Source organism: Microbulbifer sp. ABM4_008 (genome assembly GCF_056311705.1).
The window spans coordinates 60172-117714 of sequence record NZ_CM149970.1 but is presented as its reverse complement, the minus strand read 5'-3'; the positions used below and the strand labels follow the sequence as shown (position 1 = coordinate 117714).

55 protein-coding genes (1 of these 55 only partly in view) are annotated in these 57543 nt (G+C 49.5%); 33 read left to right on the top strand and 22 right to left on the bottom strand.

Annotated features, from left to right (window positions below; all coding sequences use genetic code 11):
• Positions 1-78: 78 nt before the first annotated feature.
• From ACYX4J_RS00535 to ACYX4J_RS00510, 6 genes are all read right to left on the bottom strand, one after another.
• Positions 79-465, bottom strand: a complete 387-nt coding sequence (locus ACYX4J_RS00535) for a SpoIIAA family protein (protein WP_445359132.1) — start codon at positions 463-465, stop codon at positions 79-81.
• Between the two features lie 140 nt (positions 466-605).
• Positions 606-1097 (bottom strand): VOC family protein, encoded by a 492-nt coding sequence (locus ACYX4J_RS00530; RefSeq protein ID WP_282930891.1) that lies wholly within the window; start codon positions 1095-1097, stop codon positions 606-608.
• Complete coding sequence (locus tag ACYX4J_RS00525; RefSeq protein WP_282930890.1) at positions 1039-1350, bottom strand: putative signal transducing protein; 312 nt, start codon at positions 1348-1350, stop codon at positions 1039-1041. The genes ACYX4J_RS00530 and ACYX4J_RS00525 overlap by 59 nt, the downstream gene beginning before the upstream one ends.
• A 96-nt stretch (positions 1351-1446) precedes the next feature.
• The gene (locus tag ACYX4J_RS00520; protein ID WP_445359133.1) at positions 1447-1845 is read right to left on the bottom strand and encodes a hypothetical protein; all 399 of its coding nucleotides are present in this window, start codon (positions 1843-1845) and stop codon (positions 1447-1449) included.
• 269 nt (positions 1846-2114) lie between these two features.
• Positions 2115-3623, bottom strand: coding sequence for an aldehyde dehydrogenase (locus ACYX4J_RS00515; protein ID WP_476177639.1), 1509 nt, complete (start codon positions 3621-3623; stop codon positions 2115-2117).
• Between the two features lie 84 nt (positions 3624-3707).
• On the bottom strand, positions 3708-4370 hold the full coding sequence (locus ACYX4J_RS00510; RefSeq protein WP_282930887.1) for a fumarylacetoacetate hydrolase family protein: 663 nt from the start codon (positions 4368-4370) through the stop codon (positions 3708-3710).
• A gap of 150 nt (positions 4371-4520) precedes the next feature.
• Between ACYX4J_RS00510 and serA the strand changes: the two genes are divergently transcribed.
• The 8 genes from serA to ACYX4J_RS00470 all read left to right on the top strand — a co-directional run bounded on the left by serA (position 4521) and on the right by ACYX4J_RS00470 (position 12301).
• Positions 4521-5768, top strand: coding sequence for a phosphoglycerate dehydrogenase (serA, locus tag ACYX4J_RS00505; RefSeq protein ID WP_413663649.1), 1248 nt, complete (start codon positions 4521-4523; stop codon positions 5766-5768).
• Between the two features lie 200 nt (positions 5769-5968).
• On the top strand, positions 5969-6877 hold the full coding sequence (gene rarD, locus ACYX4J_RS00500; protein ID WP_108734831.1) for an EamA family transporter RarD: 909 nt from the start codon (positions 5969-5971) through the stop codon (positions 6875-6877).
• 51 nt (positions 6878-6928) lie between these two features.
• Positions 6929-8005: a sensor histidine kinase gene (locus ACYX4J_RS00495; protein ID WP_476177638.1), complete on the top strand. Its 1077-nt coding sequence runs from the start codon at positions 6929-6931 to the stop codon at positions 8003-8005.
• Positions 8002-8784 carry a LytR/AlgR family response regulator transcription factor gene (locus ACYX4J_RS00490; protein ID WP_476177637.1) on the top strand — a complete coding sequence of 261 codons (783 nt, stop codon included), beginning with the start codon at positions 8002-8004 and terminating at the stop codon, positions 8782-8784. Before ACYX4J_RS00495 ends, ACYX4J_RS00490 begins: the two co-directional genes overlap by 4 nt.
• A 138-nt stretch (positions 8785-8922) precedes the next feature.
• Positions 8923-9372, top strand: coding sequence for a cupin domain-containing protein (locus tag ACYX4J_RS00485; RefSeq protein ID WP_444892261.1), 450 nt, complete (start codon positions 8923-8925; stop codon positions 9370-9372).
• A gap of 147 nt (positions 9373-9519) precedes the next feature.
• Positions 9520-10692 carry an MBL fold metallo-hydrolase gene (locus ACYX4J_RS00480; protein WP_476177636.1) on the top strand — a complete coding sequence of 391 codons (1173 nt, stop codon included), beginning with the start codon at positions 9520-9522 and terminating at the stop codon, positions 10690-10692.
• A 440-nt stretch (positions 10693-11132) separates the two neighbouring features.
• Positions 11133-11864, top strand: a complete 732-nt coding sequence (locus ACYX4J_RS00475) for a DUF4386 domain-containing protein (RefSeq protein WP_475707722.1) — start codon at positions 11133-11135, stop codon at positions 11862-11864.
• Positions 11861-12301 (top strand): DUF6326 family protein, encoded by a 441-nt coding sequence (locus ACYX4J_RS00470; protein ID WP_476177635.1) that lies wholly within the window; start codon positions 11861-11863, stop codon positions 12299-12301. Before ACYX4J_RS00475 ends, ACYX4J_RS00470 begins: the two co-directional genes overlap by 4 nt.
• 202 nt (positions 12302-12503) lie before the next feature.
• Here ACYX4J_RS00470 and ACYX4J_RS00465 read toward each other — a convergent pair whose 3' ends face one another.
• The 3 genes from ACYX4J_RS00465 to ACYX4J_RS00455 form a co-directional block, all read right to left on the bottom strand.
• The gene (locus ACYX4J_RS00465; RefSeq protein WP_476177634.1) at positions 12504-13487 is read right to left on the bottom strand and encodes an alpha/beta hydrolase; all 984 of its coding nucleotides are present in this window, start codon (positions 13485-13487) and stop codon (positions 12504-12506) included.
• A gap of 114 nt (positions 13488-13601) precedes the next feature.
• Complete coding sequence (gene fba / locus ACYX4J_RS00460) at positions 13602-14666, bottom strand: class II fructose-bisphosphate aldolase (protein ID WP_282930878.1); 1065 nt, start codon at positions 14664-14666, stop codon at positions 13602-13604.
• Between the two features lie 89 nt (positions 14667-14755).
• A complete protein-coding gene (locus tag ACYX4J_RS00455; protein WP_444906980.1) occupies positions 14756-15919 on the bottom strand; it encodes a phosphoglycerate kinase in 1164 nt (387 codons plus the stop codon).
• A 590-nt stretch (positions 15920-16509) separates the two neighbouring features.
• Here ACYX4J_RS00455 and ACYX4J_RS00450 point away from each other — a divergent pair.
• From ACYX4J_RS00450 to ACYX4J_RS00440, 3 genes are all read left to right on the top strand, one after another.
• Positions 16510-16908, top strand: coding sequence for a globin (locus tag ACYX4J_RS00450; RefSeq protein ID WP_413663658.1), 399 nt, complete (start codon positions 16510-16512; stop codon positions 16906-16908).
• Positions 16909-17152: 244 nt separating this feature from the next.
• The gene (locus ACYX4J_RS00445; RefSeq protein WP_476177633.1) at positions 17153-19939 is read left to right on the top strand and encodes a M16 family metallopeptidase; all 2787 of its coding nucleotides are present in this window, start codon (positions 17153-17155) and stop codon (positions 19937-19939) included.
• 545 nt (positions 19940-20484) lie between these two features.
• Entirely contained in the window at positions 20485-21987 is a 1503-nt protein-coding gene (locus ACYX4J_RS00440) for a S8 family serine peptidase (protein ID WP_444895811.1), read from the top strand.
• A 127-nt stretch (positions 21988-22114) separates the two neighbouring features.
• Here the strand turns inward: ACYX4J_RS00440 and ACYX4J_RS00435 are convergent, their stop codons facing one another.
• Positions 22115-23068 (bottom strand): LysR family transcriptional regulator, encoded by a 954-nt coding sequence (locus tag ACYX4J_RS00435; protein ID WP_476177632.1) that lies wholly within the window; start codon positions 23066-23068, stop codon positions 22115-22117.
• 201 nt (positions 23069-23269) lie between these two features.
• On the opposite strand from ACYX4J_RS00435, the gene ACYX4J_RS00430 reads away from it, so the two are divergent.
• The 3 genes from ACYX4J_RS00430 to ACYX4J_RS00420 all read left to right on the top strand — a co-directional run bounded on the left by ACYX4J_RS00430 (position 23270) and on the right by ACYX4J_RS00420 (position 24954).
• Entirely contained in the window at positions 23270-23563 is a 294-nt protein-coding gene (locus ACYX4J_RS00430) for a putative quinol monooxygenase (RefSeq protein ID WP_476177631.1), read from the top strand.
• Positions 23564-23882: 319 nt separating this feature from the next.
• Positions 23883-24113, top strand: a complete 231-nt coding sequence (locus tag ACYX4J_RS00425) for a DUF350 domain-containing protein (protein WP_108734840.1) — start codon at positions 23883-23885, stop codon at positions 24111-24113.
• 4 nt (positions 24114-24117) lie between these two features.
• Positions 24118-24954 (top strand): transglutaminase domain-containing protein, encoded by an 837-nt coding sequence (locus ACYX4J_RS00420; protein WP_476177630.1) that lies wholly within the window; start codon positions 24118-24120, stop codon positions 24952-24954.
• A gap of 51 nt (positions 24955-25005) precedes the next feature.
• Here the strand turns inward: ACYX4J_RS00420 and ACYX4J_RS00415 are convergent, their stop codons facing one another.
• A complete protein-coding gene (locus ACYX4J_RS00415; protein WP_476177629.1) occupies positions 25006-27399 on the bottom strand; it encodes a zinc-dependent metalloprotease in 2394 nt (797 codons plus the stop codon).
• A gap of 184 nt (positions 27400-27583) precedes the next feature.
• Here ACYX4J_RS00415 and ACYX4J_RS00410 point away from each other — a divergent pair, with 184 nt between their 5' ends.
• Positions 27584-28369 carry a DUF2884 family protein gene (locus tag ACYX4J_RS00410; protein ID WP_413663664.1) on the top strand — a complete coding sequence of 262 codons (786 nt, stop codon included), beginning with the start codon at positions 27584-27586 and terminating at the stop codon, positions 28367-28369.
• Between the two features lie 70 nt (positions 28370-28439).
• Here the strand turns inward: ACYX4J_RS00410 and ACYX4J_RS00405 are convergent, their stop codons facing one another.
• Entirely contained in the window at positions 28440-29381 is a 942-nt protein-coding gene (locus ACYX4J_RS00405) for an alpha/beta fold hydrolase (RefSeq protein ID WP_444906975.1), read from the bottom strand.
• A 278-nt stretch (positions 29382-29659) separates the two neighbouring features.
• Positions 29660-31048 (bottom strand): pyridoxal phosphate-dependent decarboxylase family protein, encoded by a 1389-nt coding sequence (locus tag ACYX4J_RS00400; RefSeq protein WP_444926170.1) that lies wholly within the window; start codon positions 31046-31048, stop codon positions 29660-29662.
• Between the two features lie 258 nt (positions 31049-31306).
• On the opposite strand from ACYX4J_RS00400, the gene ACYX4J_RS00395 reads away from it, so the two are divergent.
• A complete protein-coding gene (locus ACYX4J_RS00395) occupies positions 31307-31897 on the top strand; it encodes a DUF998 domain-containing protein (RefSeq protein WP_476177628.1) in 591 nt (196 codons plus the stop codon).
• 8 nt (positions 31898-31905) lie between these two features.
• On the opposite strand, the gene ACYX4J_RS00390 is transcribed toward ACYX4J_RS00395, so the two are convergent.
• Positions 31906-32598, bottom strand: a complete 693-nt coding sequence (locus tag ACYX4J_RS00390) for an ArsR/SmtB family transcription factor (RefSeq protein ID WP_476177627.1) — start codon at positions 32596-32598, stop codon at positions 31906-31908.
• 89 nt (positions 32599-32687) lie between these two features.
• Between ACYX4J_RS00390 and ACYX4J_RS00385 the strand changes: the two genes are divergently transcribed.
• Positions 32688-33026 carry an NIPSNAP family protein gene (locus tag ACYX4J_RS00385; RefSeq protein WP_413663669.1) on the top strand — a complete coding sequence of 113 codons (339 nt, stop codon included), beginning with the start codon at positions 32688-32690 and terminating at the stop codon, positions 33024-33026.
• On the top strand, positions 33026-33328 hold the full coding sequence (locus tag ACYX4J_RS00380) for an antibiotic biosynthesis monooxygenase family protein (RefSeq protein ID WP_476178639.1): 303 nt from the start codon (positions 33026-33028) through the stop codon (positions 33326-33328). The genes ACYX4J_RS00385 and ACYX4J_RS00380 overlap by 1 nt, the downstream gene beginning before the upstream one ends.
• 83 nt (positions 33329-33411) lie before the next feature.
• On the opposite strand, the gene ACYX4J_RS00375 is transcribed toward ACYX4J_RS00380, so the two are convergent.
• From ACYX4J_RS00375 to ACYX4J_RS00350, 6 genes are read right to left on the bottom strand one after another with little or no spacing between them, the layout of a single operon-like run.
• Positions 33412-34623, bottom strand: coding sequence for a DUF3570 domain-containing protein (locus ACYX4J_RS00375; RefSeq protein ID WP_476177626.1), 1212 nt, complete (start codon positions 34621-34623; stop codon positions 33412-33414).
• Positions 34559-34774, bottom strand: coding sequence for a DUF4266 domain-containing protein (locus ACYX4J_RS00370; RefSeq protein ID WP_413663671.1), 216 nt, complete (start codon positions 34772-34774; stop codon positions 34559-34561). The genes ACYX4J_RS00375 and ACYX4J_RS00370 overlap by 65 nt, the downstream gene beginning before the upstream one ends.
• A 4-nt stretch (positions 34775-34778) precedes the next feature.
• Positions 34779-35255, bottom strand: coding sequence for a TlpA disulfide reductase family protein (locus ACYX4J_RS00365; RefSeq protein ID WP_413663672.1), 477 nt, complete (start codon positions 35253-35255; stop codon positions 34779-34781).
• 31 nt (positions 35256-35286) lie between these two features.
• The gene (locus ACYX4J_RS00360) at positions 35287-35940 is read right to left on the bottom strand and encodes an outer membrane beta-barrel domain-containing protein (protein ID WP_445360911.1); all 654 of its coding nucleotides are present in this window, start codon (positions 35938-35940) and stop codon (positions 35287-35289) included.
• Positions 35910-36761, bottom strand: a complete 852-nt coding sequence (locus ACYX4J_RS00355; RefSeq protein WP_476177625.1) for an outer membrane beta-barrel protein — start codon at positions 36759-36761, stop codon at positions 35910-35912. The genes ACYX4J_RS00360 and ACYX4J_RS00355 overlap by 31 nt, the downstream gene beginning before the upstream one ends.
• A 3-nt stretch (positions 36762-36764) precedes the next feature.
• Positions 36765-39380 carry an HzsA-related protein gene (locus tag ACYX4J_RS00350; protein ID WP_476177624.1) on the bottom strand — a complete coding sequence of 872 codons (2616 nt, stop codon included), beginning with the start codon at positions 39378-39380 and terminating at the stop codon, positions 36765-36767.
• 225 nt (positions 39381-39605) lie between these two features.
• Between ACYX4J_RS00350 and ACYX4J_RS00345 the strand changes: the two genes are divergently transcribed.
• From ACYX4J_RS00345 to ACYX4J_RS00285, 13 genes are all read left to right on the top strand, one after another.
• Positions 39606-40832, top strand: coding sequence for a hypothetical protein (locus ACYX4J_RS00345; protein WP_413663676.1), 1227 nt, complete (start codon positions 39606-39608; stop codon positions 40830-40832).
• 3 nt (positions 40833-40835) lie between these two features.
• On the top strand, positions 40836-43355 hold the full coding sequence (locus ACYX4J_RS00340) for a LamG domain-containing protein (protein WP_476177623.1): 2520 nt from the start codon (positions 40836-40838) through the stop codon (positions 43353-43355).
• A gap of 100 nt (positions 43356-43455) precedes the next feature.
• A complete protein-coding gene (locus ACYX4J_RS00335; protein WP_444918492.1) occupies positions 43456-45027 on the top strand; it encodes a hypothetical protein in 1572 nt (523 codons plus the stop codon).
• Between the two features lie 12 nt (positions 45028-45039).
• Complete coding sequence (locus ACYX4J_RS00330) at positions 45040-46038, top strand: FAD:protein FMN transferase (RefSeq protein ID WP_475711529.1); 999 nt, start codon at positions 45040-45042, stop codon at positions 46036-46038.
• A 116-nt stretch (positions 46039-46154) separates the two neighbouring features.
• On the top strand, positions 46155-46679 hold the full coding sequence (locus ACYX4J_RS00325; RefSeq protein WP_413663680.1) for an AraC family transcriptional regulator: 525 nt from the start codon (positions 46155-46157) through the stop codon (positions 46677-46679).
• 6 nt (positions 46680-46685) lie between these two features.
• Entirely contained in the window at positions 46686-48656 is a 1971-nt protein-coding gene (locus tag ACYX4J_RS00320) for an ATP-binding protein (protein ID WP_476177622.1), read from the top strand.
• Positions 48649-51513, top strand: a complete 2865-nt coding sequence (locus ACYX4J_RS00315) for a tetratricopeptide repeat protein (RefSeq protein ID WP_476177621.1) — start codon at positions 48649-48651, stop codon at positions 51511-51513. The genes ACYX4J_RS00320 and ACYX4J_RS00315 overlap by 8 nt, the downstream gene beginning before the upstream one ends.
• Positions 51500-52147, top strand: a complete 648-nt coding sequence (locus ACYX4J_RS00310) for a tetratricopeptide repeat protein (protein WP_476177620.1) — start codon at positions 51500-51502, stop codon at positions 52145-52147. The genes ACYX4J_RS00315 and ACYX4J_RS00310 overlap by 14 nt, the downstream gene beginning before the upstream one ends.
• Before the next feature lie 2 nt (positions 52148-52149).
• Positions 52150-52419 carry a hypothetical protein gene (locus ACYX4J_RS00305; RefSeq protein WP_476177619.1) on the top strand — a complete coding sequence of 90 codons (270 nt, stop codon included), beginning with the start codon at positions 52150-52152 and terminating at the stop codon, positions 52417-52419.
• A 193-nt stretch (positions 52420-52612) separates the two neighbouring features.
• Positions 52613-53278, top strand: coding sequence for a MotA/TolQ/ExbB proton channel family protein (locus ACYX4J_RS00300; protein WP_108734861.1), 666 nt, complete (start codon positions 52613-52615; stop codon positions 53276-53278).
• A gap of 11 nt (positions 53279-53289) precedes the next feature.
• On the top strand, positions 53290-53802 hold the full coding sequence (locus ACYX4J_RS00295) for a biopolymer transporter ExbD (protein WP_108734862.1): 513 nt from the start codon (positions 53290-53292) through the stop codon (positions 53800-53802).
• Positions 53803-53814: 12 nt separating this feature from the next.
• The gene (locus tag ACYX4J_RS00290; RefSeq protein WP_476177618.1) at positions 53815-54336 is read left to right on the top strand and encodes an ExbD/TolR family protein; all 522 of its coding nucleotides are present in this window, start codon (positions 53815-53817) and stop codon (positions 54334-54336) included.
• Between the two features lies 1 nt (position 54337).
• Positions 54338-55330 carry an AgmX/PglI C-terminal domain-containing protein gene (locus tag ACYX4J_RS00285; protein WP_476177617.1) on the top strand — a complete coding sequence of 331 codons (993 nt, stop codon included), beginning with the start codon at positions 54338-54340 and terminating at the stop codon, positions 55328-55330.
• A gap of 99 nt (positions 55331-55429) precedes the next feature.
• Here ACYX4J_RS00285 and ACYX4J_RS00280 read toward each other — a convergent pair whose 3' ends face one another.
• Together ACYX4J_RS00280 and ACYX4J_RS00275 are read right to left on the bottom strand one after the other, a co-directional pair.
• Positions 55430-55807 (bottom strand): DUF2237 family protein, encoded by a 378-nt coding sequence (locus tag ACYX4J_RS00280; RefSeq protein ID WP_413663688.1) that lies wholly within the window; start codon positions 55805-55807, stop codon positions 55430-55432.
• The gene (locus ACYX4J_RS00275; protein ID WP_476177616.1) at positions 55798-56421 is read right to left on the bottom strand and encodes a DUF2939 domain-containing protein; all 624 of its coding nucleotides are present in this window, start codon (positions 56419-56421) and stop codon (positions 55798-55800) included. Before ACYX4J_RS00275 ends, ACYX4J_RS00280 begins: the two co-directional genes overlap by 10 nt.
• A gap of 171 nt (positions 56422-56592) precedes the next feature.
• On the opposite strand from ACYX4J_RS00275, the gene ACYX4J_RS00270 reads away from it, so the two are divergent.
• Complete coding sequence (locus tag ACYX4J_RS00270; RefSeq protein WP_444906959.1) at positions 56593-57336, top strand: DUF2189 domain-containing protein; 744 nt, start codon at positions 56593-56595, stop codon at positions 57334-57336.
• Positions 57337-57363: 27 nt separating this feature from the next.
• Positions 57364-57543, top strand: partial view of an RDD family protein gene (locus ACYX4J_RS00265; RefSeq protein WP_444926184.1) — the beginning only. It continues 504 nt past the right edge of the window; the window shows 180 of its 684 coding nt (coding positions 1-180); it begins with the start codon at positions 57364-57366; the stop codon falls past the right edge of the window.

The following is a 57543-nucleotide window of genomic DNA, read 5'->3' as shown; positions in this document are numbered from 1 at the left end:
CTTATATAATTTATTATTTAATAAGCCTTTAATGGACAAATACTTTATTTTTCTATTCTGGCTTTATCACTTCAAAATCTAGGTATCTTCCTCCAGCCAAGCTTTCGCCTCAGTTTCTGATTCAAATGTTCGATATTCACCACCAATAAACCAGCTACCTACTTTTCCGGCGACTTTTAGCCAGCGTTTATCTGAAAGTACGGCAACCCGGTTAAACTCCCGGCCGTATTCAATACCCAACTTAAAATCATCCCAAGCCGCCCGAGGCTCCCACCCCTCCAATTCTCGAGCATCCATAAATACGTTTATTTTTGGGTGCTCAACTTTTTCTATTGCTGCGGTTAACATTGGTACCATGGTTTCGTAATCATCATGGGTCAGCTTACCACGGGCCTTCACAGTAAGGAAAATATAATCGAATTTCTGTTCCAAACCGATAGACACACCATGGGACGTAACAGTCATAAGACACCTGTAAATCTTTTACGAATTATCACTACATAATCCATACTTTAATCATCGAAAAAGCCATGAATTCATGAGTTAAGATGAAAAGATCATATTAATTGAAAGGTGATAGGTTTAAGTATTTGAATAGCTACTCTCTACAAGCTGATAGTATCAGAACCACTGCCATCAAACTGTACCAGACAGAACTCATTTCCAAAGGGGTCAGTTAATGAAGACTTAACTCCCCATTCTTTTTGCTGGATTTCACCCTGTATCTGTCCACCAGCATCGACCACCTGCTCTATTGCCAGAAGCAAATCCTCTACAACAATATCCATATTTACCGGCGTCCAGTGCCGATCATAGCTACCTATATTTTTTTTACTGTTTATCGGCCAGATCCCCGAATCCCTTTGCTGTAGAAATATAGGCACAGTGCCACCGAGCATCTCAATCATATCCGTTCCCAGGCGGCGACCTTCGTAGAGGCCAAATGCATCTCGATAAAAATTGATCGCCCGGTTTAAGTCATCGACATCAATGTTGAGAAGTACTTGCATTGTGATATGCGACCCACAAAACTCCGCTTTAGTCAGCTCCTGCTGGCTTGGGTTCTCCACATTGCCAGCAGTAATCAAAAGCTGCACCGTTATCTTCCCCACATGCCTGGCAGAACCAGCTATTCGAATCCACCTCAGCCTCAGCCAGGACCTGTCGGGCCCGCTCCAAATCGCGGTCACGCTCTAACCATAATTCTGGCCAAACCTGGTTGGGGGCTAATTCACCAGTAGCCCCCTGGGCATATTCGTTTTTTAATTGTGTTTTTATTCCCGCAACTTCAAGTCGACTCTTTGCCAACTCAACCAGCAAACGGTTTTCATGGGTATAAATAAGTTTCATAATTGGGCCGCACAAATATCAGGAATCCCCAGATTACACAGCTATTAATCTGCAAACAAACCCTGCTTCTGCCAAGCCGGCAATTCCTGAAAATTCTCAGCGCACACCGATCAAACCACAGTTTTCATATTCACAGTATTTCTCTTCTCCAACCGTAATGATCTCCAGAATAGACTCTACGGAGTCAACTGCTGAACGGCTGTTCAATAGAATTCTGCCTGAGCGATTGGCAATATATTCAAGGACAATTTTTCCTTTTCTATTGCGATGCTCAGCAATTTTCTGCCCTTTTCTAACTTGATCACCACGATTGACAAATAGCCTGATCCACTCTCTTTGCCTCTGCTTGAGATTGTTATTGTGAGACATACTCGTATAAATTTTTTCTGCGCTAACAAGCCCTGCTATTTCGCCAAAAACTGGCGCTTTTTCAGCATGGGCATAGGTCGCACCAATGGCACTTAAAGCCACAAATAGAACGGTAGTTTTGTTCAAATCAGCACCCCTACACGCTATAAAACTCGTGAACTGGAATACTCATATCCTGAAAATGTCGCCCCAAACTTTTCTCAGGGCAATAAGTTAGGTATAGCTGACTAGATAATTCACGCCAGAAAATCCACTGCGCGTCGATCCGGCAGCTGGTATGAAGGTAGAGGGAGATAAACACTGACTACACCGGAGCCCTGTATGTCTAGTGGCAATTCCGGCGTGAGTGGGAAAAATGCATGAGGACCGGGAATCCGGCCCTCAAATCTGAAAAGCTAGCTCAAATCAATCCAGGTGGACTTGAGTTCACAGTACTTTTCCAGCGCGTGTAGCGACTTATCGCGGCCATTTCCAGACTGCTTAAAACCGCCAAATGGTACGGTGATATCACCGCCAAAATAGTTATTTACCCAAACAGAGCCGGCGTATATATCCCGGGCCATACGGTGGGCACGCCCCAGGTTATTGGTCCAGATACCCGCCGCCAGGCCGTAGATTGAGTCGTTGGCAATGGCGAGTGCTTCTTCCTCTGTCTCGAACTCGATAACAGACAGTACCGGGCCAAAGATTTCTTCACGGGCGATCGTCATGTCACCGGTGACACCGCGAAATACCGTTGGCTCATAGTAGTAACCGCCTGCTACTTCATCTACCGGTTTGCCGCCGCAAACCAATTGGGCACCCTGCTCCAGGCCCTTGGCCACGTAAAATTCAACCGTATCAAACTGGCTGCGATCGATCAGGGCACCCATACGGGTACTTGGGTTTTGCGGATGCCCGGGCTTAAAGCACTCTGCCGCTTTAGCCACCTTTTGAATAAATTCATCGGCAATAGATTTTTCAACCAGCAGACGCGATCCGGCGGTGCAGGTCTCCCCCTGGTTGTAGAAAATGGCCAGGGCCGCTGCTTCTGCCGCCTTATCCAGATCTGCATCGGCAAATACAATATTCGGGCTTTTACCGCCGAGCTCAAGGAAAGTACGCTTGAGGTTGGACTGACCTGAGTACTCGGTCAGGGTTTTGCCTACTTCGGTGGAGCCTGTAAAGGTCAGGCAATCGATATCCATATGCAGACCCAAGGCCTTGCCCAAGCTACTTCCCGGTCCCGGTAGCACATTTAACACGCCATCCGGCAGGCCCGCGTCCTTAGCCAGGCCCGCCAGCTTAATCGCTGTCAGCGGTGTGTTAGACGCGGGCTTCAGGATAACGCTGTTGCCGGTGGCCAGGGCCGGCCCCAGTTTCCAGGCGGTGGTGGATAAAGGGAAGTTCCAGGGCACAATGGCGGCCACCACCCCCAGGGGCATACGGGTAACCAAGCCCAACTCACCGGGGCCGGTTGGGGCCACTTCATCGTAAATCTTGTCGATTGCTTCACCGCTCCAGCGAATCGTAGTGGCCGCTCCAGGGACATCCACGGCCATGGTATCGCCAATCGGCTTACCCGCATCGAGGCTCTCGAGAAGGGCAATTTCCACCAGATTCTCTTCAATCAGCTCTGCAAAGCGCACCATAATTTTTTTGCGCTGCATTGGCGGCATTTTCGACCAAACGCCAGACTCGAAGGTTTCCCGAGCCACCTTTACCACCAAGTCCGCGTCATTTGGACCGCAACTGGCAATTTGCGCCAGCTCTTCACCATTTGCGGGATTAAAAGTGGCGCGAGTTTCACCGGAGAGAGCATCGACATAGCTGCCATTGATAAAGGCACGGCCCTCGATCTTCAGTGAGGCCGCCAGAGCCTGCCATTCCTGCAGGTTTTGGGGGATATTATTTTTCGCTGACATGACACACCTCATTTAACTTGGAGATAGTTTTCCCGGTTATATCGAAAATGTGATCACAAATCAAAGGGCTGAAGTCATTCTAAACTAAGCTACCTGCGTTTCCACACGCAGCCAATCATCTTCCAACTGCATCGCCAGATTATCGCCGTGGTGTAATTCGCCCACTCCCGCCGGTGTGCCCGTCAAAACCACATCGCCGGGTTCGAGCGTAAAGTAACTGCTGACATAGGCCACCAGATCGAGAATTGGTGTCAGCATATTTTCGGTTTTACCCTGCTGGCGCAGTTCACCGTTCAGCCATAGGGAATAGCTGAGCTTGTCCCAGTCCGGCAACCAATCGAGTTTCACAAAGGGAGAAAGAGGGCATGACTTATCAAACCCCTTGGCCTTTTCCCAAGGATGGCCCGCTTTTTTCAGCTTCGTTTGGAGGTCGCGCAAAGTTAAATCCAGGGAGAGGCCCAAGCCAGCAATGGCCCCAGGGACTTCTGCCACGTTGGCATTACTCAAGCGCTTACCAATCAACAGGGCAAGCTCCCCTTCAAAGTGACAACTGCCGCGCCCCGCTGGTAAATGGATGGTGTCTGCCATAGGTACCGCTGCTGTTGCCGGCTTGATAAATAGCAGGGGTTCTTCTGGCACCGGATTATTTAACTCCGCCGCGTGGTCTGCGTAATTGCGCCCCACACAGACAACCTTCCCCAAACCAAACGGTACTTCACTGCCACAGGTAAATTGATGTTGGTACATAGATAAACAAGATAGTTAGGATAGAAATTTCGAATAAAGCCTTGGAGGCTGCATGTGCTATGATCGCGCCTTCGCCAAAATTGCGGCACCCCCGAAGAAGTGATCTAAGCACTTTGCACCTGTTATTCGCACTCAGTGAAGAGATAGTTTATGGCTCCGCACAGTTCCGATCAAAAGAAGTCCCTGCAAAAAGATAAAATCCGCATCCTGTTGCTGGAAGGCGTACACCAGTCCGCCGTCGACTTACTCAGCTCCCGAGGCTACACCAATGTGGAGTACCTCAAGACCTCCCTGCCTGAAGATCAATTGATCGAGAAAATTGCCGATGCGCACTTTATCGGTATTCGCTCGCGTACCCAGTTAACCCGCAAAGTGTTGGAACATGCGTCCAAACTGGTAGCCGTAGGCTGTTTTTGCATCGGCACCAATCAGGTGGATTTACAGGCGGCGACGGAACTGGGTATCGCGGTATTTAATGCGCCCTACTCCAACACTCGCAGCGTTGCCGAGCTGATTATTGCCGAAACTATTTTTATGCTGCGCGGTATTCCAGAGAAAAATGCTGTGTGTCATCGCGGCGGCTGGCAGAAGTCAGCGGTGGGCTCATATGAGGCCCGTGGCAAAACCCTGGGCATTATCGGCTACGGTGCTATCGGCTCCCAGGTTTCTGTTATGGCCGAAGCTATCGGGATGCGAGTCAGATTCTACGATGTGATTACCAAGTTGCCGCTGGGCAATGCCACCCAAGTAAACTCACTTCCGGAATTGTTGGCGGAATCCGATGTGGTCTCCCTGCACGTACCAGAGTTGCCTTCCACCAAAATGATGATGGGCGCCGAGCAGATCGCGCAGATGAAGCCCGGCAGTATTCTCCTCAACGCCTCTCGCGGCACTGTGGTAGATATTGATGCCTTGGCAGAAGCACTGAAGAGCAATCACCTGGCCGGTGCGGCAATCGATGTCTTCCCGGTTGAGCCCCGTGGCAACAGCGACGAATTCGTCTCTCCCCTACGCGGAATCGATAAGGCGCTGCTGACCCCTCACGTAGGTGGCTCCACTGTGGAGGCCCAGGAGAATATCGGTACAGAAGTATCGGAGAAACTCGCTCACTACTCCGACAACGGCACCACCACCAGTTCTGTGAACTTCCCGGAAGTTGCACTGCCCGGTCACCTGGATACCCACCGCCTGCTGCATATTCACAAGAATGTGCCCGGTGTGCTGAGCGCCATCAACCAGGTATTCTCAGAAAATGCCATCAATATCTCCGCACAGTTCCTGCAAACCAATGAGACAGTGGGCTATGTAGTGATCGATGTGGACGCAGAGTATTCTGATCTGGCACTGGAAAAATTGAAGAGTATCCCCGGCACCCTGCGCTGCCGCGTGCTTTTCTAAGCCTTTCGGTCATTGGCGGGTACCCACAAATACCCGCCAATGACACGCCAATCGGAGCCTTCCTCGCGGTAAAAAAGATTGATCCCCCCCGGCCACCGCTTCTACAATGGCCAGACCTATTCTTTTGCTTCAGGCCCAGGTGACCACATCCACGTGCCACCCCTGAACCAAAGCCAGAGTTATCCACAGCAGGTGCTCCCTTGCGTAGTAATGATTCCGCCTCAACCGGCCTTCTCGCCGGGATTTCCGCCTTCCTCATTTGGGGGCTGGCGCCACTGTACTTCAATAAATTACAGGATATTCCCGCTGCGGAAATCCTTGCCCACCGCAGTATCTGGTCGCTGGTACTCGCTATTGGTATTCTGCTGATTGTACGCAAAATGCCGGACTTTCTGGCAACCCTGCGCGATGGCAAGAAGATGCGGATGCTGGCCCTGACCACGGTATTGATCGGCGGCAACTGGCTGGTGTTTATCTGGGCGATCAATAACGGCCATTTGCTCGAAGGCAGCCTGGGTTACTACATTAATCCACTGATCAATATTTTGCTGGGGGTCCTGTTCCTGGGTGAGAAACTGCGTCGACTGCAATGGATCGCTGTGGCACTGGCCGCTACCGGCATTGCCTATGAGCTTTGGCAGTTTGGTCGCATACCGATTATTGCCCTGTTCCTGGCCTGCTCCTTTGCGCTATACGGTTTGGCCCGCAAGCAGGCCCCTGTGGAAAGCCTTACCGGCCTCGCGGTGGAAACTCTCTTTATATTGCCAGTGGCCGTAATCTACCTGTTTTGGAGCGACAGCCCCACCAGCAACTTGCTGAACAACAGCCTGGAGTTAAACAGCTTACTGCTCTTTGCCGGCCCCATTACCCTGGTTCCCCTGCTGCTGTTTACGATCGCCGCGCGCAGGCTCAACTTATCCACATTGGGTTTCCTGCAATACATCGGCCCCACACTGATGCTGGTGGTCGCCACCCAGGTATTGGGCGAGTCTTTCAGCGAAGAAAAGCTCACCACCTTTATGTTTGTCTGGCTGGGTCTAGCGCTCTACTCTGTCGATGCGTTGGCACAGCGGAGAAAGCTGCATCTACAAGGTAAGGCAGCGCTTTAACGGTAAAACCTGTGTAAGAATGGCCGCCTAAATTAACCGAAGGCGGCCATCATGAATTACTCGCCGACAGCCAACCCACCTCAAGTGCGACTGCTACCCAGCAGGCAGCGGTCGCTGACTGTTTTGCTCGCTACTCTGCTTTGGACCCTGCTACTCAGCTTCGGCTGGAAAGGTACTTATACAGAGCTCCTACTCCAAACCAGCACAGCTGCCATATCAGCACTGGTTACTTTTTGCCTGTTCGAGCAATGGCCGCGCAACTTGCCTCAACGATTACCTCGCTGGGTAATACAGGTGGTGGGTGTGGCAATCTCTATTCCACTGACATTGCTGATCCTGTCCCCTGCCTTGACAGAACCGGGGGCACTTCCACTTTGGCAGGACCACAGCCGACACTGGAGTTTTCTCCTGATAGCGGTGACCGGCATGTTATTCGGGCCCTGGCTCGCTATGTCTGCGCTGTTGCGCCAGCGGGATATTGCTGTACGAGAGCAGGCGCAACTTTTTGAACGGCAGCGGGGCGCCCTGGAGCACCAGGCGCTCAATGCGCGGCTGCGTTTATTGCAATCCCAGGTGGCCCCACACTTCTTATTTAATACACTCGCCAATGTACAAGAGCTGGTAGAGTCTTCATCCCCTCAGGCACCCGCACTACTGAACAACCTGATTGCCTACCTGCGCGCCGCAGTACCGAAACTTGAGTCGGAGCAAAGTACCGTCGAGCAAGAGCTAACTCTGGTGCAGGCTTACCTGGGCCTGATGCAAATGCGTATGCCGGATCGCCTGGAATTTTCTATCAACGCTGGTGACGAGGTGCGAAGTCAGTCTTGCCTGCCCATGTCTCTGATGTCACTGGTTGAAAATGCCGTCCGCCATGGCATAGACCCCAGTGAGGAAGGGGGACGTATCGATATTGAAATAAAGCTGGAACGGGGCCTCTGTATTACCACCGTCACCGATAGCGGTATCGGCATCCAGGACAATTCCAACAGTCTCGGGACAGGGTTGGCAACTTTGAGAGAGCGGCTACAACTGACCTATGGCGATAGTGCAGGCTTGCGTTTGATCGGCCAACAACCCACAGGCCTTTGTGCCGAATTGCTATTCCCTGCCGAGGAGCAAATATGAGTGCCACGCCCACCACCGCCCTAGTAGCTGACGACGAACCACTACTGCGCCAGTCTTTGGTCCGCAAACTCAAAAGTGTTTGGCCGGAGCTGAAGGTTGTTGCGGAGGCCCGCAATGGTCGTGAAGCCGTAGAACTATTTGAAGAAAAGCAGCCCGATATCTGTTTTCTGGATATCCATATGCCGGGTAAGTCCGGCATTGAGGCAGCCCAGAGTATCGGGCGTCGGGCCCATTTAGTTTTCGTTACCGCATACGACAACTACGCCGTGGAAGCTTTTAGGCAGGGTGCACTGGACTACCTGGTAAAACCGGTAGAGATTGAGCGGCTCGCCGATACCGCCGAGCGGCTTAGGGAAAGGCTCAGCAGTTGCAAACCCGTCAATCATCAACAGGAGTTGCTCGAGCAATTAGCGAGACAGCTTCAATCCAAGGGAGACAAACCATACCTGCGCTGGATTCGCGCTTCCATAGGCCAGCAATTGCGGATGATACCGGTAGAAGATGTGCACTATTTGCGTTCAGATGAGAAGTATACCCTGGTAGCCTGGAGCGAATCCGGCAACAACAATCTGGAGGCCTGTATTCGCACACCATTAAAGGATCTAACCCACCAACTTGACCCCGAACTCTTTGCCCAGGTTCATCGCTCTGTTGTCGTCAATTTAAAGGCCGTCCGCCACGTAATAAGGGACGGAGATACCGCTCGAATTACCCTGCTAAATAGGGAGGAAATACTCCCCGTAAGCCGGCGTTACTTGCATCTATTCCGCCAAATGTAATCAGTTTGTCAGTAGGGGGCATTTAAAAGCCAATTTTTTCTCCGATGTAGGTCCGTAGAGATTTTCCCGAATTTATTGGACAGCATTAATTCTTGAACGAGAATTACATAAATCTCCATAAGATTGCCGGAAAGTTCAATGAGCCGCCACTTCCTTTTCCTTGCCATTCTGACACTTGCATTTATCTCGGAAAATATATTTGGCCAGGACAAAACCAACGACGTAAAGTTTGAAACACTAGTTTCCTCTACAAAGGACTGGGAAGGACATTCCCTACCAAAAGTGAAACCGGGGCAACCGGAATTAACGATTGTTAGCGTTACTATTCCGGTGGGTGAACAGATGCCCGTACACAAGCATCCAGTGCTAAATGGTGTTTATGTAGCAGAGGGCACTTTAACCATTGTACTCCCAGGACAGAAGGAAACGCTTACTCTGGGGGCAGGTAAGGCATTTATCGAAGTTACCGATAAATGGCATTATGGGCGCAATGATGGTGATACTCCGGTAACTATTATTCTCTTTTACTCGGGCCTGGAAGGACAGCCAACCACCATCTATAAAAATCCTGATGACAAACTAAGTTAATAGCAGCCTAAATCCTGATACTTTACAAGGCATGAGTCCACGTCATCTACAGACTTGACCAAAATTTTTAATCATCTTTTTGTACGTTTAAAAATGTCTGCATATCCTTGGTATGTATTTTCCGCACCGACTGGAATCTATAAAACCATGCGACTGATCGTTGATATGTTTGCCACTCTTGCCCTCGGGGTGTTCTTTGCGATTTCAAGCCTGGCCGAGCAGCCTGAATCTCTGAAGCGTTACCCACCTTATGTGGAAGATGATGGCAAAATGCACATCTACTTTTGTGGAACTGGCACGCCAGATCCAGCCTATCAATACTTGCGCCATCCCGCCTGCGTTGCTATTCGCAGCAGTGGGAAATTATTCCTCGTCGATGCCGGCGAAGGAGCTACAGCAAGAATTGGCCAGCTCGGCCTTAATCTCGCCCAGCTGGACCCCATTTTTATTACCCACTGGCACTCGGATCACTTTGGTGGTTTGGCCATGGTGATCAACGAGTCCTGGTTTGTTGGTGCCGACTCGCCTATTAATGTCTACGGACCCTACGGCATCCATCGCATTTTGGATGGAATTAACAAGAGTTTTGGGCCGGACATCCTTTTTCGATCGGCAAATAGGCAGGGAATTCTCGATCCAGTCCTAGCGGTCGCCACTCCCCACCTAGTGAATATTGCCGGGGATCAAAGCGAGGTCGTACAAGATGTGTGGCACCACAGGGATACCTATGTCTCTGTGTTTGCCGTACATCACGAACCGGTTTTTCCCGCATTTGGTTACGAGATACGTTTTGGCCCCTGTAAAGTCATCATTACTGGTGATACCCATGTTTTCGATGCGCTAGAGCCAATTGAACGGGATGCCGATCTACTGATTTCTGAGGCTCTCAGCTATGCCCAATACATCAGCAAGCTGAAGCAAACCGGGGATAACCGTCGCGCTCGTTTGCGATATGAGAAGGCAAATCAAATTATCCACTACCATTCCAATACTCTGGACATTGCCAAGATGGCAACCAAAGCGGGAGTAAAATCGGTTGCCTTAACACACCTAATACCACCCCCCGTTACTGAAGCTGACAAGATCGGCTTTATTAAGGGAATGCGTAAATTCTACTCGGGCCCAATTCGGGTAATGGATGACCTGGATGAAATTGTGCTATCGGACAATGGACAGGGTACCTGTAAGGTTGAATACCCTACTAACAAAGTTCCCACAAGTGCAAAACAGACTTCGGAGAAAAGTGATAAACTCCGCAAGAAGCCAGCCTCCACACCGAGTCCCTCCGAATCCAAGAAAGCCAGTCAACAACCCGATTAACAGCAGGCTAAACAGTGTGAGCCGCATACAGTTGGCGGCTCACAAATCTTCTGGATGGCCATACCATCCCAAATCACTTATCTCACTATTCCGCACTTCAAACCATGCTTTCCGCAGCCCATGTCTAGCTGGGTAGCGCACAACTCAATATTCCAATAGGTTTCTTTGCATACAGTGACTCTAAAGAGACCACCATGGTGTCAATAGCTAGTACCCCACACCCAATAGTCTCAGTACCGTTAGCGATACAGAATCTTTACCTCTATTCACAACGGAACAACACCATAAGTACGTCTTTGCTGACCATATTCTTCTTATGAAATTCCAGCTGATTACCGTGGTTGGAATTTCATCGCAGTCCCCTTTATATGGGTACCGCGACTAGGACCTAACCGACTATTGGCTCTCTATCTGTCAATTTGATTTTACAAGGATATAAAATGACTCAAAAAGAATATGCCAGACTTTCTGGGCTTATTTATTTACTTACTATATTGTTGGGAATATTTTCTTTAGTATATGTGCCTTCTAAAATTCCCACAGCGTGGGAAAATGCATCATTAACAGCGCAAAACATCCTGGAATATGAATTTCTATATAGATTAGGAATTTTAGGCGGGATACTTCTCTATATACTATTTTCAATACTGCCACTAGCTTTATATCGCACACTTGCACCTGTAAATAGAGGATGTGCGTTGTTAATGGTTATTTTTGCTCTCACCAGTATTCCATTTACTCTACTCAATATAGTTAACAAAGTTGATGCTCTCACACTTCTTAGCGGAGCAGAATATCTCCTAACTTTTGAAAAAGAACAAATTTATACCCAGGTATTATTGTTATTAAAATCGTATAGTAACGGAATCCAAATAATCCATGTTCTCTGGGGATTATGGTTACTTCCTTTCGGATACCTGGTCTACAAATCAAACTTACTACCAAAAATACTGGGCATACTGTTAATGGCAGGATGCCTTAGCTATTTAGTAAGGTTCTGCGCAAATTTACTTTTCCCTGAATATCAAATCCCCGCTTTTATTAGAGTACCCGCCTCTCTAGGGGAGATCGGAACCTGTCTATGGTTACTAATTATGGGCGTTAGAACTCCACCAACTATTACCGAATCAAATCAAAAGTTATCTACCAGTAAGATCGAGGGAATGTCATGAACGATAAAGACAACTTAAAGAGCACATCGACCAAGCTCACTGACAGTCATATAGATGTTAAGATTAAAATAGCCGGGCTATGGGCTTCAGTAGTACTACTTTACATCTATGGGGATTTCTTTGGGCTATTTAGGACAGGAAAAATAGATAGAATAATTGAGGGGTTCGGGCCATTTGGAGCGGTCACACAAGAGTCACTACTTACTGTATCAATCATTGTGTCACTCCCCTGTATTATGGTTGCCCTTACTTTATTACTTAATCCATCTGTCTCTCGCTGGATAAATATAGTTATATCCTCAGTTTTCATTATTTTCTTATTTGTAACATTTTTAATGTCCACCTGGTATTTCTACTTCTATCTGGGATTTATCGAGATTATTCTCAAATTAGCTATTATTTGGCTGGCTTGGCGCTGGCCTCATGAGGAGTATTAATAGAGTTTTTGACCAAAGGAGAAGGAAAGAACATATTGTACTTAGGCACCGCCGCATAAGGCATGGATGGCGTCTTCGACCTTATCGGGGAAATTTACAGAGCGTTCATTTCTTCTAACTAAGTAGATTCGCTAAGGCTTTCCGAGTGAAAAGTGCAGGTCAAAACTCTGCGAGTTGAGCGATACAAGTTATCGCTCACAGCCTATTTGGTTAACCACTCATCCATCGCCGCTAATATTTGATGGCGATAAGGTTGGGTTTCGTTAATCATCTGGTGCCGAGCGCCGCGTATCAATACCCGGTGGCAATTGGGAAAACGATTCCGAACAGCATGAAGACCATAACGCCAATCAACGGTTTTATCATCCGTTCCCTGAACCAAAAGGATCGGGCGCGGGTTGCGTGCCGTGCGGGGAAATGTCTGCAACCAATCCACCATCGCCCTGAGCCAGCTCATAGAGATTGATTGAGATTGAAGGGGGTCCCTGAGTGCCTGACGTCGAGAAAACTCCACATCGTGGGTATTAATCGTAAAGGCCCGGCCGGGTTCGCGGATAAACAGGCGGCCCACATAATATTTCCAGCGATTTAGCCAGGCCCAGTTTGACGGCCTTACCAAGGGAGCCAACAAAAAGACCTTATCCAGAGGCTGCCAGCGGCTGTATTGCAGATGGGCCAGTAGTGCAGCGCCACCGGTGCTCTGGCCCATTGCATGCCAGGGCCCGGGCAACTTATTTCGCGCAATTTCCAACAGTCCATCAAACGCCTGGCGGTATTGCAGGAAAGTATAGATAGCAACACGCTCACCACTGGATAAACCATGTCCGGGGAAATCAAAAATCACTACATTGAGGTCCCGCTCCAAGCCAAAGCGGATTGCCGGGCCATAAATACCCGTATGATCAAAATAGCCGTGGCAAATAAACAAGGTGCCCTTGGGTTTCTCGACCATCCAATACTGTGAAACCAGTTCAAATCCGGCAACTTTAAAAGTGCCTACCCCGGTCTTATGGGCTCGGGGAAAATGCAAATCGTAAAAATTACGATAATCCCGCAGCTCTTTGCACAGAGGGGTTTCGTCAGCGCCGAAATCCAGTTCAGGCAACTTCTGACGCAATGCAGAGTAGTCCGGGCGCTTTATTACCGGGCTATTATCGTAGGTGCTGAGGTCTTGCAAAGTATCCATTAGTGCAATGGTACTGCATTTTGGCGGTAGGGGTAGTGATATCGTAGCGGGAAAGACAACCTGAAAAGAAAAAGGTGGGCATAGAGCCCACCTCTTCGCAACAGTGGAAGACTGTTACTTGATTTGCGGCTCCAGCTCACCGGCAGCATAGCGTTCGCTCATAACATCGAGGCTAACAGGGCGAATCTTGCTGGCATTACCAGCAGTGCCAAACGCCTCATAACGAGCGATACAGATTTCCTTCATCGCTTGCATAGCGGCTTTGTAGAACTTACGCGGGTCAAACTCAGATGGGTTCTGAGCCAGGAAGCGACGTGTGGCACCAGTCGAGGCCAAACGCAGGTCGGTATCGATATTGACCTTGCGCACACCGTACTTGATACCTTCACAGATCTGCTCAACAGGAACGCCGTAGGTTTCCGGGATCTCACCACCAAACTCATTGATTACAGCCAGCCACTCCTGGGGTACAGAAGAGGAACCGTGCATTACCAGGTGGGTGCCTGGAATACGAGCGTGAATCTCTTTGATACGGTCGATGGCCAGGATGTCCCCTGTGGGCGGACGAGTAAACTTGTAAGCACCGTGGCTGGTACCACAGGCAATTGCCAGGGCATCCACCTTGGTTTTCTGTACGAAGTCAGCGGCCTCTTCCGGATCGGTCAGCAGCTGGTCGTGGGACAACTTGCCCTCAGCGCCAACACCATCTTCCTCTCCAGCCATACCGGTTTCCAGGGAACCCAGGCAGCCCAGCTCACCTTCAACAGAAACACCACAGGCGTGGGCCATATCCACCGCGCGCTTGGTGACATCTACGTTGTACTCGTAAGAAGCCGGGGTCTTGCCGTCTTCCTCAAGGGAGCCGTCCATCATCACTGAGCTAAAGCCCAGTTGGATAGAGCGCTGGCAAACGGCGGGGCTGGTGCCGTGATCCTGGTGCATAACTACCGGGATCTCAGGGAACTCCTCAATAGCCGCAAGGATAAGGTGGCGCAGGAAGGGAGCGCCGGCGTACTTGCGGGCGCCCGCAGAAGCTTGAACGATTACTGGAGAATCGGTCTCTTTGGCCGCTTCCATAATCGCACGCATCTGCTCTAGATTGTTTACATTAAATGCGGGTACACCGTAGCCATGCTCTGCGGCATGGTCCAACATTTGGCGCAGGCTGATAAGAGCCATAATTAATTCCTTTCTCGTCTACTCGTAGTATTTGTATTTTTGCTTTTATGACCTGCCTGCAAATTGCGACAGGCCTTATTTTTCGTTATTTAGTCTTGTGCGCGGCTTTCCAGTATAGCGACCGCTGGAAGCTTCTTACCTTCAACATATTCAAGGAAGGCACCGCCACCCGTGGAGATATAGGAAACCTTGTCGGCAATGCCATACTTATCCACAGCTGCCAGGGTGTCGCCGCCACCAGCTATAGAAAACGCTGCGCTCTCGGCAATGGCTTTAGAGAGGTGCTCGGTACCGTTGCCAAACTGGTCAAATTCAAACACACCTACAGGACCATTCCAGATAATGGTTTTCGCACTGCTGAGAATATCTTCCAGTTGCTCGGAGGATTTCGGACCGATATCAAAAATCATATCGTCTTCAACCACAGCATCGGCACTTTTGGTTTCCGCTGCGGCGGATTCACTGAACTCTTTACCTGTGACGACATCAGTTGGCACAGGAATATCACACTTCTGCATCAGGGCCTTGGCGGTATCTACCAGATCGTGCTCGCAAAGGGACTTGCCCACTGGCTTGCCGCTGGCTGCCAGGAAGGTATTGGCAATACCACCACCAACAATCAGCTGATCGACTTTGTCAGCCAGGCTTTCGAGTACCGTCAATTTTGTAGAAACTTTGGAACCACCAACAATAGCAACCAGCGGGCGCGCCGGTTCAGCCAGGGCTTTCTCCAATGCGTCCAGCTCAGCAGCCAACAGAGGGCCGGCGCAAGCAACCGGGGCAAATTTAGCCACACCATGGGTGGAAGCCTGGGCCCGGTGGGCAGTACCAAAGGCATCCATCACGAAGATGTCGCACAATTGCGCATAGGCCTTTGCCAGAGACTCATCGTCCTTTTTTTCACCGCTGTTGAAACGTACATTTTCCAGCAGGGCAACTTCCCCATCGGCCAGTTCAACGCCATCGCGCCACTCTTTGACCAGCGCCACATCACGGCCCAACAGCTCACCCAGGTGTGCAGCAACAGGGGCCAGGGAGAATTCTTCCGCGTACTCCCCCTCTGTGGGGCGCCCCAGATGGGACATCAACAGCACTTTAGCCCCGGCTTCGATAGCGGCTTTTATCGTCGGTAGTGCCGCGCGAATACGTGCATCGGAAGTTACACGACCGTCCTTAACCGGTACATTCAGGTCCTCACGGATAAGTAAGCGCTTACCAGCGAGATCGAGATCTGCCATCAGTTTGACCGCCATTAGCCAATCCTCTTCTACTTCGATTAACTGAAAAATGTGGGCGGCGATTATATCAACTGGAACCTATCGATGCCGATATTAAAAACAGGGGAATACGTTGTTATAACAGCCAATCTACGCATTATTAGCGCAGTTGTTACTGTCTTCTGGGTCATATAATCAGTTGTAGTCGATGCTTATCGCCCTTGACTTGCGCTGTAAGCGAGCAATCACTCCCATTCAAGATGACACCTGGAGCCAATTTTCAAACAGCTTTATAGCAACTTTAGATTTTCTCACGATACTGTCGCAATCGCCCCGCTATTTCAGTAGCTATAAGGGTCCATACATATGCTGTGGGGCTCACGATCGGCATCTAGCGACGAGGAGAAAGCTGATTGGAGCCCAAAGTGACAATGGCGATTTAGCAATTCGCCGGTTGAGAACTACTTTTTAATTACGCCAGATAACACGCATTAACAGCCAAATTACTCTTCCCGCACCCAAGCTCGATCGATAGAATCGCCGCCCCCCTCCAAAATGCACATTAATCACAGAGGCCGCTCAATTGTAAAAACCAAGGGTGGCCAACATAAGAGGTAAACAAAACGATGCAACCAACGGATAGTGATATCGTTTTCCAAAGCTATGGGCGTTGCTGTAATAAAGAACAATTTTTTGTGGATTTTTATGATCGATTTATGGGAAGTTCTACAGACATTCGTCAGCTCTTTGCCAATACAGATATGAAGGCCCAGCGCCATCTTTTGCGTAACGGCATTATGCAGCTGGTACTTTATTCACGCGGCATGCCAGACACCAAGCTGCGCGCTCTGGGTAAAAGCCACGACCGCAATGGCTATAATATCCGCCCAGAATGGTATCGCCTCTGGCTCGACGCACTCCTCGCCACCATTAGGCAACACGACGAGGAATACTCGCCAGAAGTTGACGCTGCCTGGAATCGAGCAATCCTTCCGGGTATAGAAATCATACGCCAAGCCTACTGAGTTGTACTCTCCAAAAAGTACAACTTAAATTTGCTAAGCCTCAAGCCGGCCATTTATTATCAAGCTTTCTGGCAGCTTTTCTCTGCTTATATCAATGCAGGGTTTACTAATGCTGGTTTGGGGTTCCAAATCAAATTTAATAGAAGTACAAAGAAAATCATCTAATGCCAGTTTAGAACTATAAAAACTAATGCCATGGAACGATAACTCTCTCCTGAAGGAAAAAGGGGACAAGGAAACTATTATGAAAACGGTACGGAAGTACGGCATTCCATTAGTGCTCTCTATTACGCTCTCAGCTTGCAGTGATGCTCCCCAAAATAATAAAAATCCCGAGATCAAAAAAGACCCGTTTATCTCCGAGAAGTTAGAAAATAAGTTTGAGTCCCTGAAAATAGATTATGAGAAGTTTACCCTTCCCAATGGCCTGCGTGTAATCGTCCACGAGGATCGCAAGGCTCCTATTGTTTCCGTGGGTGTCTGGTATCACGTTGGCTCAAAAGATGAAAAGCCTGGGAGAACAGGGTTTGCGCACTTGTTTGAACACCTGATGTTCAATGGTTCAGAAAACTACAATGACGAGTTTTTTAAACCGTTTGAACTGGCTGGTGCAACGGGCATGAATGGCACCACCTGGCTAGATCGCACAAATTACTTCGAGACAGTACCCACCAATGCCTTAGACATGGCTCTATGGATGGAGTCTGACCGGATGGGTCATCTATTGGGCGCAATTACCCAAGAGAAACTAGATGAGCAACGAGGCGTTGTGCAGAATGAGAAGCGCCAAGGCCAGAATCAGCCCTATGGGAAAGTATGGGAACGGATGCAGAAAGCTATTTATCCAGCTGGGCATCCCTACTCCTGGACCACCATCGGCTCAATGGAAGATCTGAATGCAGCTTCTCTAGAAGATGTTCACGAATGGTTTAAGCAGTATTACGGCGCAGCTAATACCGTATTAGTACTCGCCGGTGATATTGATGTAGAAACAGCAAAAGAAAAAGCAACCCATTTCTTTGGCGACATTCCCTCCGGCCCTCCACTTATCAAGAAAAAAGCATGGATTGCCAAGCGAGATCAGTCCAGCCGTGAGCAGATGTTTGATCAAGTTGCTCAATCGCGTCTTTATAAAGTCTGGAATACCCCTAATCTAGCTCACGACGATGCTGGAGCTATTGCCCTGGCAGCAGCAGTTTTGGGAGATGGAAAAAACTCCCGGCTTTACCAACGCCTCGTATACGAAGATCAAATCGCTACCAAAGTTAATATTGGGCTGCATGAATTTGAACTGTCTTCCATCTTCCCTATTGTTGCCGATGTTAAACCCGGGATTGAACTCGCAACAGTAGAGGCCGCCATTGAGGAAGAACTACAACGTTTTCTCAAGGAAGGTCCAAGCAAAGAGGAACTTGCAAGGGTTAATATGAGCCACTATGCATCCCAAGCACGCAACCTCGAGCAAGTAGGTGGCTGGGGCGGTAAGGGCGTAATTTTGGCGCGAGGTGAACTATACCTCGACAACCCCAACGCTTACCTGGAAGCGTTAACCAAAATGCAAAACACTAGCCCCAAGCAGGTAAAAGAAGCCGCAGTAAAATGGCTTTCCAGTGGTGATTACAATCTGGAAGTACACCCCTTTCCCAAATACACTACTTCCGAGACTGGTGCAGATAGGTCTAAATTACCCGATACCGGTGAATTCCCCAGCATCCCATTTCCAGAATTACAGACAACGGAACTCTCTAACGGTCTAAAAGTGATTCTGGCCCAACGCGACTCTGCGCCAGTAGTCGATATTCGTCTTATATTTGATGCCGGTTACGCTGCAGATCAGGGTGTTAAGTTGGGAACCTCTAGCTATGCCATGTCCATGCTAAAGGAAGGAACTACAAAACTAAGCGCCTTAGAGATTGATGCCAAAGCAGAAATATTAGGGGCCAGAATCTCAGCTGGTTCAGATATTGACATATCTTCTGTACGCCTCAATGCATTAAAAAGCAATCTCGACAGCTCCATATCTTTGTTTGCAGATATCGTAATGCACCCAGCCTATTCCGATGAAGAGATTGAGCGGAAACGTGCTCGGTGGATAGCAGGTATTCAGCAGGAAAAAACCCAACCAGTAAACATGGCTTTGCGAAATCTGCCACCACTTTTATATGGTGAAGGACACGCTTATGCAGTTCCTCTCACTGGTTCGGGAACAGAAAGCTCTATCAGCTCCCTGAATCGCGAAGACCTGGTAAATTACCATAAAACCTGGATGCGCCCCGATAATGCCACTCTGGTTGCAGTCGGAGATGTCAGCATGGGAGATCTGACAGAAAAATTAGAGCAGCACTTTGCGGAATGGAAAGCACCCGAAGAGCCGCTACCTACAAAGAACCTACAACAGGTTGCGCACCCAGAAAAAACCAGCATTTATCTAATTGATAAGCCGGGAGCTGAACAGAGCATAATTATTGGCGGTCTCTTGGCTCCGTCGGAAACGATGCCACAGCGAGAAGCCTTACATATGATGAACGATATATTTGGAGGCACTTTTACCGCGCGAATTAATATGAATTTGCGAGAGGATAAGCACTGGGCTTATGGAGCCTATTCTTTTATGACTGGGGCCAAAGGACAGCAACCGCTCTTAGTCTATGCACCGGTTCAAACGGACAAGACTAGTGAATCTTTAAAAGAGCTTTATAAAGAGCTCAAAGCCTATGTCGGCGATTCTCCAGCAAAAGAAGACGAGCTGCAAAAAATTAAAGACAAGCGAATCAATGAATTGCCCGGCCGTTTTGAAACAGTTCAAGCTGTATCAGGAGCCATTTCAGAAATGGTCACCTATAATCGGCCTTTGAATTATATGGAAAATTATGCAAGTGAAGTTCGCAATGTTGATCTACCTTCGATCCGCTCACTTGCTATAGACACTCTAAAAGTTGATCAATTTACCTGGATTATCGTTGGAGACAAAACCAAGATAAAGGATAAAATTGGTAAACTTGGTATGGGATCTGTTAGCGAGCTCAAATAGATAAGGATTTACCTAGCGCACCTTCGACCGAGGAAGGATAAAAGCTAGCGATAGCGGCCAGCCTGCACTCCCACGCATGACTGGTCGCCTCATATCGTCCAAACAGATGAACACCAATTAAAAATCCCCCCCTTAATACCACTCACCTAGTAAAAAACAATTGACATGCCGCATTCAAATTAGAATTCCTTGCTCCAGCTCACAACATCCATCCTTAAATATCAGCATGACAATCAGAGCTTCAATTTTAAAATTCCAACAGCTCCAGAAATAGAAACAACCTAAAAATCTAGCAAACCAAAAACAAAATCTGCGATTACACTTAAGAAAAATTAAAAACATCCTTAAAAAGTTAAAAATAAACAAAATGTAAAGCCAATGTTAAAATATAAATAACAACAACTTAAAAATAATTATTCATACGACAAGAAAAGCCTGATAAATTCTCCTCTTCGACGCCCAAGTAAATATCAACAAGTAAAAAAACTTGAAATTAGAACGTCGATAAAAGCAACAATAAACATAGAAATCTTCAGGAGCATCCAATGAATAAATCCTTGTCTGTATTTGCAGCCAGCATTTTAGCGCTCGCCGTAACCGGCAACGCCACTGCTGAGGACAAGCGTTATATCGTGACTTTCAAGCAGGGTAAAGGCGAATCCGTTAAGTCCTTTATGAAGAAGAGAGGCGGAAGACAGGCTCTTGAAATACGCCGCCAGAATGCGATGGCAGCACATATGTCTGCAACCACCCTAAAAGAAATGCGCTCGAACCCGGATGTTGCTTTTATTGAAGAAGACGTTAAGCGGTATCCCATGTCCCAGGAAACCCCCTACGGGATCACCATGGTGCAGGCAGATCAACTAGGTGATACTCAGGCCGGCAACCGCACAGTCTGTATTATTGATTCCGGCTACGACCTAGTTCACGAAGATTTATCCGGAAACGCCGTCACTGGTACCAGTGACCCAAGCGGCGCAGGTAACTGGTATGAAGATCAAAGCGGTCACGGCACCCATGTAGCCGGTACTATCGCTGCGATGAATAATGGTACCGGTGTCGTTGGCGTGATGCCCAGCAGTAATATTAACCTGCATATTGTAAAAGTGTTTGATGGCGACGGCTGGGCCTACTCCTCCTCCCTAATGGCAGCCGCAGAGGTTTGTGCCGACAATGGTGCCAACATCATCAATATGAGTTTGGGCGGTGAAAGTGCCAACTTCCTCGAAAGACGAACCTTTAACAATCTAAATCGTCAGGGAATCCTGTCCATCGCGGCAGCCGGAAACGACGGCAACACCGCGCACTCCTATCCAGCCTCATACTCTTCCGTTGTATCCGTCGGCGCGATCGATAGCGATAAAGCTATCTGGTCCTCCTCTCAGCAGACTGACCAGGTAGAACTTTCCGCCCCCGGAGTACAGGTTCTATCTTCTGTTCCCACTGATACTGGCAGAATTTCTAGCTTAACCGTCGGCAGTGTTGACATCGAATCGGCCCCAATATCAGGCACCCCAGCTGGTGCAATCACCGGTTCAATGGAAGACTGTGGTACGGCTGAATCCGCTTGCACCAGTGCGGCAGGTAAGATTTGCCTGATTGCTCGCGGCAATATCAGCTTTGCGGAGAAAGTTTTAAATTGTGAGTCCGGTGGTGGTATCGGAGCGATTATTTACAACAATGAAGAGGGATTACTCTCCAGCGCAACCCTGAGCGATACTGTAACCACTATTCCCTCGGTTGGTATTTCTGACACTGACGGTGCAACTCTACTCACGCAGCTGAGTGCCAGCGTAGATTTGGAAAATGAGGCTACAAGCTACGAATATTTCAATGGCACTTCCATGGCTACCCCACACGTTGCCGGTGTTGCCGCATTGGTATGGAGCCACTTCCCCAACTGTAGCAATACAGAGATCCGCAACGCCCTTACAGCCACAGCGGAAGATCTCGGTGATGCGGGAAGAGATAATGCTTACGGCTACGGCCTCGTCCAGGCAAAAGCAGCCTATGACTACCTGGATACCTACGGCTGCTCCGGCTCCTGATCCCATTCGGATTAACTAGGGCTTAAACAAGAAAGGGGAGCAAAGCTCCCCTTTCCTTTGCCAGAACCGAGAAAAACCTGTTGAGAGTTTTTATAGATAGCCACAGGGTTAAGAAACTATTTGGGACTCAAGATATATCCACCCCCGTACTGAAATCGCTCTCAGAGAGTAATCCCTCAGCGAGCAGCTGCTTTAAAACGCCCGAACACCGTTCTCTCAAAGTGTCGCGCACTAATCGTACCGTCGGTGTTATTGACTGCCTCCCCGGAGATACCAACCATAGCTCCGTCGCCTTGGGTTTATAGTCTCGCAGAGTGGCCACTACCTGACCGGAAAGTAAATCCGCAGACATATCCAGACATGACTTAATGGCAAGTCCATAGCCAGAGGTACACCAACGTCGCACCAGGTCACCGTCATTTGACGACCTGTTCCCAGACATACGTATCTTGTATATCTCTTCGCCCCGAAAAAATTCCCAATTATTGTGCACAATCTCGTGAAGCTGATAAAAAAGGCCATTATGTGCGGAGAGATCCTCCGGTGTTTTCGGGGAACCCTTTTCCTGTAAGTAGGCCGGGGTTGCACACAATAAACGGGGCACGTCACAAATCTTAAAACCATACAGGTTGGCATCCGCTGGGGGGCCGTAGCGCAACGCGATATCCACAGGATCCCGGTAAAAGTCCACTTGGCTATCACTGATATTCACTCTTAGACTCAGCCCCGGGTGCTCCTGCAACAATTGATCTAACCAAGGAGTTACGAGGTTCCTTCCCAGGTCCGAGGATGCACCTATGCGAAGCTCGCCATCTATCTGACCGCTGTCTTCCTTGAGATTTTGCCGGGCGAGGTCCAAAGTCAGGAGGGCCTCCTCACATTTGGGAATAAACCTTTCCCCAGCACTGGATAGCCGCAATTGCCGCGTAGTGCGAATAAACAAGTCCGCTCCCAGCGCGCTCTCCACGCGCTTGATCGCTGCGCTGGCAGTTGCAGTGCGTAAGTCGAGACTGGCGGCGGCCGCAGTGATACTGCGAAACTCGGCCACTTTAAGAATGACCCTCAAGTCTTCAAGCTGCATATTTTCAATATATTTTTGATAAAGATTCAAAGATTATAGTGTTTCTAGCGATGCAATCTAGATCTAGAATGACTTCATCGGCTCGACATCCCAGTCCTTACCCAGGAGGCAGCTAAGCTGTTCACTAGGTCTCCTCTGAAAGGATCAAGGAAAAGAGTACAAACCTTAATCCAACACATATTGAAACAAAGAGGTGTTCACATGAGCAGGCTCACTATCGTTGCCAACATTAAAGCCAAGGCCGACAAAATTGACCTGGTGAAATCTGAATTGTTAAAACTCATTAATACAACACGAGCAGAAGCTGGTTGCATTAATTACAACCTTCATCAAGACAATGACAATCCTGCACACTTCCTGTTTTATGAAAATTGGGAAACTCGCGATCTGTGGCAAACCCACATGAACAATAAGCACCTGGAAGACTATATGAAGGCAACCAAGGGCGCCGTTGAAGAGTTTGTATTGAATGAAATGACCGAGATTGATAACTAATCAAACTCGGTGTGTTATCCAGGTTCCCGCCTGGATAACACACCGAGCTAGTAAATACACTTTTTCAAAAGGTTTTCCCGGTAAATTAAGCGTAAAAGCCCTTCGACGGAGCAACTCTTCGTCTAGAGCTATTCCCCAATAGCAACCCAGCCAAATAAAATACTAATCAACAAGTACGGATTGCCAATTAAGGTTGATAATCACCTATGAATTCAGCTGTCGGTTTATCTGGGTCGGTCATCCTTTGCACTCAATCAGACCCTATGCTTAAATTATTCCATTAACAATCACTAATAAACATTATTAGCCAGAAGGATTTATGGAACTGGAATTTTTAACGGCAACCCTGTTTAACCTGGGCATTAACCTGATTTATACGCTGCTAGCGTTATTTATTGGTATCACCGCACTAATTACCATTGATAAGAAACTGCTTCGCTCTGTAGATATCGAAGGCGAGCTAAAAAATGGCAATATCGCCGTATCTATATTTGCATCAACCATATTGATATTTGTTGCCATCATTATTTCGTTTGGCCTCAAGGGATAGCACTATGCGCAAGTGGCTGGCTATCACACTGATACTTTCCCTCGCACTAATCACCCCTGAACTTGTACGGCCAGCTAATACACAGGAGCCGCCAACTAAAAGCACACAGGCCCCCCCCCTTTCCGATAATTTACGGAGCTTTGGTAGCAGCGGCAGTCAGTTAGCCAGTATTGTGGACTCACAACAAGGTGTAGTGCGAGTGGTGGGTACCCGCTATCCTCTGGAAGAAAAAACCATCCAGAAAGTAGTCGACAAACGTTCACTGGAAGAGAGCGCTCATGTCTCAGTGTGGAACTGGCAGGGAATTGAGGCGGCGACAGCTTCCGCCCGGGGACTGGACCAGCAACACCACTTTGCCAACAGCTACCTGGTGGGGTTCAAGCCCTTTAAGACTCAACAGCTTTGGGTGCCTCTTTATACACTGGCTATGAATAAAGAGTACCAATACGATCACCTGCAATACGCCGGTTTGTCAGACATTTGGCAAACATCCCGGCAGGCCTATTACCAAAAGCGTGGTGACTGTGAAGACCACGCTATTTTACTGGCAGATTGGCTGATCGAATTGGGAGTTGATGCGCGGGTGGCACTCGGAACCCATAAAGGTCAGGGTCACGCCTGGGTAGTGGCCATCTTGAACGATCAAGAGTACCTGCTGGAGGCAACCAGCAAACGCCGCCAGACCAGCTGGCAAGCCATGCCCCTGGCAGCGCTGGCGGAGGGTTACGATGCGGAATTTCAGTTTAACCGCCACTTTTTCTGGGCGAAGAAAAACCCAACCCCCACTCGACAGTACCGAGGAAATCACTGGGTAAAGAAGTCCCAGTTTATTCGCGGTTAATGCCCAAAGGGGGTGAGCGTTTACAGCCCACCCCCTTTTATCCGTTTCAGATCAGATCGGAGATCCTGGCGGCAACGCTTTAACCGCACCAGGTTTTACTTCCAGCTTGCCCTGCTTAAAGGCATCGATGCGCTGTGCCTCATAGTAATAGTGCGCACTATAGCCCTCAGGATCATCGCCAAACAGCCGCATAGAACCAATTTCCTGAAGAAGTTTTGCCAGCTCCAAATGCGCTTTGGCCCGCACTGATTCGTCTGCCTTTGCATTACTGGCCAGTAACATCAACTGCTCGATATAGGCATGATTAACCCGCTGGTGCACACTCGCCTGCAGACCGGTATAACCCTCACCCTGCAGAGCCAGTGCGCTCAAGCGCTGCAATAGGCTAGCAAACCCCGGTACCTCACTGCTGCGGGCACTCTGTTGATTCATTCGCGCCGCGCGCTGCGGGTCCATCAGGATTGATAGCGTATGCCCAGCAGCCGCTTCCGCCAGAGCCACCCCATCAAAAGCTACCCCCGTATATGAGGGGAAGCTCTCGATAGTACGTTCGTAGCCATAGGACTTGGGCGGAATCAGCTGCAAGACCTGCTCTGGCAAGGTGAGAAACTGCGGCGAAAGTGTATCCAGCAGTGCATCAATTGCCCGCTGTTGTCGCTCTGCGGGCACCAGGGTATAGCTATTTTGATCGGTACCGTTGTAGACATAGTCATAGTCCAAGCCACCAATCAATTTGCCCACAGCCTCCGCCTGGTAGCGATGACCGTAGTACACAGGCACCAGGGTCTCTTCCAGGTCAGAGCGGGGCGCGGATAAGGGCGCTGCCGCCGCAGAGAAGCTATCCAGGGCATGACGCCTCAAGTCGACCATCCGCTGGAATTCCGTCAATGGGTCGGTGCCGTTGTCCCAAAGGTGTGAAACTGCGTGAGCATTATTGATGGTGCGGGAGTCCGGGTCTGAAATAAAGCGCAGCTCTTGTTCCCCGGCCTCAGCGATAACACTGTCGAGATAACTTTTTTCATCATCGCTCTCGCCATAGCCATAGCGAACCGCCAACTTATCCCAACTGCCGATGCCAGTGGCGTAGGCATCTGTCAGGTCCAACTTACCTCCCAGCAGAGAGACCAGCGGAGCCGGGTAATCCATTACTGAAGCGCGCTCTTCGCTACTGGCAGCAAAGTTGTGCGCCAGCCCCAGGGTGTGGCCTACTTCGTGAGCAGATAGCTGACGGATACGGGCCAGGGCCATATTCTTTAGCTGCTCGGTACTGACAGTATCGCCTCGATAGGGCTGTACAAGCCCTTGAGCAATCAGAAAGTCCTGGCGAACACGCAGGGACCCCAAGGTAACATTGCCTTTTAGAATTTCGCCGGTGCGGGGATCGTAAACTGAATAACCGTAGGACCAACCGCGAGTGGAGCGGTGTACCCAATTGATCACGTTATAGCGAACATCCAAAGGATCGACGCCCTCCGGCAGAATCTCTACGCGAAACGCATTTTTAAATCCTGCTGCAGTGAATGCCTGGTCCCACCAGCTCGCCCCTTCGATCAGGGCGCTGCGCACCGGCTCAGGCACTCCGGAATCTACGTAGTAAACAATCGGCTCCACAACCTCATCGCTACCCTCCTTCTTCTCCAGTCGATGACGGTAGATATAACGCTGGTCCAGAGGCTCTTCAATCGCCGTAGCGTAATCTCGATAAGCAAACGGGAAGTAGCCGCTGCGGCTGTGAAAACGGCGGGGCTCATAGTCGTTATCCGGCAATTCAATCAGGGAGATATGCTGGCGCAGGGACACCAATGTAGGGGTCGGAACCACTTCGCGCAGATAGTTTCCCGGAGCTGATCCAGCAAAAGTTAGCTGGGCCTCAAACTCACTGTTCTTGGGAAAGTTTTTTGTGCGGGGCAGATAAATTGCCGATTTGCTCTTATCCACACTGTAACTGCCCTGCTCTGCGCCCTTGAGACGTGTAGCAATGCCGTGCTGATCGCTCAACAGGAAGGGCGTAAAGTCCACCAGTACCGCCTTATCGCTCTGGGCAAGCACCTTGAAGCCCCAGAGTACGGACGAAGCGAAAGCTTCCTCAACCGCGCGGCGCTCAGCCGCATTTGCTGATTGGGCACGGTATTTCAGATTCACCTGATGCAGTAATACCTTGTTACCCGAATGCTGGAACTTCACCAAGCGGCTCTCACCCACTTGGTTCCGATCCAGGCCCACAGGGTTTGAACCCAGTCCCTGGGCCAGCCCGGTGAGCAAGAGCAACTCGCGCTCAAACTCATCGATCTCCAGCAACACCCGGCCGTTAGCCTCGTCCCAGTAAAAGTCGTGGAAGCCGCTGTGCCTATGCATGCCTGCAGTGTACTCCGCGATGCTCCCGGCCTGTGCCATTGTGCTGACTATCAAGAAGCACAGTGCGGCAATGTGCCTGCTTATGGACATTGAATACCCTCAATTTATTAAGTGTTATGGGCTAAAAATACAGAATACCCGCTGGAACATCCACGCCTGGCCATCACTCCCTGGGCCTGCGTCAGGAAAAAATGAAAAATATTTCAAGCTGCCTGCATCTGTTCGGCGACTCAGGCGCGTCACACTGAAAAGACACACAATAGGAAACCGGCATATGTGGAAGCCAATCGCACTTTCAACCCTGATAGGCCTCGGTATCAGTACCCAGGCAATGGCCCACGATTCTTTTCATGTCGATACCAGCACCTGCACAGTGTCTACGAATTACGCTATTGAAGTAGGCCCGGACTTCTTTACCGTCGATGGGGAAGACGGAAAACTGGTGACATTTCAGCTGCCCAACCAGCTATCAGTGGATGGTGAGTTGCTGTCCCTCAATTCTCAGCAGGAGCAACTACTTCAGGAATACCGCCAACAGCTACACATCGCCGGTCGCGACACACTGGTACTCACCCTTGAGGCGGTCGATATTGCAATGGATGGCCTATCCATTGCCATCAGCACCCTCGCCGGGCCGGACCACCCGGATATCCTCGAACTCCAACAGTTTTCCGCCGACCTGATCCAGCGCACTGAGGACCGCCTCAATCGAGAGGGCGAAATCTACCAGCTGGGAAACGAGGAAATGGGTAACTATATAGAGAAAACCATCTCTGAAGAGTTTGAACCCCGTATCGAACGCCTCGCTATGGAGTCCGCGGGGACTATTGCCTGGCATGCCTTCAAAGCTGCCTTTACCGGCGGGGAAAGCATTGAAGAACAGGCCACTGAAGAGGCGGAGCGCTTACTGGAACAGCGCGGTAAAAGTATTGAGCAGTCTGCAAACCGCTTGTGTACACAATTGGAATCCATCGATCGACTGGAAAGCGACCTACACCAGCAGGTACCAGAACTCAGTCACTACGACATAGTGAAAGCCGGCCTGGTTGTCATCAATTAGGCCCTCTTGATTTTCATCCCCCCAAACTCGGCCGCACTGCGGCCTCTTTTTTAAATTTTTCACAGTATTGTCACAGCCCCTGACGCTGCAAAAACTCCATTGCGTCGGTGACACTTTGTTCAGCATTTTCGACATGGGACATATGCCCCATCTTCTGATACACGATTAACTCTCCATTAGGCAACTTGTCAGAGAAATACTTTCCTACGGACAAGGGAATAATTTGATCTTCTGCCCCCCAGATAAATAAAACTGGAATTTTAATAGTCTCCAAGTCCGGCAACGGCTGGAAATTGATTGTGGCATTAGCAACCAAATTGATCGCTGTACCGCGGTTCTTCTCATAGCGGGAAAGCAAATAGATTCGTTCCAACATTTCCCCCGGCAGAGCCTGCGGATTGTAGAAAAATTTGGAAGCCAGCATTTTTCTCAATAATCCACGACTACCAATGTGCGCAACCATTTTTCGCCCCCAATGGCTGGTGGCAAATCGAGCAATACCAGCAGGCATTTCCAGTCCCTTGCCACATTTATAACCACCGGGAGAGACAAGAATAGCGGCCTTGGGTATATTCGGATGTCCTGTTAAATAGCGTAAAACCCCATTTCCACCAAATGAATGGCCAGCGATCACATAGTCCCTAAGTTTCAGGGTTGCGACAAATTCTGCAATAAAATCGGCAAAATGCTTAGGTGTATAAGTGCCTCCTGGTAACGGGTCGGTCAATCCATGCCCAGGTAAGTCCACCAAAATAACATGATATTTTTCTACCAATTTTGTCGCCCAGGCATTCCAGGCGCTCAGTGAATCACCACCACCGTGAAGGCAAAGTATATTAACGCCATCAATTGGCCCCATCTCGCGATAATTAACGGATAAACCACCGGCTAGCGTAAGTTGATTAAAAGAGAATTTCAGTAGCTCATTGCGACTTAAACTGGGACTACAAAACGCCATCCACAGAAGCCAGAGTAGAATTAGAAAAAGAATTAAAACCAGCCAAAAAGTCATCGTTCTACCCGAGCCCCTCACCTTTATGCGCTGAAAAAGTGGCTGAGTTGGCGGAAATAGTAATACCGCAAGCAAAAGCTTGAAAATAATGGCCCAGATCCGCGCCCATTCAACAAGGATAGACGGCTCTCGTAACTGAAACTGGCTGCTACCGCCAAAGGTGGAAACAAGAGGGCCTCCAAATAATTCACCAACTACCCCAGCCTGACCTAAAAGACGTAAACATTAAGTGCTATTTACTTTAGAAGGCCCCCTAGTACTTCAAGTCACACAAAGGGTTATCTGGACATCTGAGCCTCCGTCGCCCGGCAAATAGCATCCAGGGTAAGGGCAATATCATTATCGGTAGTCGCCCAGGAACAGACGCTAATACGCAGGGCCGCTTTTCCTCTCCAGGTAGTCGTTCCAAACCAGCAAACGCCCTCCTCCTGTATGGTCCTGACTATCTCTTGAATGTCTTCCGCAGTGCCAATAGTTGCCACCACCTGGTTTAACACTACATCGTTAAGGATCTCATAGCCCATTTCTGCCAAGCCTTCGCACAGATGCTGGGCATGGATACAGCAGCGATCAATCATCGCCGCTACTCCCTTCGGGCCCATCTCCTGAATCGCCGCCCACACTTCCACCCCTCTGGCCCGACGTGAGAATTCTGGCACCATATCCTTGGGGGGCACCAGCGATCCCACTTGCAAGTATGGCGCCTGGGTTGTCATCACATTGTGTACAGCCCCCGGCTTTCGACAAATTGCCAAACCGCAGTCATAAGGCGTATTTAGCCATTTATGAGCATCTACAGCCCAGGAATCTGCTTGTTCTACTCCAGTAGTCAACACTGATTTCACTGGAGATGCCGCTGCCCACAAACCAAAGGCACCGTCGACATGTACCCAGGCACCTTTGGATTTAGCTTCGAGAATTATGTCTGCAAACGGATCAAAACTGCCGGAGTTTACGTTGCCCGCCTGAAGGCAAATAATGGTGGTTTCATCAACCTCGGGAAAAGTATCTGCTCGCACCCTCCCCTGTTCATCACAGAGCGCTTTAATCACCTGATCCATACCAAATCCAAGAATAGAGAGCGCCTTGTGAACTGTGACATGGGACTGTTCAGAAACAACAATACGCAGTGGCGGCGCACCGGCTAGCCCGCTTTTTGCCAGGTCGATATTTAATTTTTGATAAAGCGTATTTCGCGCAGCAGCCAAGCACACCATATTGGCCATAGATGACCCTGTGGTGAAACCCACACTACTTTCCATCGGCAAGGTTAACAATTCCAATATCCAGTTTGCCGCAATACGCTCCAGATAAATTGCAGAAGGCGCCGACGCCTCCAGAACCGCCACTTGGTCCCAAACGGCGTTCATTACCGCCGCGCCCATAGAAGCTGGCGTAGCCCCACCTACCACCAATCCGAAAAATCGCCCACCGGTACTGGCAACTGTTGCCGGAGAACCATAACGATGCAGGCTCTCGACAACAGCCTCTGCCGGTTCCCCAGCCCGGGCCAAGTCGCTGTTAAAAAATTGCATTTGATCAATATCAAAGGCGGACGGACTTACGCGGCGATCGCGAATATCGGAAACATACTCCTCAGCGTACCGCGCTGCCAGGGATAGTACTTCTATGGCATTAGAAAAATTTTTGCTGTCATTATTATCCATCTTCGCCCCCTCAACTCCTTTTCCAGTACCTGATCTAGTATAAAAAATTAATTACTCTATTAGACTTAAACTAATAAAAAATCAATTAAAACGATACGAACAATAAGGACAAAAACACCTATCTTTATGGCAAGAATCGCTTTTAGATAAAGTTGAAATAACAATAAACCTGGCACGTTTGAAGACAAGGATTAACTTGAAAGGACTTTTTATCTAGTGCTATCTTCTGCCCCAACATAACCAGTCGGGGCTCATACAGTGTTTGCTTACTTGGGGTTTATCTCGCTGGTATGGATGGTTGTAGGTGTTACATTGGCAGGAGCAAAATACTCTGGCTATAGCCATTCAAGACAATTCTGTAGCGAACTAGGAGCCGTTGGAAGCCCAACCCAGAAGCTCTCCCCCCTCATTAACAACTACCCACTTGGCATATTATTCTTCTTATTTGGCCTGCATATAATTCAAATTGAACAGGCCCCAGTTGTACTTACCATCATTGGAGTTTTAATTATCATCCACGGTATTGGAACCTGGGTTGCGGGTTATTTTCCTATGGATGCAGATCCCTATACAAAAACCCCTAGTCTTGAATGCCAGATACACTCCTGGGCGGGGATGCTTATGTTGTTGTCTTTACTCATTGCGCCATTGCTAAGTACTTTCAGTAGTTACTTCTCAATAGAATTCAGACTATTTAGTACAGCCTGCTTGCTCGCTTCTATCTATTTTACTGTTACCTTAAAAAAAGCCTACGAAGAAAAAACCAACCCCGGTCTGCACCAACGTCTCAGCTATGGAGCACAGTTGATATGGTTAACGGGGCTTTCCTTTAATCTGATAACGAACTGACAAATAATTTATAGCAACTTGGAGTGATCAATCTGATAACGCTTCGAGAACAGTAAAAGCCCCTTCTGGGAGAAAGTAATCGCCCTGGAGTCCGCTCTTCTTACCGCCCACTGCTTTGCCAAGGCATCTTCGAGTATCCATTGACCCAAGCTGCCTGCAAGGTGGCTTTTTCGTTCGCTCCAGTCTAGGCATGACTTGCAAACAGGGCGCTTACGCTGCTTAAAACTAGCTACGGCTACTCCTCGTTCCTGAAAAAATATTTCACCCTCTTTAGTCAAGGAAACTTGCTGTGATTGCTCAGAGAGCAACTCACTAGCCAAGAGGGCCTCGTACAATAGAACACCAGTGATTCCTGCTAAATGGTCATAGCAGATGCGGGACTTCCTTAAATCTGGATCTGCGGGCCCAGTGGTAACTTTTTGAGGTACTAGGGTGCTACTCAGATTGAGCAGTGCCTCTAGCGCTTCGGCAACTTGATGACTCGCCAGCTGAAAGTACTTGTGCCTACCCTGCTTACGAACTATCAGCAGCTTGCTATCTACCAGCTTGGACAGATGGTTACTTGCAGTCTGTGCAGTCACATCAGCCTCACAGGCTAACTCTGTTGCTGTCAGTGCTTTTCCACTCATAAGCGCCATCAATATTTTTGAGCGTGCCCGATCCCCTATCAAGCTGGATATTACCGAAATATCAGGTTCCATAGTTACCCCCACAATAGTTCGCTGGCCACCGAAGTATAGAAAATTAAACCGTCTAGAATGCCAGCAAATTATGAATAGAGGCAACTTAGATGACTGTAACCTGCTTTATTGAATACAAGATCGATCCGTTTAAGCTTGATGCTTTCCGACTGTATGCAGAGAACTGGGGCAAAATTATTCCCGATTGTGGTGGACGGCTATTAGGGTATTTTCTACCTTCTGAGGGCACCAACTTTCAGGCCTTTGGTATTATTAACTTCGACAGCTTGGCTCACTATGAACAATATCGAAAACTGCTGAAGCAATCTCCTCAGGGCAGTGAGAATTTCCAGTTTGCGATGAGAGAGAAGTTTATTCTTGAAGAGAAGCGCAGCTTTTTAAAGGCTGTGCCGGAAACCTACCTGAAGCTTCCACAGGAAAATCAGTGATGATTGCCGTCATATTTGAAGTTATACTAAAGCCTTCAGGAAAAGACAAATATCTGGCCGTTGCAGCCGACCTAAAAGAACACCTAACCAGCTTCGATGGATTTATCTCAGTCGAGAGATTTCAAAGCCTCAATCAGCCAGAAAAAATTTTGTCACTCTCTATTTGGCGGGATGAAGAATCTGTAGTGAGTTGGAAAAATCACAAGGCACATTGTGATGCACAACACCTAGGCAAAAAACAACTATTTGACAACTATCGTATAAGGATTGGGAAAATTCTTCGGGATTACTCTATGCAATAAATCAACAGTCAAATTTGACTCAGACTATAAAGCCTCTGCATCTTATTCTTTTACTGAAAAACAGAACGCAGAGGCCCCCATTCCTAAAAACGGACTGACCAAAATAATCGAATTACATTGGCAGAGAAACTATAAGCCGGTTCGTCACCGGGACTGATAGATGTAGCTGAACCGTGTACCGTGACATCGAGAAAGTCATCGTAGTCAAATAGAATATGATCCCAGTAAAGGTTAATTGTATTCCTGCGATTTAATAGAGACCAGCGCCGTGGTAACTCATAGGACACTCCCAGGCCAAGGGCCAAGGTTGTGAAATTGCTCAACTCCTTATCACGAGCACGAAAGTTGGTAGCATTGAGATAGGAAAAAAGGTTGCTGTAAAAATCTGCACTACTCTGCTGATAGTAACGGATCTTTCCTTCAAAAACCCACTCGTCTTGTTCTTTCCAAGGGTGGGTATAGCGAAACTCTACATTGTCTGCAACGATTCCCCAACTATCCGCATAGTGTCGATACTCCCCTTTAATCGCTGCGCGATAGGGCAATCTATATTTGGCCCTTAGGGCAACCGCATCACTGTTGCGAGTTCTGGGGTAAACCTCGGCCTGATAGCTAAATCCTGTTCCAGATGCTTCATCGAGATACCTAACACTGCGATAAGGGTTGTTGAGATACCCTTCATCCGACACAGTTTCGACACTCAACTCTGCAATCAACTTTTGCGTGAGAATCTGATTCCAACTAAGTGCGTAGCGACGGTGTTGCGCTTCATCAGCAAAATTATCGTCGCCATTGCGGAACACATCATCACTTCCATAACTAACCCGCAGGTCGATAGTACTTAAATCGCCAAAGAAACCCTGACTGATGCCGAAAGCAACGGTTTGGGCCTCGTAGTCATTCTCAGAACTGTTGGTGTACCCCACGCTGATAGTAGTCTTATCCACCAGGTAGTCAGCACCCAAGGAGTACTCATCCCGTTGCTCCGAATACTCACTGGCCGTGGCCTCCACATCAATAGAGGCCCCGGAAATCATGTCCACATAGTAATTGGCAGACAGAGAAACATTGTTGCCAACATTCTGGCGAATCAATACTGAAGGCCCATCAATGGTCACTCCACCACCGCTATAGGCGTGATACATATTGTCTGCCCGCTCTTCGGGAAGCACTGCGGCCACGGCAGCGAGCGGTGCCAAAAATGCCAACCCGCCCCAGCGAGATAGAAGCTTAGTTACAGCCACATCCACCTCCACTGCCTCCTTCAGCTCCACGCGCAGCTTCGCGAGCTTCATACACGTGATTCATATAGCGAGCAGCTACCGGATCCTGCTCAAACCCCATAATAGGATCCGCAAGAAATTGCCGTTCGTAGGGTGCAATCCACGGGTTAACAGTGCAACCTGTACTCATCAAGAAAGTGCAAACTAGCAATAGTGCACGCATGACACTACTCCCGAATCAATTCCTTAATCATTTTTTTATAGGCAGCTTCATCCCCATCACGATAACCTTTATGGATATAGCGAACGTTGCCATCACGATCAATAAATACGGTGCTGGGCATAGCGGCAACACCATACATTTTGCTCACTTCCCCTTTGCTATCAAAAAGAATCGGAAAATCCACTGGGATTTTCGCTAATAGCGAGTCCGCATCCTTACGCTGTGCATCCACATTGACTCCCCAAACCTGGAAGCCAGCAGCTTCATAGCGAGCATGTAGCTGATCCAACAGCGGCATTTCCTGGCGACAAGGGCCACACCAGGAAGCCCAAAAATTCAGCATAATGACATCGCCGCGCTGCTCTGCAAGCCTCAAATTTCCGCCCTGGTTGGAACTCAAGGTAAAATCCTTAGAGGGCTCTGCGGCGGAAGCCTGCGACATCGATAAAAGCAGCGTCAGGAAAGCAGCCAGGTATTTCATGGAAGAGTCCTTGTTATTTTTTGATGATCAATTAAAAAAAGATGGTAAGTCCCAATTGGGCAGACAGATTATTGGTGACTTGGGCCTCGCCAAATAATTCATGTTCAAAAACATGGTCGCGAACATCAAGGCGCACCGCGAGCCAATCGTTGGCAAGCATTCTCACTCCTGCACCAAAGTTGTAAGTGAAGTGCTCCTCATCAGCAAACGAGGTATTTCCCACACCTCCCACAACATAAAAATTGGCATTAAAAGCCCAGTCATCAAATACAAAATACTCACCCTGGAAAATATTCCAGCCCACAGAGGTATTGTAATAACTGAGTTCACGCTGCTCATCAGTCAGCAGTGGTGCGGCACCGCTCAACCTTTCAAAGCTGGATTCTCCCAACTCAGTCTGGGCATAGGTGGCCTCAATAAAGAAATCTTCGCTGATATGATAGGCCGCTGAAGTACCGTACAGGGAGTTTGAGCCAAAATCCTCGACATTGATAACACCAGCAAACAAACCAATTTCTATATTTTCACTATCTATCTGGGCGTCACGTATCTCTCGCCGCTCCAGTTCAGGTGCGACAATATCCGCAAGTACTTCATCATCCTGCTGAGCACTGCATACCTGGGTCCCCACCAATGCGGAAAGCGCCGCAGAGCCTACAGATATACGTCGAAACCAAGTTTCCACTCGACTATCTCCTGATTATTTTCCTGCGTAGTAAGCAAGTAGTGATTTGTGTATTCAGCCCTGATGGCAAAACGGCGCGATAAGTAAGTACGCAACCCTACGCCCGCCAACATCGTTGTATCTTGCCGATCTTCGGTGGCAACGATAGTTGCGTTTGGAGAGGTAATATTTATCCCAGCCCCCAAAACAAAATAAGGGGATATTTTCCAATGTGGGAATGGCTGGTGGACCATTGCCACCTGATAGACTTGGCTGTCTGAATAGGAACCTACCGCCTGGGTTGCACGTATTTCAGTAGCTAGATTGGCAGTAAATTGGTAGCCCAAGCTAACTCCCAGGGAGTCCGCTCCAGCAAAATCACCGTAATTCAAACCTAGGTAAAAGTAACCGTCGTCAACATCAGAAAAATCCGGCAAGGGAACTCGAACAATTTCTCCATTTTCTCCGTAGATTTCACGTAAGTCGTCAACTTTTACCCAGCCACTTTTATTGCGTGAAGTAAGCACTTTTACCCAGTCGGTGCGGCGTTTAAGCAGCCAAATTTGTTCACCATACTCAGCAACATAGAATATCGGGTAACCGCGCCCCGGGCCTCGGTAAATATTAATAAATGCATTACCGACTGTAACCGGCTCTGCATCCTCAAGGCCTTTATATTTTTTCTCAGTCTCAGTCTCAGTCTCAACCAATTCTTCTTGTGGGGTATCATCTGAAGAATCAGATTCCATCAAAGTTTGTTCAGAAGAAGCCTGCCCAGAAAAAAGTAGCAGCAATACAAATACCGCGAAACTGCCAATAGAATTTTGGTGTAACTTCAACATGGTTTAATCTGCCGGCGCCGCAAAAGGATCGTTATAGTATTGAGCGCCAATATCAAACCACTCAGCAATCAAGCGCAACTCGGCATCTTCTAAGTACCCTTGGTGTGCGCCACCATTTTCAAAGATAGAAAAAAACGAGCTCTCAAGAGCAGAGCTCGTCAAGGGAGAGGAAATATTGACGGTGACCATTACCGGAATCGGATCACCGTTACTGTCGAGAACTAATTCACCATCCTCATCAACCTCGTAAACAGGATTTCCATCATCATCAAATTCCTGTACAAGCCGCGGTGTTAGCACCCCACTGGATAACTCCAATTCAGCGCGATCGGCCACCAGCTCGGAATAGGAAACAAACCAAGCATCATTAACAGAGGAAGCCGAGGTTGTAAGATCTAATTGCCCATCGGGTATTTGGGTTGCCCCAGCAGCATCAACAGGAGAATGACAGCCTGTACAGGTATAATCAGCTATTACTGCTCCTGTACTATCCAATACTTCACGGGGGAAATCCCAGAGCGGCTGAATATGTTGTTCATAGTGAATGACGATTCGACAATTACTTTCCCACTCTGTTAAACAGGTGGATTCCACCGGTGCATCCGTACTCAAATCACCGTATGAAAGCAATAACTCATCATCCTTAGTCCGTACCGCAGGATCAGTCCATAAATCGGTAAAGTGCAGATCTCCTTCAAGTTGGGCCTCACCAATATACCGGGCCAATAATTGAGCCATAGTCTCGCCCATTTCCGCTAGTAGCGCGGGCTCAGTATTGGCAAATGGTGCTGCCGAGGTCGGCGCTCCAACCCAAGCTGATTCCAGCTGCATATCCGTGCGGCCATGAGGAGCTTCGCTATCGCTAGTATGACAACCGTTACAACTGCGCACTTCACCCGCTTGTAGCTGTAACCAGTTGTTATGACTATCGAAAATGCGTTTTCCATCCGCATCGACAACGGAAATTGCCAAGGGCATATCTGCGGGAACTTTTACCCTTGCGGAGCCGTCGGGCTGGATTGGGGTATAACCCAATATTTCACGCATGCCCTGATTACCATTGCGGCCAAATGCTGCCCCATCAAAGTCCAGAACATCATCGTCGGGAATGCCCACGGCCTTGGAAATTTTCAGGAATCGTGCAGGCCGCAAATCTGCTGTGGTTTGGGCGGGATCCGCCAAGGTTTCGATTCCGGCAATATCTTCACCATCAAAATCATAAACACTGCGAATATCCAGGATTCCGACAGATTCCTCCACCAGATCCGCATCGACATCGACTCCCGGGACGGGATCTGGAATATAGGTAGGTTCAGTGCGAGGCTCCAGAGTAACCCCTTCGGATATCATTTCTCCCTCTTCCACAACCACAATAGGAAGCTGGGTACCGGCGATATAATCGTAAATCCACAGACCGTAGAGTGGGTCTGCCAATTGAACTTCTTCGTCTTCGGCAAGAGTATCCGGGCAGGTCTCCAGCAGCTCGGTTTCTTCATTGATAACCCGGCATTCACTCCAGGTTACCAACAAACGACTTGTCCCATCGTAGAATGGCCATGCGGAAGCAAAAGTACCGTGGGGAGAAATAGTATCGTCGGTAGTGACTTCTCCAATAGTGATAGAAGCCTGCCCGACCATTTCACCACTTTGCTCCGGCTCACTGTAGGCTTCGCTATAAACAATGCCGTCGATAGTCACGAGATCGCCACCATAAGTGAGCCCAGAGGGAGCGCGCAACGTTACCAAAAGGCGGCCATCCGGCATTTCGTGCGGTCGATTGAAGGCGGCCTCAGTCTCTTCTGTACCCGTATTTTGACTGTGATAACCGTAATAAACCGCCAGGTCCGAACCATCCGGATTTACTGTATATAAGCTTAATTTATCGATACCTGCCGCATTGTCCCAGCGATTAAACAGGATCCGTCCATCGCTCAGTACAACTGGATTTAAATCATGGCTCTGATTAAACGATATCTGAGTGATATCGGTCCCGTCCGCTTCCATTACATGGAGTACAAATGCCGGCTCCTCTCGATTTTCAGTCAGGGCTGAGAATTGCGGTTTACCGTCATCCAGTAAAAGAGCTCTGGAGCGTCTCTGGCGGGTAGAAGAAAAAATTATGCGTCCATCGGGTAAAAAAGCGGGAGCGATATCCTGGCCTTCCTCAGCAGTTAAATCTGACTCAATTACCCGATTGAGTTCTTCTGTTTCGGTGTTGTATACCCAAATATTCCAGGTAGGCTGCTCATCGTCATCAGCGTCTTCTATTTCCGGTGCCCGCATCGCAAATATAAGCTGGCTGCCATCTGCTGAAGTATTCAGGTCTTTTACATCGTAATCACCGTCAAATATATTTGCAGTAATGACAGTTTCTGCAGCACTGGCGGTTGCACGGTCTTTTAAAATCAGTTGGGCTCCGGCAAAAAATTCCGCGGGCTCATAAATATTATCCTGAAGGAGGCTGCCATCATCGTCACTACTTAATTGACGAAGTACAAAAGCAACAGGATAGTCCTCCACCACGGGATCTTCGGCTTGGTCTTCACCACCACTGGAACTGCCACCGCCACTACAGGCCGTCATCAATAACAAAAGCGGTAGCGCACGCAAACATTTCATTTTTGTTATCCACCCGGGTTTGGCACGAGCAGCACACGCCTTTTTTGTGCTCTTAGCCTAAGAACTTTTTTATACGGCTTTGACCGCTGAGGCTAATTCTCGCAAGTTGCGCACAAAAAGTTTGCCAACTGGGACGCAAATATTGAAAGTCATTCTGACATTGTTGAAATCTGCTTTTAGACTGCTTTGCCACATCCCAGTGATCTCACCGACAAAAATAGTCCAATGAAAAATAATTCGTCTCGAGCGCGTGTACTCCGGCTCACCACGGTAACCGCACTGCTCGGAGTAGGTTTGTGGAGTAATTCTGCCCTATCAGCATCGCAGGACCAGGCTCTCCAAATTCACAGCCGCATCACCGGAACCATTCCCAGCGAGAGTGTATTGCTGGATATGGCAGAGGATATAGAAAACGGTGATCCCACCGCTGCGGCGTATACGGCAATGGAGAATGACGCCTTCTATAATGTCACTCTAAAAAATCTGGCCACTCCCTGGACTAATGAGGAGCAGGACGTATTTGAACCATTAAATGATTACACTGCGACGGTAATCGGCATGGTTCGGGACGATATGGACTTCCGCCAACTGCTCTCGGCAAATATTCTCTACACCGGTGATATTTCTGGCCTGCCCTCCTACAACACGGGAAATAACGACCACTACGAGACACTGGAAGCAGGGGGTTATTCCCTGCAGGACAATCTGGTGCAGGAAGCTCAATCCTCTCTCAATGGTCTCCCCGCAGATGCCACCGCCGGCGTTCTTACCAGCCGCGCCGCCGCCAAGGCTTTTTTTAGTGCGGGAACCAATCGCGCCATGTTTCGCTTTACCATGCTCAATCACCTATGTAACGACATGGAGCAGGTGCAGGATACTTCCCGCTCACCGGATCGTATTCGCCAGGATGTAAGCCGCAGCCCTGGGGGCGACAGTCGGGTATTCCAAAATAACTGTATCGGTTGCCACAGCGGCATGGACCCCATGGCACAGGCATTCGCTTACTACGACTATGTATACGATGCAGACAATGATCCCGATGGTGAAGAGGGAGCCCTGGATTACAACGCAGCCGGAGATATAGATCCAGAAACCGGCAGCCGTGTTAAGGCCAAAAACCTGATCAACAGCGGCAATTTTCCCCACGGTTTTATTATTCCCGACGACAGCTGGGTTAACTACTGGCGCGAGGGCATAAATATGCATCTGGGCTGGAGCGACACCTTGTCCGGCAACGGCAACGGTATCAAATCCCTGGGAGAGGAGTTGTCTAACAGCCGAGCTTTTGCCAAATGCCAAGTAACTAAGGTGTTTCGCCAAGTTTGTCTGCGCGAGCCGGAAGATTCTACCGACCGCAACCGAATCGAAACTATTACCGATGATTTCAGCAATACCGGCTACAAACTTAAGCAGGTATACGCAGACACTGCGGTTTACTGCGCGGGAGATTAAAAAATGAAAACCTATAAAAGTCTCCCCGTGATAGAAAATACACTGATAGTTCGCACGCTTCGTATCGCTTCACTGTTTTGTGCTGCCCTGGCAATCAGTGCCTGTAGTGGTGGCAGTGGAGAGGGCACCGAAAGCCAACCGGATACCAGCGACAACGATGGCACCGCTGCCTATTCCGGACCGGATCCTGAAACCGATGATGTCAATCAATATAAACAGTACATCTGGGATAACCTGGCGGCGACAAATCGATGCGGCAGCTGTCATATTGAAAATAACCAGAGCCCACATTTTGTCCGCGGCGATGATATCAATGCTGCCTACGATGCCGGACGCGAGTTAATTAACTTATCAGTTCCCGATGAATCCCGTTTGGTAACCAAGGTTGGTGGTGGGCACAATTGTTGGCTTTCCAGCGATGATGCCTGTGCGGAAATTATTACCAACTACATCGAGGAATGGGCTCGGGCTAGCGGCGGCCTAAGCAATACAATCACCCTTGTCGCACCTGTCGAGCGTGAGGTGGGAGCCAGTAAAAGCTTCCCCGAATCCAGCGGCAGCTTTAGCACTACAGTTTACCCTCTGTTGCGCAGCTACTGTGCCAACTGTCACAGTGAAGATGCGACAACGGCACAAACCCCCTACTTTGCCAGCTCGGATGTCGATCTTGCCTACGCATCCGCGGTCAGCAAAATTAACCTGGATTCTCCAGCCGACTCCCGTTTCTCTGTGCGCCTGGGCAGTGAATTTCACAACTGCTGGGATGACTGCTCAGATAACGAAGCGGAAATGACCGATGCGATCCAAGCCTTCGCCGACACTATCAGTGTCACCGAGGTAGACCCCGACTGGGTTATCAGTAAGGCACTGCGCCTCACAGACGGTATTGTTGCGAGTAGTGGCGGTCGCATAGAGAGCAATGCAATTGCTCTCTATGAATTTAAAACCGGCAGCGGCACCACTGCCTACGATACCTCCGGAGTTAACCCTGCAATTGATCTCGCCCTATCTGGCGATGTGGAGTGGATCGACTCCTGGGGGCTGCAATTGAAGGGGGGTAAAGCACAGGGGGCTACTGCAACCAGCAGCAAACTTTACGATACCCTCACAGCCACCGGTGAATACTCAATTGAAATCTGGGCGGCACCAGCCAATGTCTCACAGGATGGGCCCGCGCGTATCGTCACCTATTCCGGTGGCGATGATATTCGCAACTTCACTCTTGGCCAGGATCAATACAGTTACACCGTGCAAAACCGCAATGACAACACCGATGCGGACGGTATGCCTGCCCTGGCAACCGATGATGCCGACCAGGTTGTACAAGCCAGTCTCCAGCATGTGGTGGCCACTTACGATCCAATTAACGGACGCAAGCTTTACGTTAACGGTGCAAATACCGGGGAGCCGGACCCAAGTGAATCCGGTTTGCTCTCTACCTGGGACGATACCTTTGCCCTCGCAGTAGGAAGCGAAGTCAGTAACGGCAATAGTTGGGAAGGCTCCATTCGCCTATTGGCGATTCACTCCCGCGCCCTATCGGAAGAGGATATTGCTACCAACTACGAAGTTGGCGTCGGTGAAAAATACCTGCTGTTATTCAAAGTTGAAGAGCACACAGGCATTGCCGAAAGCTATGTCATGTTTACTGTGCAGCAATTTGATAATTATGCCTATCTGTTTAGTGAACCCACCTTTGTCAGCCTCGACGACAGTGTCGATCCATCTGGAATCGCCATTGAGGGAATGCGTATCGGTATTAATGGCCGCGAAGCGGAGGTGGGCCAGGCCTGGTCCAAGTTATCCACTGCAGTCGACAATAGCTACGTAGCAGGTGAAGGCCAGCAGCTTTCCAGGCTCGGGACCATTATCACTCTGGATAAGGGCCCCCTCGATGATGAATTTTTCCTGACCTTCGAAAAAATCGGCAGCGAAACCTATAACCGGGTTGAGGCTACTCCAGCTGAACCTGCGGATGCCGCTGATCTGGAAGCGCAATCACGCATTGGTCTGCGCCGATTTGAACAAATCCATGCAAGCCTGTCCCAGGCGACCGGAGTCTCCATGTCCCACCCGGAGATTTATGAAACCTGGGAAACTGTGAAACGCCAGCTTCCGGTTGAAAGTGACATTGAAGGATTCCTCGCTGCACAGCAAATGGGTATCACCCAGCTGGCAGTGAAGTATTGCAGCACCCTGGTGGACTCCAGTGAGCGCAGCAGCTACTTCAGTGGGTTTGACTTCAGCGCTTCCGCAGACACCGCCTTCGACAGCGCCAGCAAGCGCGCGCAGATTATCGATCCGCTCATGGAAGGTTTGCTTGGCCACGAGATGAACTGGCACGACGGCAGCGTCTCGCAGCTTGCCAGCGCCCCGGACCTGGCCTCTGTAGAGACAGAACTGGACACGCTTATCGACACCATGACCGCCTGTGGCAGCAGCTGCGATTCAGGTCGCACAGAAACTACGGTGAAAGCCGTATGTGCTGCCGCCATGGGCAGTGCCATGATCCTGATTCACTGATCGCATAAAAAAGACTAGCGGCTTTGTCGGCAAAACTTTCGCCGGTAGAGCCCCTCCACAATAAAGAGCCGGCACACCGAAAACTATATCCGGGAATATTATGAGCAAGAAAAAACACTTTGATCTGGACCAGCCCCTACGGCACCCGGACCACCACCGCCCGGTAACACGCCGCGACTTTCTCGCTCAAGGCTTCCGAGCAGGTATGGGAACAGTGCTGGGCGGCTCTGTCTTCAGCTTGTTTGCCAATCCCCGTAGTGCCCATGCAGCCCTTTCCTCGGACCTGGAAGCACTGCGAAAAACCAATGGCGGGCCCTGTGACGTCAGTGCATTCGGTGCCGGTAAAATTCCTTTTATTTGTTTCGATCTCGCCGGCGGTGCAAATATCGCAGGCTCCAATGTGCTGGTAGGTAAAGAGGGCGGACAAATGGATTTTCTCGGCACAGCCGGCTACAACAAGCAAGGCCTCCCCGGGGATATAGTTCCCTCCCTCGGTGATGAATTTATCAATACTGACCTGGGTCTCGCCTTCCATAGTGACAGCGGTATGTTGCGAGGCATTCTGGAAAAAATCGCTGCTGGCACAGCATCGGCGACCAACGGTGCAGTTATTCCCGCTCGCTCGGAAAATGACACCGGCAACAACCCACACAATCCCATGTACGGTATTAACCAGGCGGGAGCCAACGGTTCCCTGCTGGCCCTGATCGGCTCCAGCTCCAGTGATTCCGGTGGCAACTCTATGGCTCCTTCCGCCATGATCAACCCCGAAGTTCGCCCCACCAAAGTGGATCGCTCTTCCGACGTTACCGGCCTTGTAGATGTAGGAGACCTGGTGGGGCTGCTCAGCCAGGAGGATACTGTCGCAGTGATGGAGTCCATGTACCGTATCTCCGAAGCGAAACTCAGCAACGTAAATACTAAAGTCAGCACCGATGCAGTTATTAAAGACCTGGTGCGTTGCGGCTATATGAAAAGTGCTGACCTGGCTGATCGCTTTGGCAACCCGGCTGATTTAAATCCCGAATCCGATCCAGATATCGTCGGACCATCCGGTGTATTTACCAGCTCAGAATTAAGTGGAGACAGAGAGTTCCAAAAGACCGCCTCAGTGATGAAGCTGGTCGTCAATGGATATGCCGGTGCAGGCACTATTACCATGGGTGGTTATGACTACCATACCGGCGACCGCGCCACAGGAGAGATTCGCGATTTGCGCGCTGGGCGCTGTATTGGCGCTTGCCTGGAGTATGCCGCCCGCCGCAACCAGCCCCTGATGATTTATGTTTTTAGTGATGGTTCCGTTTTCTCCAACGGAATGCTGGACGACTCGGTAGAGGGCCGTGGCAAAGGCGTCTGGACTGGCGATGATCAACAGACAGCCGCCTCATTTTTCCTGGTATACAACCCGGCGGGCCGACCACAATTACTCGGTGGCACGGCGGACGAACAGGCGATCCACCAGCAACTCGGCTATATGCGCAGCTCCGGTGATGTAGAAACAACATCCACCCCCGCCGCTAACAACGTCAATTTATTGGTGGAAACTGTAGTACTCAACTATATGGCCCTGCACGGGGAGCAAGGTAATTTCTCAACCTTATTTCCGAATCACGGTCTCGGCGATAGTAACTTACAAGACAGTATGACTGCCTTCGCCCCCATTATTTAAGTTGGATAAGTGATGTTCCGCTTTTTTAAATTGCTATTACTGTGTAGTGCCACACTTTGCGCGATTCCTTCTGTGGCCGAATGGCACTACGCTGAACGTGCAATTATGGGAACTCAGGTTCGCCTACAACTTTGGCACGAGGACGGCATTGAAGCCGAGCACCTTATTGAAGAGGTCATGACAGAGTTTCATCGACTTGACGATCAGCTCTCGCCCTATAAGGAAAACAGTGAACTATCACTCATTAACCGCACGGCTGGCCGGGGAAACGTCAATATTTCCAAAGAGCTCACCAATCTGATTGATAAATCTCTTTGGTTTAGTCAGCTCACCGATGGTGCATTCGATATCAGCTACGCCACCCTGGGCAAGCACTATGATTTTCGCCAGCAGAAACAGGCAGACGCCCAGCTGACGGACTCGTTGTTAGAAGCGTTGAATTACCGCCACTTAAAACTGAATAAAAAGGCCAATACACTCCGTTTTGGCCACGAAAACACAAAAATAGATTTAGGAGGGATTGCCAAAGGCTATGCGGTTGATCGGGCAATTGAGATCCTCAAGCAGGCAGACATTTGCTGCGCCAGTGTCAGTGCCGGTGGCGATGCACGCATGCTGGGAGATAAACAGGGGCAACCCTGGTTAGTGGGTATTCGCCACCCCCGTGAAAAAAGTAAAAATGCTGCGGTTATCCCCCTGCGTGATATTGCTATCTCTACCTCAGGTGATTACGAGCGTTATTTTATTGATGAGCAGCAGGATAGAGTGCACCATATTTTTAATCCATCCACAGGAAAACCCTCGGAAACTTCTGCAAAAGACACTGATAAGTTGATTAGTGTCAGCATTATTGGCCCACGCGGCTTTGATACCGACCCCCTTTCTACCAGTGTGTTTGTTCTGGGAAAAGAGAAAGGCTTGGCACTTATTAATCGATTGCCCCAATTTGAAGCAGTAGTTATAGATAGTAACCGGAAGTTGTTTTTCAGTCGCGGTTTGGAGAATCTTTGAGTAATCCGTTTTATCTTCATAGAAAATTTGCCAACAAGATCACATCAGATCGTTGATCCCCTGACATAATTTGCGCCGACCAAAGAATAATGCCAATTCCTATCAAAAGGTCTGCCATGAGACGCCCCTTTCAGTGCTTTATTTTATTTATCGGCCTTTTAGGATCTGCGTTTGTGCAGGCTCAGGAAAGCGATTTCTCTGCGGAGAAATTGGAAGAATTAAAGCGCGATGTACTTAAATTAAACAGGGATTTATTGATTCTTGAAGAAGATTTGCTCTATCCCGCACAGAGCCAAATCGCCTTTTATGTGTCTATGGATGTAGGCCACTATTTTACTTTGGATGCAGTAAAGCTACACATCGATAACAAGCTAAGTGCAAGTCATCTGTATACGGAACATCAGCGGGAAGCGTTGATTCGCGGTGGTATTCAACCGCTTTACAAAGGCAACCTAAAATCCGGTGATTACACTATTTCTGCTTTTATAACTGGCCTTGGGCCCGAAGGGCGCGAATACAAGCGGGCAGCCAAGTTGGAATTGAATAAAAGTGATGAGCCCGCCGTTATTGAACTGGTTATCTCAGACAACTCCGGAAAACAACAGCCGGAGTTTGAGCTGGTGCAGTGGCCAACGCCCTGATTAGCCATGTACTACCCATCTTTTACCCGCACCCTATCCCTGGCGCTCATCCTTGCCGCAAGTAACCTTTGCGCTCAGGAAGCTGATACTGTGGCCGAAACAAACGGTCCCAGCAATGAGCAGCGAGCCCCACAAAAATACCAAAGGGCTCAAGACCTGGCTTATGGCGCTACGCTTTACGAGTATTTTCAAGGGAATTACTTTGATGCCCTGAGCACACTGCTGGTTGCTCAACAGCGGGATTCAATTCAAATTCACAGGGATAACGCCGCATTGATAGAGGGCGGGATCAGCCTAGGGTTTGGTTTACATAGACGAGCAGCTGAACTTTTTGAACAGCAGAGTAATGTCGAGGCTGCGCCAAAATATCGCCGCACTGCCTGGTTAAAGCTGGCCGAATTAAATTACCTGAACGGTGATTTTGTCAGCGCAGCAGCACACTTGGAAAAATCAGGGGTTGCCGAGGAGTCCTCTCTACCTCTCAACTTAGCGCTGCGCAATAAAGACCTCACCACGGCTCAAAAATTACTGGAAACCAGCGATTTATACCCTGCGGAAAAGTTATTGGGACATATCAACTTAGGCGCTGCCTTTGCCAGGTCCGGCCAATTGCCTGCAGCAATTCACGAATATCAAGTCGCTGTCGATTTTGCAGAAACAATTGATATTCCTTCATCTGAAATTCCCATACTCATTGATAAAGCCTATATTGGTATGGGGTACGCCCTGGCTCTTGCAGAGCAACACAGCGCAGCTAAAAAAGCCTTTTCCAGGGTTCGCCTCAACACGCCCTGGGCAACTCGCGCACTCCTGGGGATGGCTTGGTCCTCTATCAATGGTGAGGACTACCAAGCGGGCATAGACGCACTGCAATTTTTACTGGATAAACACCGCTACAGTCCCGCCGCACGGGAAGCGATGGTAGCCCTGCCTTATGGTTACGAAAAACTGGAAAATCGCTCTGTAGCCCTCGGAGCATATCAAAGCGCTGAAGCTTATTACCTGGAAACGCTTGCTGAGTTACACCAGTTACAACAAGACCTGGCGACGGAACCGCTGGCCTATGATCCTGTTCAGCGCGAGGCTTGGCGCTATGGCTGGTTACAACTAGCCCAGGCCTCTCCCCTATTGCGCGATAACCAGCACTTTCTGCGGCCAATCCTACAAAGTGACCACTTCCAATTGCGACTCACCGAGCTGCGCGATCTGCAGCAGCTCACCCAGGTCCTACAGACCTGGCAAGATAAACTACCCCAATTTGCCGACCTTATCGAAGAGCGTCACCTGCGCCGTACAACGATTATTGATAACTACAATAGCGCCCAGTTTGACCAGCAGTTGCAGATGGCAACACAGCAATATGATCATTTGAGGGCAGCTCTCGAGGATATTGAACAGGAGCGCGACGCACTCACTTTATTGGCGACCACCGCCATGCCAAATGAACAAAGTGAAACCCTCGAATTACTGGAAATTCTCACCGGCGCTCAAGAACGTCTTAAAAAAATCCAGCACAGCGGCAAGGCCAGCCAACAACAAGCAGAAACCCTGGCGAAAGCCCGGGGGATTTTGCTCTGGCAAGCCAGTGAACAGTATCACGAGAAGTTGTGGCAGCAGCAAAAATCCCTACAACTGCTCGAAGAGCAGTTACGCAGGGGGCGGGAACAACGCAAGAAAACAGATACCGAAGCACAGCGGGGGCCACAACTTCGCCAACTAGCCTATCGGGTGGTCACCGCCGGTGACGAAATTCCAGCTCAGCAAGCGGCGATTGGTCGAGCCAGCGAATTGATTGAAGCCGACCTGCGCCGAGAGGTTATCGCCCAGCTGGGTAGGGAGCAGCAGCAAATTCACAATTATATGGCCCACACACGCCTGGCTATCGCGCGTCTGCAAGACGCTGAAATGCAGGCGATCCCCGCAACCTCTCAGGCTGACAGTGACACGGATAATACCGGGGCCTCAGACAATGAATAACGCCCCGCATCCGGCAGCTGTGTTTACCCTGCGCTCCCTGGCTATTGGTATTTGCTGTGCCCTGACAGCTTGTGGCAATCAACCGGTACAAACCCTGGCTGACCTGCCCCGTGCCAACCCGCCCAGCTCCCAGGAAGAGGCACCGCAAAGTCCGCCCGTGCAAACCGCTATCGCGTTGGAAAACCTGGTGCAAAGTTACCGCACGGCACTGGAGAGCCACGCCGACCCCAAGGTTCGGCAACAAATCCATCTGCGCCTGGCTGACTTGGAAATGGAACGACTGGAGCAAAAACAGTCCGACAATCCGGATACCATTGTCGACTACTCCAGCGCGGTCGATTATTACCAAAGTCTCTCTGCACAGCGCCCAAAAGATGATTACATTCTCTATCGCTTAGCCCGCGCCCGGGCACTGGATGGGGAAATGCCTGCGGCCTTACAGGCATTGGAAAAGATAGCCGGTAGCACACCGGACTCACCGTTTATCGGCGAAGTCTTATTCCGCCGTGGCGAGGCGGCATTCAATCGCAAAGACTACCCCAGTGCCGCCCGAGATTTCCGTGCATTGCTCAAGCAGGGGCCGAGTCCATTTACGGATAATGCTCGCTATATGCTGGCTTGGTCAGAATTTAAATCGAGCAATTACCGCGCATCCACAGAAATTTTTCTCCAGTCGCTGGATATTTTGCACAGTGAGGAACAGGGGGAGGAACTCCCTGTTGGGCGGCAACGCCTGCGTGAAGACAGCCTGCGCGGGCTCGCATTAAACTTCAGCTACCTGGGAGGTGCTGAAGCCATTGAGTCTTTTAACCTCAATGGAGAGCCACGTCCCTATCAGCACCAGCTATACAGTGCACTCGGTACCTGGTATCGGGAAAAAGAGTTGTTCCGCAATAGTGCCGATACCTTTTTACAATTCGTCAATCACTACCCACAAACCCAGCAAGCCCCACAGCTTCATCTTCTCGCCGTTGAAACCTTGCAAGCGGGGAGACTACATAAGGAAGTTCTGCCCACGAAGCGGGACTTTGTGCGTCGCTATGGTGTGAACAGTGATTACTGGCAAGCAGCAGGTGAAACTCAACAACAGGAGTTGGCCAAAACCCTGCAACCATGGCTGTATGAATTGGCCCAGTTTGACCACGCCCGCGCTCAGGAATTGGCTCAGCAGGTCACAAAACTACCCGCGAATAAGGTGAAAGAACGTCGCCTTGTCAGCGCACAATCACTGGGTGCCTATCGCAGCGCCGCCGCGTTATATCAGGAATACGCGCAGACTTTTCCACAAGATCCACGCACGCCATCCATGGTTTTCCTGATGGCGGAGTGTCTTGAGCAGGCTGCAGATCACCCCGCCGCCTGGCGCGCTTACAGCCAGGTCGCCTGGGAATACCAAGATCCCAAGTATGCTGCCGAAGCCGGCTACGGAGCCATCCTCAGTGCAGCCAGAGTGCATGAACAAACTCCGGATCAAGAGTCGGAACAGAAAATCCTGTGGCTCGATCGCAATATCGAAGCGAGCCTGAAATTTGCACAGAGCTGGCCCCAAGACCCGAGAGCTCTGCCAGTACAGCTGGCCGCTGCCGATAAGTTGTTACAACAATCGCGCTTTGCCGAAGCCATCGCCGCTGCCGAGCACGCCGATCAATGGCAACCGCCAGCCAATAGGCAACAGCAACTAAGTATTGCAATAATACGGGCCCACAGCCATTTTTCCCTGAAGCAATATCCCCAGGCAGAGGCTGCCTATACCCGCGCGCTCGGCTACCAGCCAGACGATAAGCTGCGCAAAGACGCATTGCGCCAATTGCAGTTATCCATCTATCGCCAGGCAGAAATCATTTTGGCCCAGCGCGAGAGTGAGGATGCCGCTCCCAGTGAGGAAGCCCTCAATCACCTGCTGCGTATCCGCAATAGCGGGCGCACAGAGGTTGCGGCCACCGCCCAATACGATGCGATTAATTTTCTTATTCAATTAGGGGAGTGGCAGCGCGCCAGCACAGAACTCGCTGATTTCCGCCAGTTTTATCCCGCGCACACCTTGACGCCGACACTGGCTGCCAAAGCCATCGTTATCTTTGAAGCTCTGGAAATGCCAGCGGCCGCCGCCTCAGAATTACTGCAATTAGCCGCTACAGATCCGGATCGGGAAGTTCGCCGTCAATCCCTGTTTATGGCAGCAGAAAACCTGCAAAAAGCCGGTGAGTACAACAGGGCTATTGAAAGCTATCGCAACTACAGCAAATTGTGGCCAGAGCCCGCTGAGCAAAGTCTGGAAGCGCAATTTCAGCTGGTCGAAATCTACGCTCAGACCAAAAAGCCCACCAAGCGGAATTACTGGCTACAACAACTTGCACAGAACTCGCTGCAGTCACCCCGCGGGCGTTACCTGGCCGCTTATTCTCAAAGTGAACTGGCGGAACAAAGTTATGCGAAATTTGCTGAACTGGCACTGCGCTTGCCGTTAAAGACCAGTCTCGCTAATAAAAAGCGGGCCATGCAAACCACCGTGGCAGATTACCGCAAAGTCCTGGAATTTGGCATCGCAGAATTCACCCCTCAAGCAAACTATCGCCTCGCGGAAGTGTACCGACAGCTCAGCCGTGACCTGATGGACTCACAGCGCCCTAAAAACCTAAACGAGCTGGAATTGGAACAATACGAAATTCTACTGGAGGAACAGGCCTATCCCTTTGAGGAGAAGTCCATAGAACTTCACGAGGCCAATATCCAGCGCACAGTTGAGGGTATTTACGACGACTGGGTTAAACGCAGCTTCCATTCACTGGGAGAGCTGTTACCCGCACGCTACAAAAAAGAAGAAAAAACCCTGGAGTGGAGTGATGCACTGCACTGAATCTAGCACCCAGAAATTAGCTTCAATCGCACGGTTATTCACTGCTGCGCTATTGGTTTTTTTACTCTCCGCATGTAGCGGTCTGCAAAAGACGATATCGCCCACGGATAGCGACACCGCGCAACAACTGACAGAAAACCCCTACTTGCGAGATGTTAAAAGGGTACCGCAACAGGCCCGTGCGGCGATGGAACTGGCTCGCCAGAATTTTCAGGCAAATGATTTACCTGCAGCTGAATCGCAACTGCTCCAAATTACTGAAAAGTGGCCGGAGCTATCTGGAGCCTGGCTTAACCTGGCAATCGTGCAGCATTCCGGCGAGAAATACGAGGAGTCCGAGAGCAGCTTTCGCCAGGCTATTGCTGTAAACGATAACAATGTATTTGCCTGGAATCGTCTTGCCGCCCTGATGCGTGACCGGGGGCGGTTCGAAGATGCAGAGCAATACTACAACGCTGCCATAGAGCGTTGGCCACACTATGCCGATGCACACCTCAACCTGGGAATCCTCTACGACCTTTACCTGCAACAACCCGAGCGCGCCCTTCAGCACTATATGGCAGCGCAAGATTCCGGTACTGAACAGGATAAATTGCTCAGTGCATGGATACTCGAGCTGGAGCGGAGACTTTAACAATGAAATTATTTTCTAGCCTCATACTGAGCCTGTCTATCTTTGCACTCGGTGCAACAGCAGAGGAAATAACAACGCTGGAGTCCACCGTAATTGGCAGCCAGGAACAACCTAAGGTTTTATATATCATCCCCTGGAAGCAAGCCAACAGTTTACAAAGGCTCGACAGCGTTCTGCCGCAAACTTTCTCCTCTATATTTGAACATCAGGAATATTCGGAATTTCGGCGGGAAATAAAGCTGTTACAAGCTGAACAGGAAAAAACCGATTAGGCCGACCCATCAAAATAAAAAATAATTTTTTGCGGCGTATGGAAGCGGCGCTGCTGAATTTATACAGCGAAGACATGGAACCGCCGCAGCAGGCTTCAACGTCCCGCGGCCCTCTTTATACACCAAGGGTGGGAACTCAATTGCTCTCCTTTTGCACTACAAATTAATAACTTTATCTGTGGAGAATTAAATCATGGAATTCACTCAAGCGATGCTGCGTTTTTTCCAAAATGGCGGACCCTTCATGTACCCAATTGCAGTGGTCCTGGTTATCGGACTGGCAATGGTAGTAGAGCGCTGGATATTTTTATCACGCGCGCGGAATGCCAATAAAAAGGCGTATCAACAAGTATTGCCCATGTTGCAAAAACGCAGCTATCAAAGTGTGTTACAGCTGGCCCGAGACAACGATGCAGCAATGGGCCGTATCGCCGCAGCGGGCATCAACACTTTGCAATTTGCCAAGCGCGAGGAAAATATTGCTCTGGCTATTGAGGAAGGGATTCTCGAAGCAGTTCCCCGTCTGGAAAAACGCACCAGTTACTTGGCCACTCTCGCTAATATTGCCACTCTGCTGGGCCTACTCGGCACTATTATGGGTCTGATTGCTGCATTTACTGCAGTAGCCAGTGCCGACCCCTCTGAAAAAGCGACCATGCTCTCCACCAGTATTTCCGTAGCGATGAACACTACAGCATTCGGTTTGATTTCTGCCATTCCCCTGCTGTTGTTTAACTCAATGCTGCAAAATAAAACCAATGAGATTGTCGATAGTTTGCAAATGGCCGGGGTTAAATTCCTTAATCTGCTGACCATGGGACGCCCACAGAAAGCGGAACAACGCACTGCAAACAGCTAAGGGATACCGCCATGCTGAACATAAATATTCGCCGGCGTGGACATGAGGAAGCAGAACTTGATATCACCTCGTTTATGAGTTTGATGACCATTTTGGTTCCAGTGTTACTGCTAAATATGGTGTTTTCCCATATTTCAGTGCTCAAGTTGAATCTGCCGGGTATCAGTGATGGAAGCTCCAGTAGTGTGGAGGAAAACCGCCAGCTCGAACTCGTTTTGCGCACGCAGTATGTCGATATTAATTATCCCGCTGGACAGCGGGTTAAACGCATCCCACACGAGGAAAACTCACCGGATTTCGCCACGATATCTGTCGTTTTACAGCAGATAAAACGGCAGTTGCGGGAAAAATCTATCGACAAAGATGATCTGGTGATCCTGTCAGAAAAGGGAACGCCTTACAAAACTCTGGTCGCCGCCATGGATACTGCACGCAGCTACCGGGCTGTAGTGGCCGCATCTGTTGTTGATGCAGAACTGTTCCCCCAGATATCTCTCGGCGATGCACCGGAGCAGACAAAATAGCGGGGCCAAACTATGAAGATAAATGCAGCCGCAAAACTGCAAGAGCGCAGGCAAAGGCAAAAAAAGCAGCAGTCAAAACTGAACCTGGTATCACTGATGGATATCTTCACCATCCTGGTATTTTTCCTTCTGGTGAACTCAACCAGTGATGTTCAGGTTCTGCAGACTGATAAAACCATAAAACTGCCCAAGTCCACCTCACAACAGAAACCCGAGGTGACTACTGTAGTGCGGGTCAACAATAAACAGTTGTTTGTCGGGGACCGATTTATCGCCAACATCGATGATATCGATCCCAGCGCAGAGAATATTGAGGCCCTGGTAACAGAGCTTAAATACCGTGCTGAACGAGCGGGAGAGCTGAGCGAAACCCAGAAAACTCTGGGCCGAGCAGTGACTATTTTAGGTGATGAACAAGTTCCCTATGAATTGCTAAAGCAGATCATGCACACTTGCGCAGCCGCAGACTTCCGCGATATGTCTTTCGCCGTAGAACAAACAGCGCCGGAAGATCCTTCGGGGGTGGAATCCTGATATGAGTACAGCAACCATTAGTTACGCCCCCTGGCAACTACAGGAAACAGTACTTCCCTGGTCCGCCTCGAGAGAGGAGGATCAGCGATTTATCAAATTGCTGCGCGGTGGCCTGATAGCCCTGGCAATCAGTGGTATTGCCGTTGCACTGGCGCCAGTACCCGAACTCACCCGGGAGCAGGCCGAAAGGGTACCGCCACAGCTGGCCAAAGTGATTTTGGAAAAAAAGGAATTGCCAAAACCCAAGCCAAAGCCGAAACCCAAAGAGCAAAAGAAGCCCGAGGAAAAGAAAAAGTCCGAAGAGAAACCCAAAAAGAAAGCGGAAACACCCGACAAGCCCAAGCCTGTGGAGAAGCCGCGCAAGGTTGAAAATCCCCCGGTTGCCAAAGTACAGCAGGCCCGGGAGAAAGCGGCCAATAGCGGCCTGAATGCACTCGCCGATGATCTGTTGGATATGCGCGAGAGTTTTAATACATCGGATATTAGCCGGGGCCAGCTCAGCTCGGGGAATGCTACTGCCACTAAAATAGAACGCAGTATGATCGCGGATAAGTCAAAAGCCTCCAGTGGCGGCGTTGCCGCCGGCAGAGTGAGTCGCGATACCGGTGGTGTCTCACTGGCCGGTCGTGAGAACACCCGAGTGCAAAGTACCCAGGCAACGGGTTCAGCCAATGAAGCGGTGGCCAAGGCCAGAGGGCAAAAATCCATACGTACCGACGATTCCATTCGCAGTGTTATGGAAGCCAATAAAGAGGCTATTATTGGAATCTATAACCGTGCGTTGCGCAGGGATCCAACTCTGCAGGGAAGGCTCACCGTACAGTTGGTGATCGCACCGAATGGTGCTATCGCTTCGATCAAATTGGTAGAGAGCGAGCTCAATAACCCGGCACTTGAACGCAAGTTGCTGGCGAGAATCCGCATGATCAATTTTGGTTCTGCCAACGTTGAAAGTACTACCAAAAACTACTCAATCGACTTCCTGCCTTCTTAAGTTCCGAGTAGTTATCTTGTCTGTAGCGTGGCGACACAGGGACGTGCCGCCATTTGAAGGGAGTTAATAGGTGGACAAGAAGCTGATCCACCCAATTAACTAAAGTAAATCCAGCGCATAGCGACGCAATGTTTGCATAGGAATAATTTCCAGCGCCTTCACATGTGTACTCTGTAAAAATACCCGGGGTGCCATATCCAATTTCTCCGCTTCGAGCCAGCGCGCAGCACAGAGACACCAACGATCCCCTTCCTTTAAACCGGGAAAATTAAACTCCTCTACCGGTGTGCTCAAATCATTGCCGCGACTGCGGGAAAATTCCAAGAACTTATCAGTCACGGCAACGCAGACGGTGTGAGAACCGAGATCCTCTTTACAGGTGTTACAGCAGCCATCGCGAAAGAAGCCAGTCTTGGGGTCCAGGCTACAAGGCACCAGTGGATCGCCAAATACGTTAACTGAATTTTCTATCTCCATTCCTGACTCTCTCCACTTTTATCACCAATTAGCTGAATGTCCACCAGCTGCCAGCGCAGACCATTGCGTTGCATCAACATGCGCAATTCAGGCCGACCATGCTCACCATATTCAACACTCAGATGATTGAGGTCGGTAAAATGCCAGCCCATGCGCTGCCAGGAATCTTCATTCTCTTCCGCTGCAGAAGTCTCATTTCCGGAAATATCCGGTGTTTCACCACCCTGTCGATAAATTTCCCGCTGAAATGCCTCCAGATCCTCTCCCCCACGAAGAAGGTCGGCAATGCCCTCAGGAGTAATAAACTGTTGTAAAAGTGGATCCATAAAGAAATTTGCACCAGCACTGAGTAATTCATCAAATTCCTGAGGAATAGAATTACTAAGGGAATTCCTAAGTTGCTGCTGTAAGCGGACCTTTAAATTGTCACGTAAAACAGGAAAATCGACATAGCGCTCTAACGTGTCGATACTCTCAGCTCTAACCTGCGGTTGATCGGATTTAGCCATTATCGCCGCACGCTGCAATTGCTCGATGGAATAAAACGGCAAGGCGACATACCCAGCGGTAATCAACACCAAAACCAGGCCGCTCATCCACAGTATTTTTTTCATCAATTCTATTCCTTAGTCACTCCCTGGGGATTTTATGCTGAGAAAGATGTATCACCTAATTTGCCAATGTATTGGCGTGGCATTGTTCGCCACTCCTGCCTATGAGATATTTCCCTCCCAAGACTCTGCACCCCATTAATAATCTAAATCTCAATAAGGACAGCTAACAGGATGAGTGACATCTATAAGGCCCCTGAAGCAAATTTGGCCAATAGCCCCGTGAGTGACGACTCAGGCTCTATTGAAAAGGGCATTGCCGGGGATTATTCGTTTTCTATTGGGGAGACTCTTAGCGAAGCTTGGCAACGCACGAGTGGTAATAAAGGCACCGTTTGGGTGGGAGCATTGCTCTATTTCGTTGCCATTATTGCAATTACTATCGTCGCCACCTTAATTACTGGCGGCACTGCGGCTTTCAGCCCTGACAGCAACCCAGGGCCATTTGCCGAGGCTCTCTCTCAGCTGATCGTGACCTTTGCCGGCGCACCCTTGGCGGTGGGTATGACAATGATTGGTATCAAGATCGCCCGCGACGAGCAGACTTCTGGTACCGAGGTGTTTGCTCATTTCGACAAGATAGTGCCTCTCGGCTTTGCGACCATCGTTATGTATCTACTAATTGGGGTTGGTCTGATACTGCTGATAATTCCGGGTATTTACCTAATGATTGCTTATCTGATGACAATGCCCCTAATTGCCGATCGCAATCTGAGCCCCTGGGAGGCTCTGGAAACCTCCCGTAAAGCCATCACTAAGAACTGGTTTGCCTTCCTTGGTTTCGCAATTGTTATGATACTGATCTTTTTAGCTGGCAGCATTCCTCTGCTTATCGGCCTGATTTGGGCAATCCCCCTCTGTAGTATCGCTTTTGGTGTTGCCTACCGAAAAGTTTTCGGCGTTCCCAATCACAATTAAATTTCTCTACCAGACAGGAGCGGTGGCTTGCTGGATACCACCTATAACGTCGAAACACCCGAGGGGATTGATTTGCGCGCGCGGGCCGCTGGGCCTGTGCCGCGTATCCTTGCGTATGCAGTGGATGTGTTTTATCGATCATTGATATTGGCCGCGATCGGCTTTGCCTTGCTATTTGCCGGCTTTGCCGGTGCGGGTATCTGGCTC

Excerpts from the sequence above, each read along its gene's own strand:
- ACYX4J_RS00390 (WP_476177627.1), bottom strand. The coding sequence starts at position 32,598 with ATGGAACCTGATATTTCGGTAATATCCAGCTTGATAGGGGATCGGGCA.
- ACYX4J_RS00430 (WP_476177631.1), top strand. The coding sequence starts at position 23,270 with ATGAGCAGGCTCACTATCGTTGCCAACATTAAAGCCAAGGCCGACAAA.
- ACYX4J_RS00305 (WP_476177619.1), top strand. The coding sequence starts at position 52,150 with ATGAAATTATTTTCTAGCCTCATACTGAGCCTGTCTATCTTTGCACTC.
- ACYX4J_RS00300 (WP_108734861.1), top strand. The coding sequence starts at position 52,613 with ATGGAATTCACTCAAGCGATGCTGCGTTTTTTCCAAAATGGCGGACCC.
- ACYX4J_RS00290 (WP_476177618.1), top strand. The coding sequence starts at position 53,815 with ATGAAGATAAATGCAGCCGCAAAACTGCAAGAGCGCAGGCAAAGGCAA.
- ACYX4J_RS00370 (WP_413663671.1), bottom strand. The coding sequence starts at position 34,774 with ATGCGTGCACTATTGCTAGTTTGCACTTTCTTGATGAGTACAGGTTGC.
- ACYX4J_RS00510 (WP_282930887.1), bottom strand. The coding sequence starts at position 4,370 with ATGTACCAACATCAATTTACCTGTGGCAGTGAAGTACCGTTTGGTTTG.
- ACYX4J_RS00455 (WP_444906980.1), bottom strand. The coding sequence starts at position 15,919 with ATGGCGGTCAAACTGATGGCAGATCTCGATCTCGCTGGTAAGCGCTTA.
- ACYX4J_RS00440 (WP_444895811.1), top strand. The coding sequence starts at position 20,485 with ATGAATAAATCCTTGTCTGTATTTGCAGCCAGCATTTTAGCGCTCGCC.
- ACYX4J_RS00285 (WP_476177617.1), top strand. The coding sequence starts at position 54,338 with ATGAGTACAGCAACCATTAGTTACGCCCCCTGGCAACTACAGGAAACA.
- ACYX4J_RS00475 (WP_475707722.1), top strand. The coding sequence starts at position 11,133 with ATGACTCAAAAAGAATATGCCAGACTTTCTGGGCTTATTTATTTACTT.
- fba (WP_282930878.1), bottom strand. The coding sequence starts at position 14,666 with ATGGCTCTTATCAGCCTGCGCCAAATGTTGGACCATGCCGCAGAGCAT.
- ACYX4J_RS00335 (WP_444918492.1), top strand. The coding sequence starts at position 43,456 with ATGAGCAAGAAAAAACACTTTGATCTGGACCAGCCCCTACGGCACCCG.
- ACYX4J_RS00310 (WP_476177620.1), top strand. The coding sequence starts at position 51,500 with ATGCACTGCACTGAATCTAGCACCCAGAAATTAGCTTCAATCGCACGG.
- ACYX4J_RS00270 (WP_444906959.1), top strand. The coding sequence starts at position 56,593 with ATGAGTGACATCTATAAGGCCCCTGAAGCAAATTTGGCCAATAGCCCC.
- ACYX4J_RS00340 (WP_476177623.1), top strand. The coding sequence starts at position 40,836 with ATGAAAACCTATAAAAGTCTCCCCGTGATAGAAAATACACTGATAGTT.
- ACYX4J_RS00425 (WP_108734840.1), top strand. The coding sequence starts at position 23,883 with ATGGAACTGGAATTTTTAACGGCAACCCTGTTTAACCTGGGCATTAAC.
- ACYX4J_RS00320 (WP_476177622.1), top strand. The coding sequence starts at position 46,686 with ATGTACTACCCATCTTTTACCCGCACCCTATCCCTGGCGCTCATCCTT.
- ACYX4J_RS00345 (WP_413663676.1), top strand. The coding sequence starts at position 39,606 with ATGAAAAATAATTCGTCTCGAGCGCGTGTACTCCGGCTCACCACGGTA.
- ACYX4J_RS00535 (WP_445359132.1), bottom strand. The coding sequence starts at position 465 with ATGACTGTTACGTCCCATGGTGTGTCTATCGGTTTGGAACAGAAATTC.
- ACYX4J_RS00330 (WP_475711529.1), top strand. The coding sequence starts at position 45,040 with ATGTTCCGCTTTTTTAAATTGCTATTACTGTGTAGTGCCACACTTTGC.
- ACYX4J_RS00375 (WP_476177626.1), bottom strand. The coding sequence starts at position 34,623 with ATGAAGCTCGCGAAGCTGCGCGTGGAGCTGAAGGAGGCAGTGGAGGTG.
- ACYX4J_RS00415 (WP_476177629.1), bottom strand. The coding sequence starts at position 27,399 with ATGTCCATAAGCAGGCACATTGCCGCACTGTGCTTCTTGATAGTCAGC.
- ACYX4J_RS00420 (WP_476177630.1), top strand. The coding sequence starts at position 24,118 with ATGCGCAAGTGGCTGGCTATCACACTGATACTTTCCCTCGCACTAATC.
- ACYX4J_RS00315 (WP_476177621.1), top strand. The coding sequence starts at position 48,649 with ATGAATAACGCCCCGCATCCGGCAGCTGTGTTTACCCTGCGCTCCCTG.
- ACYX4J_RS00295 (WP_108734862.1), top strand. The coding sequence starts at position 53,290 with ATGCTGAACATAAATATTCGCCGGCGTGGACATGAGGAAGCAGAACTT.
- ACYX4J_RS00275 (WP_476177616.1), bottom strand. The coding sequence starts at position 56,421 with ATGAAAAAAATACTGTGGATGAGCGGCCTGGTTTTGGTGTTGATTACC.
- ACYX4J_RS00325 (WP_413663680.1), top strand. The coding sequence starts at position 46,155 with ATGAGACGCCCCTTTCAGTGCTTTATTTTATTTATCGGCCTTTTAGGA.
- ACYX4J_RS00465 (WP_476177634.1), bottom strand. The coding sequence starts at position 13,487 with ATGGATACTTTGCAAGACCTCAGCACCTACGATAATAGCCCGGTAATA.
- ACYX4J_RS00410 (WP_413663664.1), top strand. The coding sequence starts at position 27,584 with ATGTGGAAGCCAATCGCACTTTCAACCCTGATAGGCCTCGGTATCAGT.
- ACYX4J_RS00280 (WP_413663688.1), bottom strand. The coding sequence starts at position 55,807 with ATGGAGATAGAAAATTCAGTTAACGTATTTGGCGATCCACTGGTGCCT.
- ACYX4J_RS00405 (WP_444906975.1), bottom strand. The coding sequence starts at position 29,381 with ATGACTTTTTGGCTGGTTTTAATTCTTTTTCTAATTCTACTCTGGCTT.
- ACYX4J_RS00490 (WP_476177637.1), top strand. The coding sequence starts at position 8,002 with ATGAGTGCCACGCCCACCACCGCCCTAGTAGCTGACGACGAACCACTA.
- ACYX4J_RS00350 (WP_476177624.1), bottom strand. The coding sequence starts at position 39,380 with ATGAAATGTTTGCGTGCGCTACCGCTTTTGTTATTGATGACGGCCTGT.
- serA (WP_413663649.1), top strand. The coding sequence starts at position 4,521 with ATGGCTCCGCACAGTTCCGATCAAAAGAAGTCCCTGCAAAAAGATAAA.
- ACYX4J_RS00450 (WP_413663658.1), top strand. The coding sequence starts at position 16,510 with ATGCAACCAACGGATAGTGATATCGTTTTCCAAAGCTATGGGCGTTGC.
- ACYX4J_RS00525 (WP_282930890.1), bottom strand. The coding sequence starts at position 1,350 with ATGAAACTTATTTATACCCATGAAAACCGTTTGCTGGTTGAGTTGGCA.
- ACYX4J_RS00400 (WP_444926170.1), bottom strand. The coding sequence starts at position 31,048 with ATGGATAATAATGACAGCAAAAATTTTTCTAATGCCATAGAAGTACTA.
- ACYX4J_RS00470 (WP_476177635.1), top strand. The coding sequence starts at position 11,861 with ATGAACGATAAAGACAACTTAAAGAGCACATCGACCAAGCTCACTGAC.
- ACYX4J_RS00480 (WP_476177636.1), top strand. The coding sequence starts at position 9,520 with ATGCGACTGATCGTTGATATGTTTGCCACTCTTGCCCTCGGGGTGTTC.
- ACYX4J_RS00515 (WP_476177639.1), bottom strand. The coding sequence starts at position 3,623 with ATGTCAGCGAAAAATAATATCCCCCAAAACCTGCAGGAATGGCAGGCT.
- ACYX4J_RS00485 (WP_444892261.1), top strand. The coding sequence starts at position 8,923 with ATGAGCCGCCACTTCCTTTTCCTTGCCATTCTGACACTTGCATTTATC.
- ACYX4J_RS00445 (WP_476177633.1), top strand. The coding sequence starts at position 17,153 with ATGAAAACGGTACGGAAGTACGGCATTCCATTAGTGCTCTCTATTACG.
- ACYX4J_RS00435 (WP_476177632.1), bottom strand. The coding sequence starts at position 23,068 with ATGCAGCTTGAAGACTTGAGGGTCATTCTTAAAGTGGCCGAGTTTCGC.
- ACYX4J_RS00365 (WP_413663672.1), bottom strand. The coding sequence starts at position 35,255 with ATGAAATACCTGGCTGCTTTCCTGACGCTGCTTTTATCGATGTCGCAG.
- ACYX4J_RS00380 (WP_476178639.1), top strand. The coding sequence starts at position 33,026 with ATGATTGCCGTCATATTTGAAGTTATACTAAAGCCTTCAGGAAAAGAC.
- ACYX4J_RS00495 (WP_476177638.1), top strand. The coding sequence starts at position 6,929 with ATGAATTACTCGCCGACAGCCAACCCACCTCAAGTGCGACTGCTACCC.
- ACYX4J_RS00355 (WP_476177625.1), bottom strand. The coding sequence starts at position 36,761 with ATGTTGAAGTTACACCAAAATTCTATTGGCAGTTTCGCGGTATTTGTA.
- ACYX4J_RS00385 (WP_413663669.1), top strand. The coding sequence starts at position 32,688 with ATGACTGTAACCTGCTTTATTGAATACAAGATCGATCCGTTTAAGCTT.